Origin of the sequence: Micromonospora thermarum (assembly GCF_012034245.1) — a bacterium.
GTDB classification, from domain to species: Bacteria; Actinomycetota; Actinomycetes; order Mycobacteriales; family Micromonosporaceae; genus Micromonospora; species Micromonospora thermarum.
Genome location: NZ_JAATEO010000025.1, coordinates 55,639 through 101,767, shown reverse-complemented (window position 1 = coordinate 101,767; position 46,129 = coordinate 55,639). Strand labels below are relative to the sequence as shown.

At 72.1% G+C, this 46,129-nt stretch carries 42 protein-coding genes and 2 pseudogenes (1 of these 44 cut by a window edge); 28 read left to right on the top strand and 16 right to left on the bottom strand.

The window, feature by feature from the left end; translation table 11 throughout:
* Positions 1 to 1,067, top strand: a pseudogene (locus tag HCJ94_RS21805) (L,D-transpeptidase); the annotation flags it as partial.
* 319 nt (positions 1,068 to 1,386) lie between these two features.
* On the opposite strand, the gene HCJ94_RS21800 reads toward HCJ94_RS21805, so the two are convergent.
* A complete protein-coding gene (locus HCJ94_RS21800) occupies positions 1,387 to 2,559 on the bottom strand; it encodes a glycoside hydrolase family 3 N-terminal domain-containing protein (protein ID WP_309227376.1) in 1,173 nt (390 codons plus the stop codon).
* Between the two features lie 92 nt (positions 2,560 to 2,651).
* On the opposite strand from HCJ94_RS21800, the pseudogene HCJ94_RS30430 reads away from it, so the two are divergent.
* Positions 2,652 to 3,097 (top strand): annotated as a pseudogene (locus tag HCJ94_RS30430) (proton-conducting transporter transmembrane domain-containing protein); the annotation flags it as partial.
* Positions 3,098 to 3,177: 80 nt separating this feature from the next.
* A complete protein-coding gene (locus HCJ94_RS21790; protein ID WP_205801674.1) occupies positions 3,178 to 3,441 on the top strand; it encodes a hypothetical protein in 264 nt (87 codons plus the stop codon).
* A 157-nt stretch (positions 3,442 to 3,598) separates the two neighbouring features.
* Here HCJ94_RS21790 and HCJ94_RS21785 read toward each other — a convergent pair whose 3' ends face one another.
* From HCJ94_RS21785 to HCJ94_RS21775, 3 genes are read right to left on the bottom strand one after another with little or no spacing between them, the layout of a single operon-like run.
* Positions 3,599 to 4,678, bottom strand: coding sequence for an FUSC family protein (locus HCJ94_RS21785; RefSeq protein WP_309227375.1), 1,080 nt, complete (start codon positions 4,676 to 4,678; stop codon positions 3,599 to 3,601).
* A gap of 39 nt (positions 4,679 to 4,717) precedes the next feature.
* On the bottom strand, positions 4,718 to 7,450 hold the full coding sequence (gene fdhF, locus HCJ94_RS21780) for a formate dehydrogenase subunit alpha (RefSeq protein WP_168002886.1): 2,733 nt from the start codon (positions 7,448 to 7,450) through the stop codon (positions 4,718 to 4,720).
* Positions 7,451 to 9,205, bottom strand: coding sequence for an NAD(P)H-dependent oxidoreductase subunit E (locus tag HCJ94_RS21775; RefSeq protein WP_168002885.1), 1,755 nt, complete (start codon positions 9,203 to 9,205; stop codon positions 7,451 to 7,453).
* 206 nt (positions 9,206 to 9,411) lie between these two features.
* On the opposite strand from HCJ94_RS21775, the gene HCJ94_RS21770 reads away from it, so the two are divergent.
* Positions 9,412 to 11,751, top strand: a complete 2,340-nt coding sequence (locus HCJ94_RS21770) for a heavy metal translocating P-type ATPase (RefSeq protein WP_168002884.1) — start codon at positions 9,412 to 9,414, stop codon at positions 11,749 to 11,751.
* Between the two features lie 22 nt (positions 11,752 to 11,773).
* Here HCJ94_RS21770 and mhpA read toward each other — a convergent pair whose 3' ends face one another.
* The 5 genes from mhpA to HCJ94_RS31255 form a co-directional block, all read right to left on the bottom strand.
* Positions 11,774 to 13,285 carry a bifunctional 3-(3-hydroxy-phenyl)propionate/3-hydroxycinnamic acid hydroxylase MhpA gene (mhpA, locus tag HCJ94_RS21765; RefSeq protein WP_168002883.1) on the bottom strand — a complete coding sequence of 504 codons (1,512 nt, stop codon included), beginning with the start codon at positions 13,283 to 13,285 and terminating at the stop codon, positions 11,774 to 11,776.
* On the bottom strand, positions 13,282 to 13,638 hold the full coding sequence (locus HCJ94_RS21760) for a DoxX family protein (RefSeq protein ID WP_168002882.1): 357 nt from the start codon (positions 13,636 to 13,638) through the stop codon (positions 13,282 to 13,284). The genes mhpA and HCJ94_RS21760 overlap by 4 nt, the downstream gene beginning before the upstream one ends.
* On the bottom strand, positions 13,635 to 14,060 hold the full coding sequence (locus tag HCJ94_RS21755; RefSeq protein ID WP_205801693.1) for an AMP-binding enzyme: 426 nt from the start codon (positions 14,058 to 14,060) through the stop codon (positions 13,635 to 13,637). The genes HCJ94_RS21760 and HCJ94_RS21755 overlap by 4 nt, the downstream gene beginning before the upstream one ends.
* A gap of 177 nt (positions 14,061 to 14,237) precedes the next feature.
* A complete protein-coding gene (locus tag HCJ94_RS21750; RefSeq protein WP_168002880.1) occupies positions 14,238 to 15,176 on the bottom strand; it encodes a fumarylacetoacetate hydrolase family protein in 939 nt (312 codons plus the stop codon).
* On the bottom strand, positions 15,173 to 16,255 hold the full coding sequence (locus tag HCJ94_RS31255; protein ID WP_309227374.1) for a VOC family protein: 1,083 nt from the start codon (positions 16,253 to 16,255) through the stop codon (positions 15,173 to 15,175). Before HCJ94_RS31255 ends, HCJ94_RS21750 begins: the two co-directional genes overlap by 4 nt.
* Here HCJ94_RS31255 and HCJ94_RS31250 point away from each other — a divergent pair.
* Together HCJ94_RS31250 and HCJ94_RS21735 are read left to right on the top strand one after the other, a co-directional pair.
* Positions 16,241 to 16,645 (top strand): cytochrome P450, encoded by a 405-nt coding sequence (locus tag HCJ94_RS31250; RefSeq protein WP_205801697.1) that lies wholly within the window; start codon positions 16,241 to 16,243, stop codon positions 16,643 to 16,645. The genes HCJ94_RS31255 and HCJ94_RS31250 overlap by 15 nt on opposite strands.
* A 179-nt stretch (positions 16,646 to 16,824) precedes the next feature.
* On the top strand, positions 16,825 to 17,145 hold the full coding sequence (locus HCJ94_RS21735) for a hypothetical protein (protein ID WP_168002879.1): 321 nt from the start codon (positions 16,825 to 16,827) through the stop codon (positions 17,143 to 17,145).
* A 168-nt stretch (positions 17,146 to 17,313) separates the two neighbouring features.
* Here the strand turns inward: HCJ94_RS21735 and HCJ94_RS21730 are convergent, their stop codons facing one another.
* Entirely contained in the window at positions 17,314 to 17,865 is a 552-nt protein-coding gene (locus HCJ94_RS21730) for a hypothetical protein (protein WP_168002878.1), read from the bottom strand.
* A gap of 38 nt (positions 17,866 to 17,903) precedes the next feature.
* Here HCJ94_RS21730 and HCJ94_RS21725 point away from each other — a divergent pair, with 38 nt between their 5' ends.
* The 4 genes from HCJ94_RS21725 to HCJ94_RS21710 all read left to right on the top strand — a co-directional run bounded on the left by HCJ94_RS21725 (position 17,904) and on the right by HCJ94_RS21710 (position 21,511).
* A complete protein-coding gene (locus HCJ94_RS21725) occupies positions 17,904 to 18,593 on the top strand; it encodes a response regulator transcription factor (RefSeq protein WP_168002877.1) in 690 nt (229 codons plus the stop codon).
* A 31-nt stretch (positions 18,594 to 18,624) separates the two neighbouring features.
* A complete protein-coding gene (locus tag HCJ94_RS21720; protein WP_168002876.1) occupies positions 18,625 to 19,950 on the top strand; it encodes a sensor histidine kinase in 1,326 nt (441 codons plus the stop codon).
* Positions 19,951 to 20,114: 164 nt separating this feature from the next.
* The gene (locus HCJ94_RS21715) at positions 20,115 to 20,915 is read left to right on the top strand and encodes a lytic polysaccharide monooxygenase (protein ID WP_168002875.1); all 801 of its coding nucleotides are present in this window, start codon (positions 20,115 to 20,117) and stop codon (positions 20,913 to 20,915) included.
* A complete protein-coding gene (locus HCJ94_RS21710; protein WP_168002874.1) occupies positions 20,912 to 21,511 on the top strand; it encodes a DUF305 domain-containing protein in 600 nt (199 codons plus the stop codon). Before HCJ94_RS21715 ends, HCJ94_RS21710 begins: the two co-directional genes overlap by 4 nt.
* Here HCJ94_RS21710 and HCJ94_RS30410 read toward each other — a convergent pair.
* Complete coding sequence (locus HCJ94_RS30410; protein ID WP_240944407.1) at positions 21,501 to 21,662, bottom strand: hypothetical protein; 162 nt, start codon at positions 21,660 to 21,662, stop codon at positions 21,501 to 21,503. The genes HCJ94_RS21710 and HCJ94_RS30410 overlap by 11 nt on opposite strands.
* Positions 21,663 to 21,915: 253 nt before the next feature.
* Here HCJ94_RS30410 and HCJ94_RS21700 point away from each other — a divergent pair, with 253 nt between their 5' ends.
* The 3 genes from HCJ94_RS21700 to HCJ94_RS29690 all read left to right on the top strand — a co-directional run bounded on the left by HCJ94_RS21700 (position 21,916) and on the right by HCJ94_RS29690 (position 23,676).
* Entirely contained in the window at positions 21,916 to 22,938 is a 1,023-nt protein-coding gene (locus HCJ94_RS21700) for a zinc-dependent alcohol dehydrogenase family protein (RefSeq protein WP_168002873.1), read from the top strand.
* Between the two features lie 160 nt (positions 22,939 to 23,098).
* Positions 23,099 to 23,287 carry a ribonuclease gene (locus HCJ94_RS21695; protein WP_168002872.1) on the top strand — a complete coding sequence of 63 codons (189 nt, stop codon included), beginning with the start codon at positions 23,099 to 23,101 and terminating at the stop codon, positions 23,285 to 23,287.
* A gap of 242 nt (positions 23,288 to 23,529) precedes the next feature.
* Positions 23,530 to 23,676: a pyridoxamine 5'-phosphate oxidase family protein gene (locus HCJ94_RS29690; RefSeq protein ID WP_205801673.1), complete on the top strand. Its 147-nt coding sequence runs from the start codon at positions 23,530 to 23,532 to the stop codon at positions 23,674 to 23,676.
* A gap of 12 nt (positions 23,677 to 23,688) precedes the next feature.
* Here HCJ94_RS29690 and HCJ94_RS21685 read toward each other — a convergent pair whose 3' ends face one another.
* On the bottom strand, positions 23,689 to 24,384 hold the full coding sequence (locus HCJ94_RS21685) for a hypothetical protein (protein WP_168002871.1): 696 nt from the start codon (positions 24,382 to 24,384) through the stop codon (positions 23,689 to 23,691).
* 166 nt (positions 24,385 to 24,550) lie between these two features.
* Between HCJ94_RS21685 and HCJ94_RS21680 the strand changes: the two genes are divergently transcribed.
* The gene (locus HCJ94_RS21680; RefSeq protein WP_309227373.1) at positions 24,551 to 25,615 is read left to right on the top strand and encodes an FAD-dependent oxidoreductase; all 1,065 of its coding nucleotides are present in this window, start codon (positions 24,551 to 24,553) and stop codon (positions 25,613 to 25,615) included.
* 4 nt (positions 25,616 to 25,619) lie between these two features.
* On the opposite strand, the gene HCJ94_RS21675 is transcribed toward HCJ94_RS21680, so the two are convergent.
* Positions 25,620 to 26,075: a hypothetical protein gene (locus HCJ94_RS21675; RefSeq protein ID WP_168002869.1), complete on the bottom strand. Its 456-nt coding sequence runs from the start codon at positions 26,073 to 26,075 to the stop codon at positions 25,620 to 25,622.
* Between the two features lie 159 nt (positions 26,076 to 26,234).
* Between HCJ94_RS21675 and HCJ94_RS21670 the strand changes: the two genes are divergently transcribed.
* A complete protein-coding gene (locus tag HCJ94_RS21670) occupies positions 26,235 to 26,954 on the top strand; it encodes an alpha/beta fold hydrolase (protein WP_168002868.1) in 720 nt (239 codons plus the stop codon).
* A gap of 153 nt (positions 26,955 to 27,107) precedes the next feature.
* Positions 27,108 to 28,178: a MerR family transcriptional regulator gene (locus tag HCJ94_RS21665; protein WP_168002867.1), complete on the top strand. Its 1,071-nt coding sequence runs from the start codon at positions 27,108 to 27,110 to the stop codon at positions 28,176 to 28,178.
* Between the two features lie 60 nt (positions 28,179 to 28,238).
* Here HCJ94_RS21665 and HCJ94_RS21660 read toward each other — a convergent pair whose 3' ends face one another.
* Complete coding sequence (locus HCJ94_RS21660; protein ID WP_168002866.1) at positions 28,239 to 29,339, bottom strand: LacI family DNA-binding transcriptional regulator; 1,101 nt, start codon at positions 29,337 to 29,339, stop codon at positions 28,239 to 28,241.
* A gap of 116 nt (positions 29,340 to 29,455) precedes the next feature.
* Between HCJ94_RS21660 and HCJ94_RS21655 the strand changes: the two genes are divergently transcribed.
* The 10 genes from HCJ94_RS21655 to HCJ94_RS21610 all read left to right on the top strand — a co-directional run bounded on the left by HCJ94_RS21655 (position 29,456) and on the right by HCJ94_RS21610 (position 40,636).
* Complete coding sequence (locus HCJ94_RS21655) at positions 29,456 to 30,679, top strand: amino acid ABC transporter substrate-binding protein (protein ID WP_240944406.1); 1,224 nt, start codon at positions 29,456 to 29,458, stop codon at positions 30,677 to 30,679.
* 6 nt (positions 30,680 to 30,685) lie between these two features.
* Positions 30,686 to 31,573, top strand: coding sequence for a branched-chain amino acid ABC transporter permease (locus HCJ94_RS21650; protein ID WP_168002865.1), 888 nt, complete (start codon positions 30,686 to 30,688; stop codon positions 31,571 to 31,573).
* Positions 31,557 to 32,744 carry a branched-chain amino acid ABC transporter permease gene (locus tag HCJ94_RS21645; RefSeq protein ID WP_240944405.1) on the top strand — a complete coding sequence of 396 codons (1,188 nt, stop codon included), beginning with the start codon at positions 31,557 to 31,559 and terminating at the stop codon, positions 32,742 to 32,744. The genes HCJ94_RS21650 and HCJ94_RS21645 overlap by 17 nt, the downstream gene beginning before the upstream one ends.
* Positions 32,741 to 33,490: an ABC transporter ATP-binding protein gene (locus HCJ94_RS21640; RefSeq protein WP_168002864.1), complete on the top strand. Its 750-nt coding sequence runs from the start codon at positions 32,741 to 32,743 to the stop codon at positions 33,488 to 33,490. The genes HCJ94_RS21645 and HCJ94_RS21640 overlap by 4 nt, the downstream gene beginning before the upstream one ends.
* Positions 33,480 to 34,229, top strand: a complete 750-nt coding sequence (locus tag HCJ94_RS21635) for an ABC transporter ATP-binding protein (RefSeq protein WP_168002863.1) — start codon at positions 33,480 to 33,482, stop codon at positions 34,227 to 34,229. The genes HCJ94_RS21640 and HCJ94_RS21635 overlap by 11 nt, the downstream gene beginning before the upstream one ends.
* A 107-nt stretch (positions 34,230 to 34,336) precedes the next feature.
* Positions 34,337 to 35,293 (top strand): LamG-like jellyroll fold domain-containing protein, encoded by a 957-nt coding sequence (locus HCJ94_RS21630; RefSeq protein ID WP_168002862.1) that lies wholly within the window; start codon positions 34,337 to 34,339, stop codon positions 35,291 to 35,293.
* Between the two features lie 36 nt (positions 35,294 to 35,329).
* Positions 35,330 to 37,417: a PQQ-dependent sugar dehydrogenase gene (locus HCJ94_RS21625; protein WP_309227372.1), complete on the top strand. Its 2,088-nt coding sequence runs from the start codon at positions 35,330 to 35,332 to the stop codon at positions 37,415 to 37,417.
* A gap of 116 nt (positions 37,418 to 37,533) precedes the next feature.
* Positions 37,534 to 38,688, top strand: coding sequence for a Gfo/Idh/MocA family protein (locus tag HCJ94_RS21620; RefSeq protein WP_168002861.1), 1,155 nt, complete (start codon positions 37,534 to 37,536; stop codon positions 38,686 to 38,688).
* On the top strand, positions 38,685 to 39,836 hold the full coding sequence (locus HCJ94_RS21615) for a DUF993 family protein (protein ID WP_168002860.1): 1,152 nt from the start codon (positions 38,685 to 38,687) through the stop codon (positions 39,834 to 39,836). The genes HCJ94_RS21620 and HCJ94_RS21615 overlap by 4 nt, the downstream gene beginning before the upstream one ends.
* Complete coding sequence (locus HCJ94_RS21610) at positions 39,833 to 40,636, top strand: sugar phosphate isomerase/epimerase family protein (RefSeq protein ID WP_168002859.1); 804 nt, start codon at positions 39,833 to 39,835, stop codon at positions 40,634 to 40,636. Before HCJ94_RS21615 ends, HCJ94_RS21610 begins: the two co-directional genes overlap by 4 nt.
* A gap of 673 nt (positions 40,637 to 41,309) precedes the next feature.
* Here HCJ94_RS21610 and HCJ94_RS21605 read toward each other — a convergent pair.
* Complete coding sequence (locus HCJ94_RS21605) at positions 41,310 to 42,548, bottom strand: PucR family transcriptional regulator (RefSeq protein ID WP_168002858.1); 1,239 nt, start codon at positions 42,546 to 42,548, stop codon at positions 41,310 to 41,312.
* An 84-nt stretch (positions 42,549 to 42,632) separates the two neighbouring features.
* Here HCJ94_RS21605 and HCJ94_RS21600 point away from each other — a divergent pair, with 84 nt between their 5' ends.
* Positions 42,633 to 43,724, top strand: coding sequence for a ferredoxin reductase (locus HCJ94_RS21600; RefSeq protein WP_168002857.1), 1,092 nt, complete (start codon positions 42,633 to 42,635; stop codon positions 43,722 to 43,724).
* Between the two features lie 13 nt (positions 43,725 to 43,737).
* Positions 43,738 to 44,880, top strand: coding sequence for a fatty acid desaturase family protein (locus HCJ94_RS21595; RefSeq protein WP_168002856.1), 1,143 nt, complete (start codon positions 43,738 to 43,740; stop codon positions 44,878 to 44,880).
* A 653-nt stretch (positions 44,881 to 45,533) separates the two neighbouring features.
* Here HCJ94_RS21595 and HCJ94_RS21590 read toward each other — a convergent pair.
* Positions 45,534 to 46,129 carry the 3' portion of an esterase/lipase family protein gene (locus tag HCJ94_RS21590; protein ID WP_309227370.1) on the bottom strand. The gene runs 88 nt beyond the window's last position, so the window shows 596 of its 684 coding nt (coding positions 89–684); its start codon lies off the right edge, out of view — the gene reads right to left on this strand; the stop codon is at positions 45,534 to 45,536.

Below are 46,129 nucleotides of genomic sequence, written 5' to 3'. Positions count from 1 at the left end.
GGCGGCCGGATCACCGGCGTTCGGATCACTGATGATAAGGGGGCTGAGGTCAAGGCGGAGCCGCGGGAGGACGGATCGGCGTGGGTGCCGAGCGCGCCGCTGAAGCCGAAGCGGACCTACACCGCCGAGGTGACCGCGACCGGCGACAAGGGGAGGACCACCACCCGCAAGACCACCTTCACGACCATGCAGAAGCCGACGAAGCCGGCGATCACCAGCACGTTGTATTTCAGGGGCAACCAGACGTACGGCACGGCGATGCCCGTAACGGTCGCCTTCGACCCGCCCATTCCTAAAGAGGCCAGAGCAGATGTGCAGCGCCGTTTGTTCGTGAAGACGAATCCGCCGCAGCCGGGTACCTGGTCCTGGGTGTCCGACGGTTCCCAGGTGTATTACCGCGCCCCCGATTTCTGGCGCCCCGGCACCACCATCAGCGTCCGGTCGGCATTGGAGGGGCTGCCGATCGGCAAGGAGCACGTGGGCGACGCCGACCGGACGGCCACCTCCAAGATCGGCCGCCAGGTGGCGCTGGAGGTCGACAACGCCACCAAACAGATGTCGGTCCTGCGGGACGGCAAGCTGATCCGGAAGATCCCGGTCAGCCTCGGCAAGCCGAGCACTCCGACCTCCAGCGGCAGGATGGCATGGAGAAGTATCAGTACACGACGTTCGACACCCGGGGCGAGCCGAACGGCGGCTACGTGGTGGACGTCGAGGACGCTCAGCGCCTCACCTGGGGCGGGGAGTTCATCCACGGGGCGCCGTGGTCGGAGGGCGATCAAGGTAAGATCAACGTCTCGCACGGCTGCACCAACATCTCCGCGGCCGCCGCGGACTGGCTGATGGGCATCACCCGGGTCGGCGACCTGGTCACCTTCAAGGGCACCGAGGTCCAGTTGACCGAAGGTAGCGGCTGGACGGCCTGGAACGTCAGCTGGGACGAGTTCGTCAAGGGCAGCGCGTTGCCGGTGCCGGCCGGCCTCCGGCCCGCCCCGACCCAGGTGCCACATCCGGGCGCGGTGGCCGGTGGGTCGCCGGCGCCCGCCCCGTCCGTCCGCGTCGGCTGACCCGGCGTCCGCGCGACCGGCCCGCCACTTGGTGGGGCCGGTCGTGTCGTGTCGCCGTACCGAGACGGGCCGCGGGGTAGGCGAGGTCCCAGATTCGGGTAGCGCGTTGGCGGGCACCGACAGCAGCGGGGCGAGGACCCCGCCCCACCACGCGTCGATTCTGACAACCGAGGCGTCCTCGTCGGCGGCCCTATGCACTCTGATCGCCATCCCGGCCGGTCCCTCTGAGGGGGAAGCAGTCCGGAGCGCGACGTGCGGCCGGCAGGTCACCCCTACTGACGCTGTCGATGTTCGCTGAGTCGCAGTCCTCCGCTGATCGTCAGCGTTTCGGGCGGAGGGTGTCGACTCGGGCGACGGACTGGTCGATGCGCGCCTCGGTCAGCCGTCCGGAACGGACCAGCCCGACCACGGTGTCCAGCGTCTTGTCGACGACGTCCGGGTCGTACACCTGCTGATTGGCGAAGACGAGAAGGTCGAGGCCGGCCCGCAACGCCAGCCCGACTGCCTCTTCCGAGCCGTAGCGGCGGGTGATCGCGACCGCCTGCATGTCGTCGCTGACGACCGGCCCCTGCCATCCGAGCCTGCCCCGGAGCAGATCCGTCACGACCGCGGGAGACAGTGACGCCGGATAAGTGGCGTCGAGCTGCCTGTTGAGCACGTGGGCGGCCATGACCGAGTCCGCGAGCCCGGCCCGGATCAGTCGTTGGAACGGTTCCAGTTCCCGTCGCTGCCAGGTGGAGCCGACATCGACGACCTCGAAGTCGGTGTTCCCGGCGGCACTGCCCGAGCCGGGGAAATGCTTGAGTGAGGTCTTGACGCCCGCGGCTCGGTGAACGCGGATCTCCTCGCTTGCGTTGCTGACCACCACGTCGGGGTTGGCGGAGAAGCTGCGGTCGAGTTTGCCGATGGCCCGGCTCTCAGGGTTGACGTTCAGGTCGACGACCGGCGCGTAGTTGAGGTTGACGCCGATGCTGGTGAGGCCGTCCACCAACCCTCGGGCCCAGTCCCGCGTCGCGGCTGTGGAGTTCTGGGCGCCGATCTCGGCCTGCGACTTGGTCGCCGGGAAGCCGTTGCTGGGGTTGAGTCGGGAGGTGCGGCCGCCTTCCTGGTCGATCGAGACGATGAGCCGACCCGGAGAGGCCGCTTTCAGGGCCTTCACCAGGGCGGTGACCTGGCCGGGTGAGCGGATGTTGCGCACCGACTCCGTCTCCAGGTCCCGATCGAACAGGATTACCCCGCCAAGACCGTCCCTGACCGCCTTGATGATCCAATCCTGGTCGGTCACCCGCTCACCGCGGAAGCCGACGACGAGCAGGCTTGCCACCTTGCGCCGCAGCGCGGTCTCATCTCCCGCAGGCTGTCCGGGTGACGGCGTCGTCGGGCGGGACGTCGGCGAGGTGGCCGCCCTGGACTGGCAACCGGTCAGTGCGGCGACTGCGGCCGAGCCCGTTCCGGCGAGCAGCAGCCGGCGGGGCAGACGCAGGCTCTTCACCTCCGCACGTTAAGCCGCACCGGCGTCGGTGCGCCCCGACATGGGCTGACCTCATCCATTCGGTGGGCGGTGACGCGTGGAGGCGCAACCCGTCCGTCGCCGCCGCCGTCATCGCCGGGCTGTTGTTCAAAGGCCGGCGGGGTACCGGCGCACTTCTGGGTGCCGGACACGACCCCAAGGCTCGACCGCTCTCGCGGCGACGTTCTTGACGACCGTGCCGAAGATCGGCGCGCTCGTGGCGCTCTACCGGTTCGTCGGCGTGCTGCCGGCGACCACACCGTGGCCGGTCGTGGTGGCGGCGGCGGCCGTGGCAAGCGTCCATCGTCAGCCAGGTCGGCTTCCTGCTCGTACGTCGCGGCCGGCCGCAGTACCTCGCCCTGCCCTCGTTGCTCGTGTACCTCACCGGTTACACGGTGACCAACATCGCCGCGTACGCAGTCACTGCTGCACTGCTCGGGCGGCGGGACCGCCGACTGGCAGGGCGTGGCCGCCGGTGGCGCCGTGGCTCGCTGCGGCTCTGCTGGTGGCCCGGCCAGGCCGGCCGGCCTCGGCCCAGGCGCCGTACTCGACTACCGCGACCCGCAGAACTGGAGAGACAAAGCCTGGGGCGGGGCGAAGGTGCTCTGGGCGGTCGACCCGACCGTGACGGGCTTGGTGCTGATCCACGGCAAGCGGATCGACGGCCCCGACGCACTCGCCTTTGAGGATCCCGCCATACCGGAGCTGCGTATCGATGTTGACACGTACCAGGGGCTGTCCGGCGGGTGGAAGGATTACCCGAGCTACACCCGGCTGCGGGCGCCGGGCTGCTACCTCTACCAGATTGACACCGCGCGGGGCACGTCAAGCATCGTCTTCGTCGCCCGCGGCCCACGCCTGTGATCGGCCACTGCGGCGCCGGCCGGCCGGACGTGTCGGACTGGCTCACCCACCGCCTCGTGCTGTTCGGCAACGACTGGCCCGACGCGCCGGAACACTGGCCTCCAGGCGCCCGATTCCCGGGCCTCGCCGAACCCCATGCTCGGCATGGATGGCTGGTCTAGCCCGCGTCGGCTGCCAATCCCGACTGCTGATTCGCCTCTGCCTTCGGCGCTCCGGATGCTTGAAGCATCTCGCTGATGGCAAGTCGCAGCCGCGAAACGAGGACCATCCCGCGGAAGCCGACGTGTTCGGCGCAGGCACGGTTGACTTCCTCGATGGCCTGTTGCGCCCGCGCACGCGCGAGGTGGGGCTCTCGACGGGCGACGAAGTCGCGATGTAGCAGCCTCACCGCTTGGCCGAGGTGCTCGATCGACGCTGGAAGGCTGGCCGGTACCGGTTCACGGTGCCGTACCGCCGACACGGCCCAGTGCGCCAGTTCGCGGCTGTGGGAGTAGGCGAATTGCAGGTGTTGGGAGGCCTGCTGGTACTGGCGCAGGGTCTTCAGTCGTCGCCACCGCCAGGGTGACAGAACCGCGATCTCCGCCGCCGCGGCCACCATCTCGATCGACTTGTTTCTTTCCTCCTCTCCCGCAACCAGGCGCTGCAAGGCCTCCTCGGCCTGTTGAACGTCGCGCTGCGCCAGCGCCTGAGCGATGGCCGTGAGATCACGGGCGAAGATGTCCAGCGTCGGACCGGCGGAGCGGTGTACGACGCGTACGGGGTTGGCCGGCAGGATCAGCAGCGCCACGACGATGGCCGTCAACCCTCCGATCAACCCGTTGACCGTCCGCGCCAGAGCCAGACCCGATTGTTCCGCATACAACGTTCCCAGCAATACGGCGGTGCTTCCGGCGTGCACCATGACGGCGCCGCTCCCGCGGATCACCGCTGCCGACGAGATCGCGAATGCCACGATCAGGGCGGTTTGGATCGGTCCTGAACCGATGACCTCGATGATCAACTGACCGGTCAGCACTCCCACGATCACCCCGGCGACAAGTTCCGCCGCGCGCCTGATCCGATTGCCGAGGGCTGCCGCGATCGTGCCGATCGAGGCGGCGGGCGCGAACAACGCCTGCGAGTTGTGCAGCACGTCGTCCGCGATGAACCAGGACAGACCGGCTGCCGCGCCTGCTTGAACCGCGAGGATGGAATAGGTGCGCAGCCGCTCGTAAGCCTCGCGGGTTTCCCGCAGCACCGTCTCTGACCGCACATCCCGATCTCGGCCCCGCACGTCTCACCTCCAAAGGCGGTCGGCTGTCCGACGACGACTCTCGACTCGGCGTCCGGCTCTGACCGGGCTCAGGGAGACCGCGGTGATCTTGTATTCGGGGCAGCCGGTGTCGGTGTCGGTGGCGTCGGAGGTGAGGGCGTTGGTGGGGGTGTCGGGGAAGCTGAAGGTGGTGAACAGCTGGCCCGGGGTCACTGTGTCGGTCAGGTGGACCGGGTAGGTGACGGTTGCCCGGCGGCTGGTCACCTCGACGAGGTCGCCGTCGGCCAGTCCGAGCCGCGCGGCGTCGTCCGGGTGCAGGTCGAGCACTTCGTGCGGGCGGAGCTGGTGGTTGGGGGTGCGGCGGCTCATCGATCCGCTGTTGTAGTGCACCAGCCGGCGCCCGGTGATCAGGACGTACGGGAAGGTGGTGTCGGCTTGCTCGCCGGGCGGCAGGTACGGCCGGGCGGCGAGTGCGGCCCGGCCATCGGGCGTGGCGAACGAGTCGAGGTAGAGCCGCCCTTCGCCGGGTTGGTCGGGGCTGCGACAGGGCCAGTGCAGTGGTCCGTCCCGGTCGAGTCGGGCGTGTGAGATGCCGGCGAACGTGGGGGTCAGCGTGGCGCATTCGGCCATCGCGTCGGCGGGGGTGGGGCAGCCGAGGTCGGCGCCCATCGCGCGGGCGAGCAGGTGCAGGATGTCGAAGTCGCTGCGGGCCTGTCCGGGTGGGTCCAGCGCCGGGCGGACCCGTTGGACTCGGCGGTCGAAGTTGACGAAGGTGCCGTCCTTCTCGAGGAAGGGCACCGCGGGGAAGACCACGTCGGCGTGTTCAGCGGTGGTGGAGAGGAACACGTCGTGGTTGACGACGAGGTCGCAGGCGGCCAGTGCCCGGCGTACGTTGCCGCTGTCCGGATCGGTCTGCGCGATGTCCTCGCCGATGACGTACATCGCACGCACTCGGCCGGCGATGGCTGAGGCGAACATGTCCAGGATGCGGAGCCCGGGCCGGGCCGGCACCTCCGCCCGCCAGGCTCGGTTGAATCGGGCGCGCACGCCCGCGTCGGTGACGCGCTGGTAGCCGGGCAGCATGTCCGGCAGCGCGCCCATGTCGGAGGCTCCCTGAACGTTGTTCTGCCCACGCATGGAGAGCACGCCGCAACAGTCGGGGGTGCCGACCGCGCCCTTGAGGATGGCCAGGTTTGCCAGGGTGCGTACGCCGTCGGTGCCGTGGGCGTGTTCGGTGATGCCGAGGCCGTAGACGATCGCCGGGCGGCGTGCCGCCCCGTAGAGGCGGGCCGCCGCGACCAGTGTCTCCGGCGCGACGCCGGCGAGCCGTGCCGCGCGGTCGGGCGGATGGTCGGCCAGTAGCGCGGTGAGTTCGGCGAGCCCGCTGGCCCGGGAGCGGAGGAAGTCCTGATCGGCGTATCCCTCGTCGAGTAGCACCCGGGCGATGCCGTTGAAGACGGCGACGTTGGATCCCGGTCTGGCCTGGACGTGCACGTCGGCCATCTCGGCGAGGTCGATGCGGCGGGGGTCGATGACGATGAGCCGTGCGCCGCGTAGCACCAGTTGTTTGATCCGGGCGCCGATGACCGGGTGGGCCTCGGTGGGGTTCGCGCCGGCGATGAGGATGCAGTCGGTGTGGTCGAGGTCGTCGACGGAGTTGGTGCCGCCGGCGTGGCCGAACGAGGCGGCCAGCCCGACCGCGGACGGGGCGTGGCACAGCCGGGAGCAGTTGTCGATGTTGTTGGTGCCGAGCACGGCGCGGGCGAATTTCTGGGCGAGGTAGTTCTCCTCGTTGGTCGCGCGCGCGGAGGAGATCATGCCGATGGCGTCGGGCCCGTGGCGGTCGCGGATGGCTGCCAGCCGGGTCGCCGCGAAGGTGAGAGCCTCCTGCCAGGACGCGGGCCGCAGTGGCGAGTCCCGGCCGCCGTCGCGGACCAGTGGGGTGGTCAGCCGGTCTCGGGACCGCGTGAAGGCGTGTGCGAAGCGGCCCTTGACGCAGGCGTGGCCGCGGTTGACCGGTCCGTCGTGCGCCGGGGTGATCGCGGCGACGGACCCGTCGCGTTCGTGCACCCGCAGGCTGCAGCCCACCCCGCAGTAGCCGCAGGTGGTGGTGGTCGTCCTGCCGATGGGGCGCGGGTCGGCCAGGCCCGGCTCGGACAGCGCCCCGCTCGGGCAGGTGTCGACGCAGCCGCCGCAGGCAACGCACGGGGACGTCACCCACGGGCCGCCGGTGCCGGCCACGACGACGGTTTCGAACCCGCGCCCGGCCAGGGAGAGCGCGAATGTGCCCTGCACCTCGGCGCACATGCCTACGCACCGGCTGCAGGCGATGCACAGGTCCCGGTCGAGTTTCACGTACGGGTGGGAGTGGTCGGCGCCCGCATCCCGGGTCGCACCGTCGAACCGGGATCTGGTCAGGCCGAAGTGCTGGCAGGCGCGGACCAGCTCGCTGCGCTCGGCGGGGATGTCGAGCGCTCGCGCGGGCAGCTGGGACACGAGGAGTTCCAGGGCGAGCTGTGCCGACCTGCGGGCGGTTTCGTCGCCGGTCCGTATCTCCATCCCGTCGGCGGCGGGTGTGGTGCAGGCCGGCATGGCCCGCCCCCGGATTCCGACCAGGCAGACCCGGCACGATCCCTGCGGGGTGAGCCGCTCGTCGTAGCAGAGGGTCGGCACCACGGCCCCGGCCGCCCGCACGGCGTCCAGCACGGTGGCTCCCGAGGCCACCTCGACGCGGATGGTGTCGACGGACAACCGCATCTACTCGCCCCCCTTGCTGGTGGGGGCCGTGTGGTGCAGTTCGTCGGAGTACACCCGCAGCAGGCTGCGCACCGCGCAGGACACCCCACGCCCGAACGCGCACAGGCTCGCCACATCCAAAACCTCGAGCAGGGGATGGTGGTCGGCGAGCGCCGCCGCGGCCTGCGCGGGTTCCCGGATCCGCTCGACCAGCTCGAGGCCGCGGCGGGTACCGACCCGGCAGGGTGTGCAGGCTCCGCAACTTTCCGCCGCCCCGAACGCCCACGCGTGTCGCAGGATCGCCACGCCGGGCACGGTCGAGTCGACCGCGACGAGGCTTGCGTGTCCCAACGCGGCCCCGGCCTCCGCGAGCGGTTCGGACAGCAGCGGCAGGTCGAGCTGGTTGGGGGTGAGGAAGCCGCCGAGCGGTCCGCCGACCTGCACCGCGCGTAGCCGGTACGGCTCGCGCAGCCCGCCACCGAGTTCCTCCACCAGGTGGCGCAGCGGCACGCCGAACTCCACCTCGTACACGCCGGGTCGGCGGAAGCGTTGGCTCAGGCAGACCAGCTTGGTGCCGGGCTCGTCCGGGTGGCCCAGCCGTGCGTAGGCGGCTCCGCCGTGCCGGACGATCCACGGTACGGCCGCCAGCGTCTCCACGTTGTTGACCGCGGTCGGATGTCCCAGGAAGCCGTGGCTGGTCGGGTACGGGGGGCGTGCCCGCACCGCCGCCCGCAGCCCGGCCAGGGCGTGCAGCAACGCCGTCTCCTCCCCGGCCACGTACGAGCCGGCGCCCACCACGATCTCCACGTCGAAGTCGACCGGCGAGCCGTGCACCCGCTCGCCCAGGTGACCGGCCTCCCGCGCCTCGACCACCGCGGCACGCAGCCGCTCGGCGGCCGTCGGGTACTCCGAGCGCACGAGGATCAACCCGTGCCGCGCGCCCACCGCGAACCCGGCCAGCGCCAGGCCCTCCAGGATCCGATGCGGATCCCGTTCCATCAGCAGCCGATCCCCGTACGAGCCGGGATCACCCTCGTCGCCGTTGCCCACCACGTACCGGGGGGCGGGTTCGCCGGCGGTCATCGACCACTTCTTCGCCACCGGGAAACCGGCCCCGCCCCGCCCCCGCAAGCCCGAGGCGGCGACCTCGGATATCACCTTCTCCGGTGAACCGGTCGCCACCACGCTGGGCCACACCGCCCACGGTTCCTCGCCGCCGACCAGCCCGGCTAGCACCACTGGCCGATCGACCGCGCTCACGTACGGTATGTCGGCCGCCCGCATCTTCAACGGCTCGACCCAACCGGGCCTCGTCCGCCGCTGCGCGGCCAATGGGTCACCGAACAGCCCGCCCAGAGTCTCCCCACTGGCTGGTAGCTCCCCGTCGAGTACGGCGGGCGAGTCGTAGCAGTACCCGAGACAACGCACCCCTTGCAGCGACACCGACCCGTCCGCGGCACGTTCGCCCAGCCGCACGCCCAGCGCCCGCTCCAGCCGCGCGATGTGCTCGCCCCGGCTGCTCACGAAGCACGAGGTTCCCTCGCACACCCGCACGTGCCGCCGGCCCCGGCGACCCTCCGCGAAGTCCGCGTAGTACGTCGCCGAACCGGTCACGGCCGCCACCGGCCAGCCGAACTCGCCCGCCGCCCGCGCCAGATCCTCGGCATCGACTCGCCCGTCCGCGGCCTGCGCCCGCCGAAGCCGATCCAACATCCCCGTGCCCGGCCGGCGCAGACGGTCCTGCAACTCGACGAACGCCTCCCGCGGCTCGCCCATCGCACCATCCCTCGCGCACCGCCGATCCAAAGGCAAACGTACGTCTGCTTCAGGGCGGTTCACGGGCAAATAGGCAGCTTGCCGGCTCGGCGATGGAGATCCTCCCGACGGCAGCAGCACTCGCCCCTCGCGCCGGGCCCTTCGACCCGTTACCGATTGCCCTCGTTGCCCTGTCTGGCGACCCGGGTCGCTGAGACGATCCGCTGGTGGGAGCCGAACCGCGCGAGTGCGTGCCGGAGCGGTCGGTGCGGCGGCAGCCGGTGGACTGGCGGCAGTGGGCCCCGCTGACCCTGCTCACCCTGGCCGTGCTGGTCGGTGCCGGGTTGTGGCTCGCCGGGCTGCCGGGCGCGGCCCAGCTGGTCTGGGCGGCGGTGACCCTGGTCGCGCTGGTGCCGGCCGTCTGGTCGACGCTGCGGCAGCTTCGTCGCCGGCAGTTCGGGGTCGACGTGGTCGCCGTGCTGGCGCTGGTCGGCACGCTGCTGGTCCGCGAGTACCTGGCCGGCGCGGTGATCGCGGTGATGGTCGCCACCGGCCAGGCGTTGGAGCACTACGCCCAGCGCCGGGCCACCCGCGACCTGCGCGTGCTGCTGGAACGCGCGCCCCGGCAGGCGCGCCGGCGTAGCCCGGACGGCGGTATCGAGGTGGTGCCGCTGGACCGGGTGGCGGTGGGGGACCGGCTGGTGGTCGGCCCCGGCGACGTGGTGCCGGTGGACGGGACCGTGGAGGAGGCCGCGACGCTGGACGAGTCGGTGGTCACCGGCGAGTCGCAGCTGGTCACCCGCGCCGTCGGCGAGCAGGTGGCCAGCGGCGTGGTCAACGCCGGAGCCGGGTTCGGGCTGCGGGCAACCAAGAACGCGGCGGAGAGCACGTACGCCGGGATCGTCCGGCTGGCCGAGGAGGCCACCGCACGCAAGGCCCCGATGGTCCGGCTCGCCGACCGGTACGCCGCCGCGTTCGTGCCGTTCACCCTGGTGCTGGCCGGGCTGGCGTGGCTGCTCACCGGCCAGTTCCTCCGGGCGGTGGCGGTCCTGGTGGTGGCCACCCCCTGCCCGCTGCTGCTGGCCACCCCGATCGCGATCGTCTCCGGGCTGTCCCGGGTCGCCCGGCGTGGGGTGCTGGTCCGCGACGGCGGGTCGCTGGAGCTGCTGGGCCGCGCCCGGACCCTGCTGCTGGACAAGACCGGCACGCTCACCGCCGGCCGTCCCCGTGCCGCCGAGACGGTCGTCGCGCCCGGCGGCGACCGGGACGAGGTGCTGCGGCTGGCCGCCTCCGTCGAGCAGCTCTCCCCGCACGTGCTGGCCACCGCCCTGGTCCGACAGGCCCGCGAGCGGGGGCTGCCGCTCGCCGAGCCGGTCGACGTCACCGAGGAGCCGGGGCGCGGGGTGACCGGCCGGGTGGACGGGCGGCTGGTCCGGGTCGGCCAGCTCGCCGGCGAGCCGCCCGAGTGGGCGCACCGCGTACGCGAGCGCGCCGAACTGGCCGGCCGCTCCACCGTCTGGGTCAGCGACGACCGGCGACCCCTCGGGGCGATCCTGCTGGAGGACCCGGTCCGCCCCGACGCCCGGCGGACGGTGCGGCGGCTACGGGAGGCGGGGCTGACCCGGCTGGTAATGGTCACCGGCGATCGGCCGCGGACCGCCCGGCAGGTGGCGCAGACCGTCGGCGTGGACGACGTGATCGCCCAGTGCTCGCCCGAGGAGAAGGTGGCCCGGGTCCGGGCGGAGTCCCGGCAGGCGGTCACCGTGATGGTCGGCGACGGCGTCAACGACGCGCCGGCCCTGGCCGAGGCGCACGTCGGCGTGGCGATGGGCGCCACCGGGGCGACCGCCTCCGCCGACGTGGCGGACGCGGTGCTCACCGTGGACCGGCTGGACCGGCTCGCCGACGCCGTCGAGATCGCCCGGTACGCGCGCCGCATCGCGGTGCAGAGCGCGACCGTCGGGATGGCCCTGGCCGTCCTCGCCATGCTGGTCGCGGCCCTCGGTGGGCTGCCTCCGGTCGCCGGCGCGTTCCTCCAGGAGGGCATCGACGTGCTGGTCATCCTCAACGCGCTGCGCGCCCTCGGGGGCGGCCTGCGCCGCCGGGACGTCCCGCCGCGGACCCGGGAACTGCTCGACCGGTACGCCGGCGAGCACACCGGCGTCCGCGACGTGCTGGACCGGCTGCGCGACACCGCCGACCTGGTGGCGACCCGCCCGGACGCACCGGAGTGCGTACCGGCGCTGCGCGAGGTGCACCGCCGGCTCGTCGACGAGGTGCTACCGCACGAGGCGGCCGAGGAGCGGCAGCTCTACCCATCGCTCGCCGGCCCGCTCGGCAGCGAGGAGGCGACGTCGACGATGAGCCGGGCCCATGTGGAGATCAGCCGGTTGGTGGACCGGATCGGCGGCCACCTGGCGCAGCACCCGGACGGCCGGCTGCGCCGCGACGAGGTGACCGACCTGCTGGCCGCCCTGTACGGGTTGGACGCCGTGCTCCGCCTGCACCTGACGCAGGAAGAGGAGGACTTCTTCTCCCTCAACCCCGCCGACACCCCACCACGGTGACGCGGATCCGCGTACGCGACGTTCAGGACATCCTGGTGACGACAGGCAGGTGGGTGCAGAGCATCGAAAGCCGGGGGCCAGCGTCGAGGACGGTGCCATCGGGCCGGACGAGCGCCACGTTCACGCGGCCTCTGGTCAGCCACCGGTGTAGTTCGTCTCCCGGGCGGACGGTAATGAGCACCGCTCCCTGCCCTTCCACCTCGGCCCGTTGGCGGGCGGGCGGCGTGGTGGACGTGACGATCGCGAACCGGCCAGCGGCCACGTCGTCGAACCGGCGCTCGTCGTCGAGGATGGCGTTCGGGCAGAGGCGGCCCGCGAGGCCGCGGCGAAGGCGCGGCCGCACCACCAGGGCCGACCGGTGCAGCGCGGGTGTCTCGCTGTCCGCGGCCAGGTCCCTGAGACGGGGTACGAGGTGCAGCCGTGGTGCCACCGCGCGGCGGACGAGGTCGCCGACGCGGCCGCCGGCTGTCATCGCGGTGCCGATCACCTTCGCCAGCCTGATCATGGAGCGGGCGTGGTGCCGGCGTTCGATCTGGTAGGTGTCCAGGACGTTTTCGGGCAGGGCCCCGTGCAGCACTCCGGCGAGTTTCCACGCGATGTTCATCGCGTCGCGCAGCCCGGCGCCCATGCCCTGGCCGATGAACGGTGGGGTGAGGTGGGCGGCGTCGCCGAGCAGGAACACGCGCCGGTCGCGCCACCGGTCGGCGACCTGGGCGCGGAAGGTGTACTCGGCGGCGCGGACGATCTCCAGTTCCGTGGCGGGGATCGTCCCGGTCCACGGCGAGATCACCGGATGCAGCCGGGTGATGTCGCGGTAGTCGTCGGCGCTCTCGTCGGGCGCCAGCCGGAATTCCCAGCGGTAGCGGGTCGCCCCGACGCGCATGTAGGTGCCGGCGCGGACCGGGTCGCAGAGCTGGTGCACCCCTTCCCACTGGTCGAGGTCGGTTTCGGTGACCACGTCGACGACGAGCCAACGTTGGGCGAACCCCAGGTCCTGCATGCGGGCGCCGATCGAGGTCCGGGTCAGGCTGTTGGCGCCGTCACAGCCCAGCACGTACGCCGCGCGGATGACGTCGTGCGCGCCGGTGGCCGTGTCGGTGACGTCGAGCCGTACGCCGTCGGCGTCCTGGGCCAGCGCCGTGACCTCGGTGCCGCCGCGCAGGGTGACGCTGCCGTGCTTCGTGAGATTCCGGCGGAGGATCGCCTCCAGCTCCGGCTGGTCGAACATGCTCCCCTGGGGGTAGCCGTGCCGGCCCGGCCCGACGTCACGCGAGAACTCGGCCAGCACCCGCATCGTCCGGTCGACGAGCCGTAGACCCCGGTGCGGCCGGGAGATGGCGGCGAACTCGTCCCGGAGCCCGAGGCGGGCCAGAATGCGGTGGACCTCGTCGTCGAGGGCGACGGCCCGGGGCAGGGGATAGACGGACTCCCACCGCTCGAGGATCAGGCACTCGACGCCGTACTGGGCGAGCAGCGTCGCGGCGGTCAGCCCGGTGGGGCCGGCGCCGATGATCACGACCGGAACCGCTGTCATCGCGTCGCCAGCACCTGAAGAACGAGGTAGGTCGCGACCAGGATTCCGCAGACGACGGCCGGGGCGTACTTCTGCGGGCCGTCGCCCTTGCGCAGGTGTACGACGAGGGCTCCGCCGAGCAGGAGGAGCAGCCCGGCACCGGCGAGGACGCCGATCAACGGCTGGAGCAGGCCGATGAGCAGCCCGATCACGGCGGCGACCTCGAGCAGGCCGATGCGGCGGTAGGCGGCGACGGAGAAACCGGCCTCCGCGGCGAGCGCCCGCATGGGTTGCAGGGCCAGGATCTTGGCCGTGCCCAGGGCGGAGAAGATCAGCGCGAGCAGCACCGCGAGGATGGCCGCAGCGAGCGTCATGACACAACCACCAATCGCCATTCAATGGCATATCGGCCCAGGATCTCCTTGACGGCCTCCTCCTGGGCAGAGGGATGAACTTTCACAGTGGCCACGATGGAGCTACCCTCGATCGCGGCCTCGATGTCCTGCACTCCGGCGATCCGGTCGAGCGCGGCACGGAGTTCCGCGCGGGCGGCGTCCCGGCGCAGGGCGAGCTTGTAGAGCTTGCCGACGGCGGTGACCGGCAGTTCGTCGAGGACCGTCACGGTCTTGGGCGCGGCGGTGCGGTCGGGCACCCGTTCGCTTGCCCAGTCCCGCAGGTCGTCCCCCGTGGCGGTGGCGCCGGGCGCGAGGGTGACGTAGGCGACCGGCACCTCGCCGGCGTGCACGTCCGGGCGCCCGACCGCGCTGGCCGCCGCGACCTGCGGGTGGGCAAGCAGGGTGTCCTCGATGATCGCGGGGCAGGACGCTGATGGCCGTATGGTCCGGCCAGCTCGTCGCCGCCCGTGACAGCAGCGCGTACGTCGATTCGGGCAGGCCCCGCGCCTCGAGCGGCACGGCCTCGATCGCGGCCAGGTCTTCCGGCGTGGCGTAGTCCGGCCACAGCAGCGGTCCGGTCATTGGGCGTACCTCACGACGGTGCGCTGCCGTCCCAGATCGATCGCGCCGTCGTCGGTGGCGATCGCGGCCTCGACGACGTCGCCGTCCTTGAGGTACTTCGGGTTGCGAGCCTGGCCCTTGAAGAACATCTTCCACTTCACTGCGGGCGGCAGCAGCGAGGCGATGATCTCGACCGGCTTCGGCGGTGCGCTCAGGGCCGTCCCGACGGGCGTCCCGGTCAGCAGCAGGTCACCGGCGTCGACCCGCTGGAAGCGGGTCAGCGCCTGCAGCGCCTGGACCGGGTGATAGATCATGTCGGCGGCCGTCATGTTCTGCCGGAGCTCGCCGTTGACCCACAGCTTCAGCCGCAGGTCGGTGAACCGCCTGAGCTCATCGGCGTCGAGCAGCACCAGCACCGGGCCGACCGGGGTGAACGTCGGGTAGGACTTGGCCTCGTAGAACTGGGTCTTGGGTAGCTGGACGTCACGTGCCGAGATGTCGTTGGTGACCACCAGGCCCGCGACGTAGTCGACGAGGTTGTCCGCGGTGACGGTGGTGCCGACGGGCATCTCGCGGCCGAAGACGAGCCCGATCTCCACTTCGTAGTCCAGCAACGTCACATGGCCGGGACGGACCACGTCGGCGAACGGACCGCTGATGGAGCCCGAGGCCTTGCGGAAGAACGTCAGGGGGACGGTGGCCGGGTTGCCGTTGGTGTCCCTGACGTGCGAGACGAAGTTCGTCATCTGCGCGACGACGCGGCAAGGCGCCGTCACCGGAGAGACCAGCGCAAGGTCGCCGACCGGGACCGTGTCGCTGCTCGTCGCAGCCGCGACGATCGCCGGCCGGTCGGCCAGCAGTTCGGCGGTGGTGGTGGCGCTGGTGGGCACTCGGGCCGCGCCGGTGGGGGTGAGCACCCACCAGGCGTCAGAGGAACGGAGGACGGAGGTGCTCATGAGGCAAACGCTTTCATCAGGCCGCGCAGGCGGTGGAGGTCGAATTCGTTGTCCTCGCGCAGCGCGCCGACGACCGCGCGCAGCTCGCGAAGTGCTTCCCGGCCGGATCCCATGCCGAGGAAGTCCTTGGTAGCGGGCGGACCCCACTGGGCCAGCCCGGAGGCGCTCATCGGCGCCCAGGCCGGCTCGAGCGTGCAGTCGAACAGGTCGCCGTCGCTGAAGTGCTCGACCAGGAAGCCGTCCGGGTCGCGCCAGTAGTCGAAGATCTGGCTGCCCTGAATGTGCCGGCCGATCCCCCAGGATCGCTGGTAGCCCCGGTCGAGCAGGTACTCGCCGCCGGCGGCCAGCGAGTCGAGGTCGGAGACCTGGTAGGCCGAGTGCACGTACCGGTTGGCCGGGCCGACGGCCATCGCGAGCGTGTGATGGTCGGTGGGCGTGCTGCCGCGGTCGCAGCGGATGAAGCTCATGGCGGGGCCGCGCTCGCGCTGCCCTTGGAAGTAGAGGAAGTCGCTGACGATCAGGCCCAGGTGCTCCAGGTACCAGTTGAGCGTCTCCAGGTAGTGGGTGGTCTGCAGCACGACGTGACCGAGCCGCTGCACCCTGGCCGGCTCCCGTGGCGGCCGCTGGGTGGCGTTCACCCGCATCACGTCGTGCCCGACGTTGAACGCCAGCGGCTGCTGCGTGGGCAGTGCCGTGAGCTCGTGCGTGTCCGCGACCACGCGTACCCGCGCCCCGCTCGGGTCGACGAGATCCACCGTCACCCCGCCCAGGCTCTCCGACAGCGGGGTGACGGTCCGTCCGGTTGCATCCGCAAGTCGCAGCACGTCCTCCGCTTCGGCGGCCCGGAAGGCGGGGCCGATGAACCGCGACCGGGGGCCCCGGTGGACGAGTACGCAGGGCGAACCGGGGCCGGTGCCCCGCAGGTGCAGTTCGTCGGCGGTACGCATCGATGTCGTGAAGCCGAAGGCCTGGGCGAACAACTCGGCCCGCTCAAGGTCGGGCTTCTGGAACTCCAGCCAGGCCAGGTCGTGCACCTTGATGAGCGGGTTACGCGCTCGCCCGGGGTGCTCACCCGGCACCACCCGCACGCCTACAAGCCGTTCGGCAACGGCGAGCGGGCCTGCATCGGCCGCCAGTTCGCCCTCACCGAGGCCCGGCTCGCCCTCGCCCTGGTCCTGCGGAACTTCGCGATCACCGATCCGAACGACTACCAGATCAAGGTCAAGGAGACGCTCACCCGCAAGCCGGACGACTTCATGGTGCGGGTGCGCCCCCGCCAGCCGTACGAGCGATTCGACACCAAGGCGAATGCGGTGCGGGAGCCACAGTCGGCGGCGGTGGCGGGCCACCACCGCCTCGATCTCTCCGGATCGATCAGCGATGTGCTCCCGTTGTCCGAGGCGCCCCAGGGTGTAGAACGACTGGTGAGGAAGGAAGGCAGCCCGATCCGGCTGGTCCTCAAGCCCTGATCACTACCGCGGGTCGGGAGGTTCCGGCTCCGGCCCGGCGTTAGATGCTCGCTGTGCCGGCAGGGAGACCCGGCGCAGCGAGGAGGCCGGCTGTGGTGTGACCGGATGGCCGCTCCATTCCGGATCGGGACCATACCCAGGTCTTTCTACCCGGGCGCCTCTGCTGTGCCGGACCTACCGTGAACTGGACGGTCGAGCGATCGGAGGATGTCATGAGTGATCACCGAGGCAATTGGGCAGAGCTCGCAAACCGGCTCAACGCATTGGGCTTGAAGCTCAAGCTGCATGCGGAACAGGCGAAGGACGACGAGTTGTCCGACGCGCTGTCGACCCTGCGGCATCAGCTCGAGGAGGCGTTCGCCGCGACCGGCCGCGCGGTCGAGGACGAGGCGGTCCGCGCCGACGTGCGTGAGGTCGCGCGGTTGCTCGGCGAGGCGGTGTCCCATGCGCTCACCCGCCTCGGTGACGACGTGCTGGAGACCGTGCGGCGCCGAGGGTAGCCAGCAGTCATGGCTCTCGGCGTCCACGGTGGTACGCAGAGTCGAAGGTCCCCTCGGTACGCGGCCGAGTGAAGGCCCGCCGGCGTCGCCCGCCGGCGCAGCACGCTCCGGCCCGGCGGGGATTCCGCCGCGCCGGAGCCGTTGCTGATCCGGTCGATCGAGGCGGTGTCAGCCGCCGATCTCGCTGACCTGGGCGAACGGCGCGTCGTCGCGCCACACCACGTGGATGACGAAGTGGTGGTTCGTCTCCAGGAAGAAGACCGCGAGGTTGTCCGGGGTGTTCTGCACGGTCTTCGCCGAGTATCCGGGGCCGGGGGTGGCGGTGACGAGTTGCACCCGCCCGCCGCTGGCGCGGACCACGGTCTGGCCGCCCTCCACCCGGAACGAGCGCAGGTATGTCGCGTCGCCCGCGGCGTCCGTGGTGACCGTCCAACCGTCCCGGGTGGTCGTCGTCCGCGGCGCGCCGGCGCTGGGGCTCGACGTCGCGGCGGCGGACGGAGCGGCCGACGACGGCGACGGGGTCGGCCGCGCCGGGGGCGTGACGGTCAGTGCCCGGTCGTCGCCCGCACCGCGTCGCAGATCGTGGACCGAGGCGAGCGTCTCCTCGCCGGCCGGGGCGGTGCGCAGCACGGGGAGCAGGGCGACCGAGGCCAACCCGATGCTGGTGGCGGTGGCCACCAACCACCCCAGCGTAGGCATCCAGTTGCGGAGCGTTCGCATGATCATCCTCCCTTCGACCTGCGCCTATGGTTGATCCTATGGCGCTGATCCTGCTGGTCGAGGACGACCGCATCATCACCGCGGCCCTGTCCCGCGCGCTGACCGACGCGGGGCATGTCGTACGGGCCGTCGGCCAGGCCGCCGAGGCGTTGCGCATCCTGACCGAGGAACAGCCCGACCTGATCCTCCTCGACCTCGGCCTGCCCGACATCGACGGTACCGATGCCCTCCGCATGATCCGGTCCGTCTCCGACGTGCCGGTCGTCGTCGCCACCGCCCGCAGGTCGGAGACCGACATCGTCCACCTGCTCAACTCGGGCGCCGACGACTACGTCACCAAGCCCTTCTCCGGCGAGCACATCCTGGCCCGCATCGCCGCGGTGCTGCGGCGGTACCGCCGCGGCGTCGACGAGGAGGGGCCCGGAACCATCACCGTCGGGCCGCTGGTGATCAGCCGGAAGGAGCGGCGGGTCGCCATGAACGGCGAGTCGCTCAAGCTGACCCGGCGCGAGTACGACGTGCTCACGTACCTGGCCGAGCGGGTCGGGCAGGTGGTGAGCCGGCGGGAGCTGATGACCGAGGTCTGGCGGCAGGCCCGGATCGGCGAGGAGCAGACGATCGACGTCCACATCTCCTGGCTGCGGCGCAAGCTCGGCGAGACGGCCGCGAAGCCGCGGTTGCTGCACACCGTCCGCGGGGTCGGCGTCATGATGGTCGATCCGGGATGACGGTCGGCTCCGGGACGAGGCGGAGGTCGCGATGAGGTGGGCGCTCAACCGGTTGGCGCTGGCCATCACGTCGATGGTGGCACTGGCCTTCCTCGTGCCGCTCGCGGTGGTGACCCGCCAGCTCGCGCACGACCGGGCCATCGGCGACGCCCGCCAGCAGGCGGCGGCGATGGTGGCGGCGCTCGCCGTCGACGCGGACCCGCAGCTGCTGACGCGTGCGGTGGTGAGCACCGCCGCCGGCAGCGAGGGGCGGCTCGCCGTGCACCTGCCCGACGTGGCCCCGGTCGGGGTGGTGCACGCCACCGCCGCCGACGTGACGCTCGCCGCCGGGTACCGGCGCCCGGTCACCGCGGACGCCGGCGGCGGGCTGGCGTACCTGCTGCCCACGGTGATCGGAGACGGCCGGACCGCGGTTATCGAGGTGTACGTGCCCCGCGAGGACATGGAGCGCGGGGTGTGGCGCTCCTGGCTGGCCCTCGCGGTCCTCGCCGTCGTCCTGGTCGGCGGCTCCACGGTCGTCGCCGATCGGCTGGGCAGCCGGATCGTGCGGGCCACCCGCCGGCTCGCCGGCGCCGCGCGGCAGCTCGGCACCGGCGACCTGACCGCCCGGGTCACCCCGGACGGCCCGGCGGAGCTGCGCGACGCCGCGCAGGCGTTCAACGGACTCGCCCAGGACATGCGGCGGCTGATCGACGCCGAGCGGGAACTCGCCGCCGACCTGTCGCACCGACTGCGTACGCCGCTGACGGCGCTGCGCCTCGACGCCGAGGCGATGCCGCCCGGGCCGATCGGGGAGCGGATGCGGCAGGCCTGCGACCTGCTCGACGAGGAGCTGGAGGCCATCATCACGGGGGCCCGGCGCAGCGTGGGCGAGCGCGGCGCCGAGAGCGCCGACCTGGTCGAGGTGCTGGCCGACCGGCTGGCGTTCTGGTCGGTGCTCGCCGAGGACCAACAGCGCCCCTGGACGGTGGTCGGCGGCGACCGGCCGGTGCCGCTGCCGCTGCCGCGCGGCGACCTGATCCTGGCGGTGGACGCCCTGCTCGGCAACGTGTTCGCGCATACGCCGGAGGGGTCCGCGTTCCGGGTCACCGTCTCGCCGGACGGGCTCGTCGTCGACGACGCCGGCGCGGGCATCGCCGACCCCGCCGCGGCCGTCCGGCGCGGCGCGAGCGGAGCCGGCTCGACGGGGCTCGGCCTGGACATCGTGCAGCGGGTGGCCACCGCCGCTGGTGGCCGGCTCGACATCGGACGCGGGCCGCTGGGCGGCGCCCGGGTGGCGCTGATCCTGGCGGCGGACGCCGCGCCGGACTCACCGTCCGGGCCGGGCGAGCGCCGCCGACGCGCCGGTCGCGCCTGAGCCGGCGCCGCCCGTACCGTGCCCGGGCGATCACGTACCGCGCTCTAAAGATCCTTTCTGGAGTCTTTAAGGCTTCGTTATGGCGTCCGTGCCTAGCGTCCTCAGTCGTAACTCGAGGTGTGCCGGACGGTCCGGCAACCCACCGACAGGACGGTTGACGAACGATGGCCAATCGCAAGATCATCGCCTACCCCCTCGCGGCGGTCGCGGCCGCCGCCGGCTCGACGCTGGCGTTCCAGTCGCCCGCCTCGGCGCACGGGTACGTCTCCTCGCCGCCGAGCCGGCAGGCGCTGTGCGCCCAGCGCGCCGTGCCGGACTGCGGCCCGATCCAGTTCGAACCGCAGAGTGTGGAGGGACCGAAGGGGCTCAAACGCTGCGACGGCGGCCTCTCCCAGTTCGCCGTGCTGAACGACAACAGCCGCAACTGGCCGGCCCGCGCGGTGGGCAACACCGTCAGCTTCAGCTGGACGCTGACGGCCCGGCACCGCACCAGCACCTGGGAGTACTTCATCGGCAACACCCGGGTCGCCGTGTTCGACGACGGCAACCGGCAGCCCGAGGCGGTCGTCACCCACCAGGTCGACCTGAGCAGGTTCCCGGGCCGGCAGACGGTGCTGGCGGTCTGGAACATCGGCGACACCCCGATGGCCTTCTACAACTGCATTGACCTCAACATCGGCGGCGGAGGCGGCACCCCGCCGGCCCAGACGCCGGCCCCCGCCCCGACCGGCACCCCGACTCAGACCCCGACCGTCCGGCCCACGCCGACGGCGACGGCGACCGCGCCGGCGAACCCGGGCCAGACCGGTGCGCCGACCGGCGCCGCCTGGGCGGCGGGTACCGCGTACCGGATCGGCGACGAGGTCACGTTCGACGGAAAGCGCTACCGCTGCCGGCAGGCCCACACCGCGATCCGCAGCTGGGAGCCGTCGCCGTTCACCCTCGCCCTCTGGCAGCCGGCATGAGGCGCGGCACCAGGATCGGCGCGGCCCTGCTGATGGCCGTCGTCGTGCCGCTGTTGACGGCCGCCTGCGGCGCCGCACCCGACAAGCCGGCGCCGCCGGCGCCGGCTCCCACGGCCGTGCAGGTCGGCAACACCCACAACGACGCCGACGTCATGTACCTGCAGATGATGGTCGCCCACCACGGGCAGGGCCTGCAGCTCGTCCGGCTGGCCAAGACGCGGGCGCAGCGGGAGGAGATCAAGACTCTCGCCGCGGCGGTCGAGGCCACCCAGGGCGACGAGGTGACGATGATGAAGTCGTGGCTGGGCACCTGGTCCAAGCCGACGACGGTCGACCGCGACCCGGGCTCGCACGCCGCGCACGGCGGGTTGCCGGCAACGGGGGCCGAGCAGGTCGCCGCGCTGGAGAAGGCGTCCGGGGCCGACTTCGACCGGCAGTTCCTCAACCTCTTCGTCGGCCACCAGCACAACGCGGTGGAGATGTCCCAGCGGGAGGCGAAGGAGGGGGCGAACCCCGAGACCAAGGAGTTCGCCCGCCGGGTCCAGGAGTCCCGCGCCGACCAGATCGCACAGATGCTGGCGTTCCTCAACGGCTGACGGAACCGCCCGAGGGTTCCGGGTCGTCGTACTCCGCTGTGGGGGGTGCGGCGGCCCGGCGGTTGGTGCCGGCGGGCACGCCCGCCTGCTCCGGGCTGACCTTCGCGCGTCGCGAGACGAGGAACTCGCGGACCTCATTGCGGTTGTCCACGCCTCGACCGTACGTGTCACGGCGCGCCGGAGGGGTGCTCCACCAGTACACCTTTCAGCAGGAACTCCCTGCGTAAGCCCTGCTGGGGTTTGCTGGACGACGTTGGACGCGACGGCTGCCGGCGCTCCCGGTGAGGCGATTCATCCTCGTCGGGGTTGCCCGCCGGAGGGTGCAATCCCACGCCCTGCCTGGGTAAGCCGGCAGGGTGACGCTCGCGTCGCGGCCGGACCTCGGAATCGAAAGGAAGAACCTCATGCGTGGTGCTGTCCTGCACGCCCCCGGCGACGTCCGGGTGGAGGACCGCGAGGATCCCCGGATCCTCCTGCCGACCGACGCGGTCATCCGCCTGTCCGCCACCTGCGTCTGCGGTTCGGACCTGTGGCCGTATCGCGGCGTCGAAGCGGTCACCGGGCCGTCACCGATGGGCCACGAGTACGTCGGTGTCGTCCAGGAGGTCGGCAGCGAGGTCAGGAACGTCAAGCCCGGCCAGTTCGTCGTCGGCTCGTTCTTCGCCTCCGACAACACCTGCCCCATCTGCCGCGCCGGTTACCAGTCCTCGTGCGTTCACCGGGAGCCGGTCGGTGGACTCGGTGCCCAGGCCGAGTACCTACGTGTCCCGCTCGCCGACGGCACCTTGGTCGCCACGCCCGAGACCCCCTCGGACGACCTGCTCCCGGACCTGCTCGCGGCCTCCGACGTGCTCGGCACGGGCTGGTTCGGCGCGGTGGCCGCCCAGGTCGGCCCGGGCCGGACCGTCGCGGTCGTCGGCGACGGCGCGGTGGGTCTGCTCGCCGTGCTGGCGGCCAAGCGGTTCGGCGCGGAACGCATCATCGCCGTCAGCCGGCACGAGTCCCGCCAGAAACTGGCGATCCACTACGGCGCCACCGACATCGTCACCGAGCGCGGCGACGAGGGCGTGGCCCGGATCAGGGATCTCACCGGCGGCCTCGGGGCGCACTCGGTCATCGAGGCGGTCGGCACCCAGGAGTCGATGATGCAGGCCATCCGCTCCACGCGTCCGGGCGGTCACGTCGGCTACGTCGGCGTGGCTCACGGCGTCGAACTGCCCGGTGAGGAGCTGTTCTTCTCCCACGTGCACCTGCACGGCGGCCCCGCACCGGTGCGGCGGTTCCTGCCTGAGCTGATCGACCTGATCTACAAGCGTGAGATCGACCCGGGCAAGGTCTTCGACCTCACCCTCCCGCTCGAGCAGGCCGCCGAGGCCTACCGGGCCATGGACGAGCGTCGGGCCGTCAAGGTCCTCCTCACTCCGTGAGGCACTGCGCCGCTCGGGAGTGTTCACCGACGATGCCGCGGGGGTGGCAAGCGTCCCGTGCGTCACTCGGGGCGCGCCGGCCTCAATAGGACGGAAGCCACGCATCCGGCCCTTCGGCATCAGCCGTTTGCTGGCGTACGTGCCGGGTAGGTAGGTGGTCGTGACAACACCCGAGCAGCGTCACTCGCAGCAGGAACAGGCTCTCGAGCGCGGCGAGGTGTACGAGGACGCCGAGGGGCGCCGCACCACCGACCCGGGCGCCGGGGCCGCGCACGCCGACAGCGAAGCCGACCGCAACGCCGAGCACCTTCAGCGTGGCGAGGTCGGCCCGGGCGTACCCGAGGAGTAGCCGCCGGGCGGGGAGACGCTTCCTCCCGCCAACGGCGCTTCGTTCATGCCGCCTGCGCCCACGGACCACTAGTGTCGTCCAACGGGCGCGGCGGCGCGGCGCGTCGGGGCCAGGACGAGAAGCGGAGTACGGCATGGCGAAGCCGATGGGCGACGGGGAGTGGCAGCGGTTCGTCTCGGACGGCACCCGCACCGGCAAGCTGGCGACGACACGGGCCGACGATCACCGAGGACCTGGCCGAGATGCGGCGCTGGGCGACCCGGATCGCCGAGCCCTACATGGGGCCGGAGCTGGCCGAGACGTACGGGGCGCGCAACGCCGTGCCGGGCGAGCTGCTGGTGCGTCTGACCGTGGAGAAGGTCGTCGGGTACACCGGCATCTCCGACTGAGCGCGGTGGCGGCTACGGCGAGATCCGCACCTCCACCGAGCTGATGAACCACCGGAAGTCGGACTCGCTGTGGATCGCCACGTCGTTGGTGCCGCTCTTGTCGAACGACCGGGTCCCCGCGTACACGATCACGGGTTCACCGGCGGGCACCGGTCCCGCGCTGAACAGGTGGGCGAAGTAGTGGGCGCCACGGGTCAGGTACTCCCGGTCGTGGGTCGCGTCCTCGTCCTCCTCCTCCACGAAGACCGACATCTCGGCGTACGACGGCTCCGCGACGTCGGGGTGCAGGACGTCGAGCATCAGTGAGTTCTGCTGGCTCGTCTTGGAGTCCGACCACCCCCACTCGTCCTCCGTCTCCAGGTGGTGCGTCGCCAGGACGGACTGGGCGTCGATGAGGACCTCCACCAGGCCCGACGTCGGCGGTGTGAAGGAGAACGCGACCGAGCTGAAGCCGTCACCCGAGGCATAGTCGAAGTCGCCGGCGTCGCTGTCGTCCATGGTGATGGAGATGCCGACGTCGCCGAGCGACGGGTTCAGGGTGTTCACCCGGTCGACGACGAAGTTGTCGTTGCGGACGGGGACGAAGCCGAAGTTGAACCCGAAGAACGGCGGGCGGTGAACTTCCCAGCGGTGCGGCCCGGGTCGTCGTCCGGCTTGATGTCTCCCCAGGGGAGCGCGTGATCGTGGAGGGGGGACAGCCGCAGCCACGTGTCGAGGTTGTTCGCGAGGTGGAAGCCCGGGCTGACGTGCGCGTCGCAGGGGGCGAGGACAATTGGCCGCGCCTCAGCCGGACCGGGGTGTTCCACCTTCGTCGGGGCATGTGAGATCCGTCGCCGGGGGGATGGCGGGTGACGCCGGCGCTGTTCTCGGAAATGTGGCAGAGACGGATGTCGTGGTCATCGGGGCGGGGCAGGCGGGGCTGTCGAGCGCGTACCACCTGCGCGCCTCCGGCCTCGACTTCGCGGTCCTGGACGCCAACCCCGCCCCCGGCGGCGCCTGGCAGCACCGGTGGCCGACGCTCCGGATGGAGACGGTGCACGGGATCTTCGACCTGCCCGGTATGCACTTCACGCCCCCGGCACCCGACGAGCAGGCCGCCGACGCGGTGCCCGCGTACTTCGCCTCCTTCGAGAGGGAGTTCGGCATCGACGTACGGCGGCCGGTCGCGGTCACGGCGGTCCGGAACGGCGACGACGGACGGCTGCTGGTCGAGTCCGACCACGGTACCTGGACCACGCGAGCTCTGATCAACGCCACCGGCACCTGGACGAGGCCGTTCGTACCGCGCTATCCCGGCCAGGAGACGTTCCGCGGGCGGCAGCTGCACACCGCCGACTACCGCGCGCCGGAGGAGTTCGCCGGGAAGCGCGTGGTGGTGGTCGGCGGCGGAGCCTCCGCCGTGCAGCTCCTGGCCGAGATCGCCGACGTCGCGGCGGCGACGACCTGGGTCACCCGCCGGCCGCCGGTGTTCCGGGACTCCTCCGGGTACACCGAGGAGTACCGACGCGACGTGGTCGCCAAGGTGGAGGCGCGGGTGCGTGCCGGCCTGCCGCCGGGGAGCGTGGCCAGCGTCATCGACCTGCCGTGGACGCCGCAGATGGCGCGGGCCCGCGAGCGCGGTGTCCTCGTACGCCGGCCGATGTTCGACCGGATCACCCCCGACGGCGTGGAGTGGCGCGACGGCGCGCGACTGGAGGCCGACGTGATCCTGTGGTGCACCGGCTGGCGGCCGGCGCTGGACCACCTGGCTCCGCTGCGGCTGCGCGGGCCCGGCGGCGGCATCGTCGTGGACGGCACCCGGGTGGTCGCCGACCCGCGGATCCACCTGGTCGGTTACGGACCGTCGGCGAGCACGGTCGGCGCGAACCGTGCCGGCCGGGCAGCCGTACGCGAGCTGCGCACGCTGCTGACAGCGGCACCCGCCGGGTCGGCACGCTGACTCGTCACCGGGGGCGCAGCCGCCACGCCGCGACCGCCGCGACGACCAGCAGCACCGCCAGCACCGGGCCGCCCACCAGGACGATCAGGCCCGCGCCGATGTTGGCGCCGATCACGCCGGCGGTCAGCACCCGCGCCGCGTAGCCGACCAGCGCGCCGGCCACGACGAGCGGCGCCAGCACCGCCCACCAGCGGGCATCCAGACGGCGTACGACGGTGCCGCGGACCAGCACGCCGAGCGCTACCGCGGCGGCGACGCAGGCGAGGACGCCGACGATCCGGTCCCCGGTCGCGCCGAGACTCACCGGGCGGACCGTGTGGTCGAGAGCGACGCCCTCGGCGGCGAGCCGGCGGGCGTCGCCACTGGTCACGTCGCCCACCAGCCACCAGACCGCGACGGGTGTGGCCAGGACCAGCAGGAGTGACGGGAGCAGGACCGCGGGGCGGTACGGGTTCGGCATGCGCTGCCCCTTCTCTGGCGGGACCGGTGGACCGTTTCCCGCAGTATGCGGGCACGACGCCCGGACGTTTCACCCGCGACCGTTGGGTAATCAGCCGCGCCGGTGCAGGCCGGGCGGGTGCGCGTGCGCCACCGCCCCGACGCAAGGGAGCGGACCGTCGTGTCAGATCAGCAGCCCACGGTCGTCCTCGTCCACGGCGCGTTCGCCGACTCGGCGAGCTGGAACGGGGTCATCGAGCGGCTCGGCGCCGCGTACTCCGTGGTGGCCGCCGCCAATCCGCTGCGCGGCGTGGCCGGAGACGCCGCGTACGTGCGGGACGTGATGCGGGGGATCGGCGGGCCGGTCGTGCTCGTCGGCCACTCGTACGGCGGCATGGTGATCACGGCGGCCGCCACGGAGGACTCGTCGGTGCGTGCCCTGGTCTACGTCAACGCGTTCTGCCCGGACGCCGGCGAGTCGGCACTGACGCTGTCCCAGAAGTTCCCCGGCAGCACGCTCCCCGACACCCTGGTCTCCTACCCGGTGTCCACCGGCGGCAACGAGGTGGCGATCGGGCAGGACGCCTACCACCAGCAGTTCGCCGCCGACGTGCCCGGCAACCTGGCGGCGCTGATGGCCCGGACCCAACGGCCGGTGGCGGAGCGGGCGCTCGGCGAGGACCTGTCCGCGCCCAGCCCGGCCTGGCGCTCCCTGCCCTCGTGGTTCATCTTCGGCGACGCCGACCGGAACATCCCCGTCGCCGCACACCGGTTCATGGCGGAACGGGCCGGCCCCCGGGGCTCCCGGGAGATCTCCGGCGCGTCGCACGCGATCGCGGTGTCCCAACCCGCCGAGGTCGCCGAGACGATCATCGAGGCGGTGCGCGGGACCGGCGGCTGACGCTAGCAGTCACGGGTAGCGCCTGCCGACTGCGCCGGCCGGGGAGCTGGCTTCGACACGAGTGGTTCCGAGATCCTTCTTGACCTTGACCTTCGGGGAAGGCCCAGCCTGGGGCGTGCCGGCCGCGGTGGCCGGTACGAGGAGGATGGCGACGTGGAGCTGCTGACCATCGGATCGTTCGCCCGGGCGGCGGGTCTGACGCCGAAGGCGTTGCGCCTGTACGACGAGACGGGACTGCTGCCGCCCGCCGCGGTCGACCCCGAGTCCGGTTACCGGCTCTACACCCCGGATCAACTGGACCGGGCCCGGCTGATCGCCGCGCTGCGCCGCATCGGCATGCCGCTGGCGGAGATCCGCCGGGTGTGCGACCTGCCGGCCGCCGGGGTGGCCGACGCGGTCCGCACCTGGTGGCAGCACGTCACGGCGGACACCGCGGCCCGCAGCCGCGTGGCCACCCACCTCGTGGACCTCCTCTCCGGAAGGGACACGACCATGTCCGATGCGAATCAGGCCCTCGGCCTCCGCTTCGCCGTCCGCTGTGAGACCGGCACGGCACGGGACAGCAACGAGGACGCCGCGTACGCCAGCGAGCGGCTGCTCGCCGTCGCCGACGGCATGCGGGGACCGGGCGGTGCCGCCGCCAGCGCCGCCGCCATCGCCGCCCTCACCTCGCTGGAGTCGGCCGACGTTCCCGCCGCCGAGCTGCTCACCCTGCTGGCCGACGCGGTCGCCGACGCCGACCGCACCGTCCGCCGGGCGGCCACCGGCGACCACCAGCCGGTCACGACCCTGACGGCGCTGCTGCGGTCCGGCGGACAGCTCGCGCTGGTGCACGTCGGTGACACCCGGGCGTACGTGCTGCGGAACGGAGAGCTGTCCCAGCTCACCCGGGACCACACGTACGTGCAGTCGCTCGTCGACCAGGGCACGCTCGGGGCCGACGAGGCCGCCACCCACCCGCAGCGTGCCCTGTTGGTCCGGGCGCTCGGCGCCGGCGGCACCGCGGTGGAGGCCGACCTGGCGCTGCGTACGGCGGTCGTCGGCGACCGCTACCTGCTCTGCTCGGACGGCCTCTCCGCCGTCGTCGACCGCGCCGAGCTGGCCGCCACCCTCGGCGCGGCCGGCGACCCGGGCGACGCCATGGACCGGCTGACCGAGCTGGCGTACGAGCACGGCGCGCCCGACAACATCGCCTGCGTCGTCGCCGACGTCGTCGCGGCCTGACGCCCACCGGGCGTGCACGACGCAGGCCGGGCGCGAGCTGATGACGACCGGTCGGTCCTCCTAGGCGGTGGGCTGGGCCAGGGTGCCGGACTCCGGGCGGTGGCTGTCGGCGCGGGGTGCCGCCGGCGCCGCCGTCGGGGCGGGCCCGGTCGAGTCGCGGACCACGAGGAGGTGCCCGGTCGGACGGCGGCGGGGACGGGTCGACCGGGGTTTCAGCGCGAGTGAGAGCGCCATCCGGCCCATGTCGGTCATCGGCAGCCGGATGGTGGTGAGGCTGGGGGCGAGGTCGGCGGCGACGGAGACGTCGTCGAACCCGACGACCGACATCCGCTCGGGCACCGGGATGCGGTGCGCGCGCAACGTCGACAGCACGCCGATGGCCATCGCGTCGTTGAGCGCGACGATCGCGGTCGTCTCCGGGTGGTCGCGGAGGATCTGCTCGGCGGCCACCCGGCCGCCGTCGCGGGTGAAGTCCGAGTGCACCACGGGAAGGTCGTCGAGGGAGAGCCCGTGCTGCCGCAACGCCGAGGCGACACCGGCGAGCCGGTCGGCGACGGTGGTGAGGCCCGCCGTGCCGGCGGCGACCGCGATGCGGCGGTGCCCCAGGTCCAGCAGGTGCCGGGCGAGCGCGCGGCCGCCGGCCTCGTTGTCGGGCAGGACCGCGTCGACGCCGAGGGCGTGCCGGCCGATGACGGCGACCCGGCCGCCCTGGCTCTGGAACTCCGCGAGCTCGGCCCGGGCCTCCGCCTCCACCCGGGCGTCGTCGTAGCCGGAACCGGCGATGAGGATGATCCCCACCCGTTGCGCGATGAGGTGGCGCAGCTGCCGCAGCTCCGCGTCCGGATCCCGGCCGGAGTGGCAGATCTGCACCAGCAGTCCCTCGTCGGCGGCGACCTGGATGACCCCGCCGGCGATCTCGGAGAAGTACGGGTCGTCCACCTGGTGGACCACCAGCCCGACGGTGGAACTGGCGCCGCCGGCGAGCGTGCGGGCGTACGGGTTGGCGACGTACCCCAGCTCCTGGGAGACCTGCCGGACCCGCTGGGCCACCTCCTCGCTGACCCCGTCTCGCCCGGCGAGGGCGCGGGACGCGGTCGCCAGCGACACACCGGCGCGCTCCGCCACGTCGATGAGGCGCAGCCTCGGGCCAGGCTTGGGCATCGGCAACTCCCCGGAAACTTCCATGTCATCTGACTATTGCCAGTGACGCCGACCACAGCCTAGTCTACGAAAGCGCTTTCGTAAGCGCTTCCGTCCCGGCAAAGGAGCGTCTCGGGATGACAACCCGTATGAAGCGAATCCAGTGGATGACAGCACTCGGCGCGAGCCTCACCCTCGCGCTGACGGCCTGCGGTGGTGATGACGGCGGATCGGCCGGCGCCGACGACCCGATCGTGGTGGGGGTCTCCCTACCGCTGACCGGCGACTTCTCCGAGCCGGGCAAGGGCGTCCAGCGCGGCTACGAGGCCTGGGCCAAAATCACCAACGACAAGGGCGGCCTGCTCGGCCGCAAGGTCGAGCTGAAGATCCTCGACGACCAGTCCAACGCTGACCGGGTGGTCGCCGACTACGAGCAGTTGATCGGCAAGGACAACGTGGACCTCGTGGTGGGTCCTTTCTCGACCCGCCTCGTGGTGCCCGCGGCCCGCGTCGCGGAGGAGTACGGCATGCTCTTCGTCGAGCCCGCGGGCGCGGCGAAGGAGGTCTTCGAGCAGGGCTTCAAGAACCTGTTCTACGCCGCCCCGGCGGTGGCCAACGACCACTACAACCACCTCGCCGAGTACGTCCTCGCCCTGCCATCGGACCAGCGGCCGAAGACCGCGGCGTACGCGGCCATGGACGACCCGTTCGCGCAGGGCACGGCGTACGGTCTCAAGGAGAAGCTCGAGGCGGGCGGTGTCCGCACCGTCGTCGACGAGGTCTACCCGCCGAACACCACCGACTTCGGCAGCATCGCCGCGAAGATCGCGGCGTCGAAGGCCGACATGGTGGTGGGCGGCTCCCAGTACCAGGACGGCGTGAACCTCATCGTCGCCCTCCAGCAGCTCAAGTACCAGCCGAAGCTGGCCGCCTTCTCCACCGCCCCGACGAACCCCGAGTTCGCCGCGGCGATCGGCAACAAGACCGAGGGGATCCTCTCGCCGACCGGGTACACGCAGGACGCGAAGTACCCGAGCAACACGGAGTTCGTCGAGAAGTACGCCGCGCAGTTCGGCTCGCCGCCCGAGGAGGACGAGGCCAACGCGTACACGACCGGCCAGGTCGTCGCGGCGGCGGTCACCGCGGTCGGGTGCGCCGAGCAGGGCGAGTGCCAGAAGAAGCTGGTCGAGTGGGTCCGCACCAACACCGTGGAGACGGTCGTCGGTCCGCTCTCCTGGGACGAGACGGGCAAGCCCAAGGGCGCCCACATGATCCAGCAGTGGGTGGGTGGCAAGATCCAGATCGTGCTCCCGGCCGCCGCCAAGGAGACCGACCTCGTCTACCCGAAGCCGGCCTGGTAGGACGTCATGCCCTCCGGTGCCCTGCTCCTCCAGAGCATCATCCTGGGTCTGCTGCTGGGAGGGCTCTACGCCCTCCTGGCAGCGGGCCTGACCCTCTACTTCGGAATCATGCGGGTCGTGATGATCGCCCACTCGGCGTTCCTCATCCTCGCCGCGTACCTCGCCTGGTGGTCCCACAGCCGGCTCGGCGTCGACCCCTTGCTGTCGATGATCGTCACCGTGCCGCTCTTCTTCGCCTGCGGCGTGCTGTTGCAGCGGGTGCTCCTGGCCCGGCTGCGCGCGGTCACCCTGACGATGATGTCGGTCCTGCTGACCTTCGCGATCGCGGTGCTCATCGAGGGCCTGCTGGGCTACGTCTTCACCGGCACCCAGCGGCGCATCCAGCTGGGCTACGGGTCGGCGAGCTTCGGGATCTTCGGCGCCCGCGTCGCGGTCGTGAAGCTGATCGCGTTCGGGCTCGCCGCCGTCGCCCTGCTCACCCTCTACCTGCTGATGAAGAAGACGACGTTCGGCTGGGCGCTCCGCGCGACCATCCAGCACCGTGACGCGGCGCGGCTCGTCGGCATCGAGACCGAGCGGGTTGCCGGGTACGGCTTCGGCCTCGGCCTCGCCACCGCGGCCGTCGGTGGTACGGCCCTGGCCCTCGACACCACCATCTACCCGTCGCTGCACTGGCACTGGATCGGCCCGCTGATGGCGATCATCGTGGTGGGCGGGCTGGGCAGCGTACCCGGCTCCGCGATGGCCGCCATGGTGCTCGGCATGCTGCAGAGCCTGCTGCAGATCCCGCTGGGTACGACCTGGGCGCAGACGATCTTCTACCTCGCCCTGTTCGCGACCCTGGCGTTCCGGCCACAAGGTTTCTTCGGAGGTCGCCTTGCCCAGCGCTTCTGAGCCGACCACGGCACCGGCGACCACCTCGCCGGCGACCGCCCCGCCCACCGGCGCGGGGACGACCCGGCGCCGTACCGCCGACCGCGTCGTCCAGGTGGTCGCCGTCGTGCTGCTCGCCGCCGCGGTGCTCGCCTTCCCGTCCCTGGCGCCCAACCCGTACATCCTCTCGGCGGGTGTGGTCGTGCTGAACTACGCGGTGCTCTCGACGTCGTGGAGCTTCGTCGGTGGGTTCACCGGCTACATCTCCCTCGGTCACGGGGCGCTCGCCGGCCTCGGCGGCTACGGCACCGCCCTGCTGGTCACCAAGGCCGGGCTGCCGAGCTTCGTGGCCCTGGCGGTGGCGGCGCTGCTGGTGGCCGCCCTCGCCGTACCGATCGGGTTCGCCGCGCTGCGGGTCCGCGGAGCGTCGTTCGTCATCGTCTCGATCGCGCTGGTGCTGATCCTGCTGCTGGTCTTCCAGAGCTGGGCGTCGCTCACCGGCGGATCGCGGGGACTGGTCGTGCCGCGACCGTTCCCGGACCTGCTCCGTCCCGAGCACCACCGCGTCTTCTACTACCTCTTCGCCGGCCTGCTCGCGCTCGCGCTGCTGGCGTGGTGGATGATCGACCGCTCGCGGTTCGGTCTGGGGCTCAAGGCGATCCGCGAGGACGAGGACAAGGCGGAGGCCCTCGGCACGCCGACGTTCGCGTACAAACTGGTGGTCTTCGTGGTCTCGGCGGCCTTCACCGCCCTGGGCGGCGGGCTGTACGCGCTGTGGTTCGGCGACCTCGACCCGGTCTTCCAGTTCTCCATCCTCACCGGCTCCTACCTGGTGCTGATGGCCCTGCTCGGCGGGGTCCGGAACCTGTTCGGCCCGCTGGTCGGCGCGCTCGTCGTCGGTATCGGGCTGGAGTACTTCAAGGTGGAGTTCGGCGACACGCAGCTGCACCTGGTCGCGACCGGCCTGCTGCTCGCCCTGGTCGTGCTCTTCATGCCCGACGGCGTGCTGCCGGCGATCGGCTCGCTGCTGGGCCGGATGCGGCCGGCGCAGAACTCCATCCGCGAGGTCACGGCGGCGGAGCTGCGCGACCAGCGGGTCGCGGCCGCCGGCGCGCCGGCAGCCCGGGAACCGGTGGACGCCGTCGCCAGCACCGCCGGTGAGCGGGCCCAGTCGACGGAGGAGCGGGCATGAGCGAGCGGAGCGAGGTACCGAGTCTGGCGACCGACGGCCTGACCAAGGCGTTCGGCGGCGTGGTCGCGCTCGACGGTGCCACCGTCGAGTTCCGCCACGGCCAGGTCAACGCCCTGATCGGCCCTAACGGGTCGGGCAAGACGACCTTCTTCAACTGCGTCACCGGGATGATCCGGCCGGACGGCGGGCAGGTCACCTACCAGGGGCGGGACATCACCGGGGCGGCCCCGCACCGCATCGTCCGCGCCGGCCTGGGGCGTACGTTCCAGCTGTGCCGGGTCTTCCCCCGGATGACGGCGCTGGACAACGTCCTCGCGGCCGTCCGGCCGGTCGGCCTGACCGGGCTGCTGCGGGGCGCCCACGTCCGTGCGGACCTCGACCGGGCGCGCGGCTGGCTCACCCGCCTCGGCATCGAGCACCTCGCCGACGTGGAGGCCCGCAACATGTCCTGGGGTCAGCAGAAGCTGCTGGAACTCGCCGGCGTGCTGATGAGCGACCCGGAGACCGTACTGCTCGACGAGCCGGCCGGCGGCGTCAACCCGGCGCTGCTGGACCGGATCGGCACGCTGGTCCGCGAGCTCAACGCCGAGGGTCGGACCTTCGTGATCGTCGAGCACAACATGGACCTCGTGATGAGTGTCAGTGACCACATCGTGGTGTTCGACCGCGGTCGCCCGATCGCCGAGGGGCCGCCGTCGCTCATCCGCTCCGACGAACGCGTGCTGGGGGCCTACCTTGGCGTCTGAGATTGAACTCGTCGACATCCAGGCCGGCTACGGGCGCGCCGCGCCGGTGCTGCGGGGCCTGACCGTCTCGGTGCCCGCCGGGCAGATCGTCTGCCTCGTCGGCCCCAACGGCGCCGGCAAGTCCACCGTCCTGAAGGTCGCCAGCGGGCTGCTCAAGCCTCGCTCCGGCAAGATCCTCGTCGGCGGCGTGGACGTCACCGGCCAGGGCCCGCAGCGGATGCTCGCCTCCGGCGTCGCGCACGTCCTCCAGGGCCACAGCGTGTTCCGCGAGATGACCGTGGCGGAGAACGTGCTGCTGGGCGGCTACACGTTGAAGGACAAGGCGCTCATCGCCGAGCGGACGGCCTTCGTCAAGGAGGTCTTCCCGGTCGTCGCGCAGCGGTGGAACTCCCTCGCCGGGCTGCTCTCCGGCGGCCAGCAGAAGCAGGTGGAGTTCGCCCGGTCCCTCATGGTCAACCCCAAGGTCGTGCTCCTGGACGAGCCGTCCATGGGGCTCGACCCGAAGGCCACCACCACCGTCTTCGAGCAGGTCGTGCGGATGCGCGACGCCGGTACGGCGGTGCTGCTGGTGGAGCAGAACGCCCGGCGGGCGCTCGAGACCGCCGACCTCGGCTGCGTACTCGACCTCGGTCGGGTGCACATCTCCGGGCCGGCACCGCAACTCCTCGCCGACCCGCAGCTCGGCGAGCTGTACCTCGGCGGACGGCCCGCCGAGCCCACGGCGATCCCGAAGCGGTAACACACCCCGACGTACCAGCGGCACACACGAGAGTCGGAGCGTGAGCACGTAAGCGCTTCCGAAAGCGGTTGCGGAGTCCACGCAGGAGCTGAAACGAGGTGTACGCGATGACCAGAACGAGACGTCTCGCCGCCGCCACCGCCGCCGTGCTGGCGGCCGGTGCGCTGGCCGGCGTCGGGGCGGCCCCGGCGCAGGCGGACCGGACCAACCCGCGCGACGTCCACCCGCACCTGCGATCGAACCTGGTCGCCTTCTACGACTTCGACCATCCGGTGGAGGGCGACGTCGCCCTCGAGCGGGACCAGGGCCGCTCCGGCACCGAGATCGAGTTCGTCAACGGCGGCGCCGACATGCGCGTGGCCGACCACGCCTACCCGGGCAGCGGCGACGCGTTGCAGACCCGCCAGGTGAACCCCGCCCAGGCCGGCAACGACGACTGGAAGGCCGGCATCTGGTCGTCCAGCGGCGTCCGCACCCTGCGGCCCTTCGCCGGCACCCAGGGCACCACGGTCATGGGCTGGTTCAAGATGGAGATGGACGCGCCCGCGCTCAACTCCACCACCGCCAACCCGACCGACCGCTTCAACGCGATCGGCCTGGCCGGGGTGCTGACCGGCGACTCGGACGGCCACGGCGTCCGGGCGCTGCTGGAACTGATCGACGTCAACGGCGAGCTGCGCCTGGTCGCGCTCGGCCGGCGCCTCGACGGCGGCAACTCGCAGACCTTCGCGGCGAGCGAGGACTGGCGGACGCTGCTGCCGAAGGGGGAGTGGGTCCACCTCGCCGCCACCTTCGACTTCAACACCGGCGCTCTGGCGCTCTACCGCAACGGGCAGCCGCTGGACGGCTTCTACACGCGTAACGACGACCCGTGGCTCGTGTCCGGCCCCGGCCCGCACGTGACCACCGCCTCCGACCCGCGAGGCATCAAGATCGGCGGGAGCTTCCCGCAGGACACGCTGGAGCGGAACCCGTGCGACTGCCGCATGGACGCCCTGATGTTCCTCGACAGCGTGGTCTCGGCGAGCGACGTCGAGAAGCAGTACCGCTACATGGCCCGCTGACCGACCTCGGCCGCCTCACCCGAGAAGGAGACCCGCGTGCGCAGTATCGGCAAGATCCGCAGATCCGCGCTGACGGCTGGGCTCACCGCCGCCACGCTCGTCCTGTCCACCCTGGTCGCCGGCCCCGCCCGGGCCGCCGAGTCGATCGACGACCCGGTCGTCGAGATGCCCACCCAGTCCCGCCTGGGGCTGGTCCTCTCCGAGTACGCCAGCTTCCCCCAGACCTTCCCCACCCCGGCCCCCACCGACCAGCGGTTGATGCGGACCGCCCGGATCAACACCCTCATGGAGCTGCCGGACGGCTCCGGCCGCCGTGCCGTGCCGGACCTCAACGGCAAGCTCTACCTGGTGCAGGACGGCGTACCGCACGTCTACCTCGACGTGGCCGCCACCTTCGCGCCCCAGTTCTTCTCCGGCCGTGGCCTCGGCCAGGGCTTCGGCTACGTCACGTTCCACCCGGAGTTCGGCAGCAACGGCCGCTTCTACACCATCCACACCGAGCAGGCGTCGCTGGCGACCAGGACGCCGGACTACGCGCAGGCCAACGCCATCTTCCACGGCGTGATCAACGAGTGGACGGCGACCGACCCGGCCGCCGACACGTTCACCGGCAGCCGGCGTGAGGTGCTGCGGATCGGCTTCGCCGGCCAGGTCCACGGCGTTCAGGAAATCAACTTCAACCCCACGGCGAAGCCCGGCCAGAGCGACTACGGGCTGCTGTACCTGGCCGTCGGCGACGGCGGCACCGGTGTGCGGAACACCGAGCCGCAGAACCTGGGCATGGTGCACGGCAAGCTGCTGCGGATCGACCCGAGCGGCACGAACTCGGCCAACGGCCGGTACGGCATCCCGGCGGACAACCCGTTCGTCGACCGGGCCGGCGCCCTGGGAGAGATTTACGCGGTCGGCTTCCGCGACCCGCACCGGTTCAGCTGGGACCAGGCCACCGGCCGGATGTTCCTCGGCCATATCGGCGAGCACGCCATCGAGGCGATCTACGAGGTGCGTGCCGGCGACAACTTCGGCTGGAGCGAGCGGGAGGGAGCGTTCGTCTTCGACCGGACGGGCAGCGCCTGCGACAAGCTGCTCCCGCTGCCGGCGAACGACGCCGAGTACGGCTACACGTACCCGGTGGCGGCGTACGACCACAACCCGGCACCCAACTGGAACTGCACCTCGGACGTCGGGGTCGCGGTGGCCGGCGGGTTCGTCTACCGCGGCAACGAGCTGCCCGCGCTGAAGGGCAAGTACGTCTTCGGTGACCTGGTCGACGGTCAGGTGCTCTACACCGAGGCGCACGAGATGCGGCGCGGCCACGGGCTGGCCACGATCCACCGGCTCGCCCTCTTCAACGCCGCCGGCAACCCGGTCCGGATGCAGGACCTCTCCGCGCTGGGCGCGCCCGGCAACCCGGAGCGGGTCGACCTGCGCTTCGGCACCGACGCCGAGGGTGAGCTCTACATCCTCGCCAAGGCCAACGGCAAGATCTGGAAGGTCACCGGCACCAGGGAGTTCGCCAGCGGCGACGTCGGCGGCACCAAGCTGCACAAGCCCTCGGGCCCGGACAGCTGGGCGCCGGTCACCCCGTCGAAGTGGCAGTTCGACGGCGACGAGGTCATCCTCGCCGAGGCGGGCGTGAGCCGGCCGGGGCCGCGCCGCCCGTTCGAGTACGCGGTCGTGACCGAGGGGCCGGAGTGGTCCTCGGTGGAGATCGAGGCGGACGTGCGGCTGGACACGCCGGTCGAGGTCAGCAACCGGGACGTGATCATCGTCTTCGGCTGGCGCTCGGACACCGAGTTCTACTACGCCCACCTCTCGACCGACAACACGATCCTGCCGCACAACGGCATCTTCAAGGTCAACAACGCTGACCGGCAGCGCATCGACCACCAGTGGAACGGCCGGTCCCGCGGCGCCAACCCGGCGATCGTGGACGCCGACTGGCACAAGGTGCGCGTCGTCCACCTGCCGGCGACCGGCGAGATCGCGGTCTACGTGGACGGTCGTAAGGACCCGCTGATGACCGCGAAGGACACCACGTTCGGCTCCGGGCGGGTCGGCTTCGGCTCGTTCGACAACATCGGCCGGCTGCGTCACCTGACGGTGACCGGAACGCCGGCCTGAGACCGGTCCGGCGGGGACGGCGGCGGAGCCGCCGCCGTCCCCGCCGGCCAGCGGCAGTGTGCGGCACCCGGCGGACCGGGTGCCGGGGAATGACGCCTTACCTGGAGGGTGGGACGATGACGGCACGTGTCCCGATCGGAATCGTCATGAACGGCGTGACCGGGCGGATGGGCTACCGGCAGCACCTGGTGCGGTCGCTGCTGGCGATCCGCGAGCAGGGCGGCGTACCGCTGCGCGGCGGGGGCCGGCTCTGGCCGGAACTCGTCCTGGTCGGGCGCAACGAGGCCAAGCTGAGGGACGTCGCGGCCCAGCACGGGCTGACGGACTGGACGACGGACCTGGGCGCCGCGCTGGCCCGACCGGACGTCTCGATCTACTTCGACGCCCAGGTCACCAGCGAACGGGAGAAGGCGATCGGCCTCGCCATCGAGGCGGGCAAGCACATCTACACCGAGAAGCCGACCGCCACCACCCTCTCCGGCGCGGTCGACCTGGCCCGTGCCGCCGACGCGGCCGGCGTACGGCACGGGGTCGTACAGGACAAGCTCTTCCTGCCGGGCCTGCGCAAGCTCGACCGACTCGTGCGGGGCGGCTTCTTCGGCCGGATCCTGTCGGTGCGCGGCGAGTTCGGCTACTGGGTCTTCGAGGGGGACTGGCAGGAGGCCCAGCGTCCCAGCTGGAACTACCGGGCGGCCGACGGCGGCGGCATCGTGGTCGACATGTTCCCGCACTGGCACTACGTGCTGGAGCAGATCTTCGCCCCGGTGCGGGCGGTCACCGCGCACATCGCGACGCACATCCCGCGGCGGTGGGACGAGGACGGCCAGCCCTACGACGCGACCGCCGACGACGCCGCGTACGGCATCTTCGAACTCGACGGAGGCATCGTCGCGCAGATCAACTCGTCCTGGGCCGTCCGGGTCAACCGGGACGAGCTGGTCGAGTTCCAGGTCGACGGCACCGAGGGCAGCGCCGTCGCCGGCCTGCGCCGCTGCCGCGTCCAGCACCGGTCCACCACCCCGAAGCCGGTCTGGAATCCGGACCTGCCGTCCACCGACGACTTCCGCTCCCAGTGGCAGGAGGTGCCGGACAACGACGTGTACGACAACGGCTTCAAGGCGCAGTGGGAGATGTTCCTGCGGCACGTCGCCGAGGACGCCCCGTACACCTGGGACCTGTGGGCCGGCGCGCGGGGCGTGCAGCTGGCCGAGCTGGGCCTGCAGTCGGCGCGCGAGGGCCGGCGCGTCGAGGTGACGGAGCTGGGGTCGTGAGCGCGTCGGTCACCCTGCCCGACGGGCCGCTCACCCTGTCCGGCGCCGGCCGCGAGCACGGCACGCCCGGCGCCCGCTTCACCAGCCGCGTCGCGTACGCCGCCGCGCACGTCGTCGCCGACCCACGTGCGGAGAACGTCCCGGGCACGCCGGCGGTGGTGGACTGGGACGCGACGCTGGCCTTCCGGCGGCACCTGTGGTCATACGGGTTCGGCGTCGCCGAGGCCATGGACACCGCGCAGCGGGGCATGGGCCTGGACTACCCGACGGCACGCGAGCTCGTCCGCCGGTCGGCGGAGGCGGCCCGCGCCGAGGGCGGCGCGATCTGCGCCGGTGTCGCCACCGACCAGCTGCCGCCCGGCCCGGCCACCCTCGACGAGATCCGCAAGGCGTACGCCGAGCAGCTCGCCGACGTGCAGGACGCCGGCGCCCGGCCGGTGCTGATGTGCAGCCGGCACCTGGCCGCGGCCGCCCCGTCCGCCGAGGACTACCTCGACATCTACGGCCGACTGCTGGCCGAGGCGGACGGCCCGGTGGTGCTGCACTGGCTCGGCCCGGCCTTCGACCCGGCCCTGGCCGGCTACTGGGGTGCCGCCGACCCGGCGCGCGCCGCCGACACCGTGGTGGCGCTGATCAGCGCGCACCACACCAAGGTGGACGGCATCAAGCTGTCGCTGCTCGACGAGGACTTCGAGGTCGCCCTGCGCCGGCGCCTGCCACCGGGGGTACGCCTCTACACCGGCGACGACTTCAACTACCCGGCCCTGATCCGGGGCGACGGCGAGAGCCACTCCGACGCGCTGCTCGGCGTCCTGGCCGCCATCGCACCGCCGGCCGCGGCGGCGTTCCGGGCGCTCGACGCGGGCGACCCGACCACGTACGACGAGCTGCTCGCACCGACGTTGCCGCTGGCCCGGCACCTGTTCGGCGCGCCGACCTTCTACTACAAGACCGGGATCGTCTTCCTCGCCTGGCTCGCCGGCCACCAGGACCACTTCACCATGGTCGGCGGCCTCCAGTCCGGACGGTCACCGGCGCACCTGGGCCGGCTGCTCCGGCTCGCCGACGCCGCCGGTCTGCTGCCCGACGCCGAGCTGGCGGCCCACCGGGCCCGGGCGTTCATGACCACGGTGGGGGTGGCGCAGTGAAGCGGTTCGCGCTCAACTCGGCCACCACCAAGCGGTGGCCGCTGCCGGAGCTCGTGGCCGGCTGCGCCGACGCCGGGGTCACCGGGGTGGGGCTGTGGCGCGAGGACCTGGCGGCGTACGGGGTCGAGGAGGCGGGCGCGCTGGTACGGGACGCCGGCCTGACCGTCACCTCGCTGTGCCGCGGCGGCTTCTTCGAGGCCCCCGGCTGGCTGGACGAGAACCGGCGGGCGATCGACGAGGCGGCGGCGGTGGGGGCACCCGTGCTGGTCCTGGTCTCCGGCGGCCTGCCCGCCGGCAGCCGCGACATCGACGGCGCGCGGGCGCACGTACGGGACGCGATCGGCGAGCTGGTGCCGCACTCCGTCGCCGCCGGGGTCCGGCTCGCCGTGGAGCCGCTGCATCCGATGTTCTGTTCCGACCGGTGCGTGGTGGCCAGTCTCGGTCAGGCACTCGACCTGGCCGCGCCGTACCCCGCGGAGGCGGTGGGCGTCGTGGTCGACACGTACCACCTGTGGTGGGACGACCAGGTGTGGGCGCAGATCGACCGGGCCGGGCGGGAGGGACGGATCGCCTGCTTCCAGGTCGCCGACTGGGTGACGCCGCTGCCGGCGGGCGTGCTGCTCGGCCGGGGGTTGCCCGGCACCGGCTGCGTCGAGCTGCGCCGCTTCCGGGAGGCCGTGGACGCCGCCGGCTACACCGGCCCGGTGGAGGTGGAGGTCTTCGCCGAGGCGGTGTGGGCGCGGCCGGGCCGCGAGGTGCTCGACGAGGCGATCGCCGGCTACCTCACCCACGTGGCCTGACCGGGGTCGGTGCGGTCAGGCCACGCCCACCACGGAGGTCGCCGTCCCGGCCTCCGGGGCCCGGGGCCCGGGGAGTACGTGCGGTCGGGATCGGGTGCCGGCCCGGTCGGGCGGGCCGACTCGTCCCAGACCCGCTCGTCGCTGCGGCGCACGCCGTCGTCCGGCGTCGGTACGACGGAGAAGGCGCTCCGGCCGACGGACGCGGGCCGGCTGGCCGCGAGCCGCGGTCCGGTCGCCGGCGCGGCCTCCGCCGGGCGTGGCCCGGCCGTGGTTCCCGGGTCGGCCGGTCCCGCACCGGAGGCGGTCGGCCCGGCGGCGGAGTCGGCGCGCTCGGCGGCAGCGGAGGAGGCGCGCTCGGTGGCGACCAATTCGCGGACGGCGGGCGCCACCTCGGCGGCGAACCGGCGCAGGTCGTCGGGGTCGTCGCTGCCGAGGATGAACGTGCTGATCCCGTCGGTCAGGGCGAGGTCGGCCAGTTCCTCGGCCCACTGCTCGGCGGGGCCGTGCAGGGGCCCGCGGCCGACGGTGGCGAACCGCCCGTTGACGTTGAGCAGCCGTCGGACGTCGGCCGGCGACCGACCGGCCTCCCGGGCGGCGTCGTCGATGATGGGCCGGCGGAAGCCGTGACGCCGACCCGGTGCGCCGGCGGGTCGCCGTCCCGTTCCCGGACCCGTCAGGAGGCCTGCTCGTCGGCCCGGTCCCGGGCCGGGAACGCCAGGGCGAGCGTGAGGTCGAGCACCGTGGCGGGGTCGTGCAGGCGGTCCCCGTACAGCTCGCGGAGCTTGCCCATCCGGTAGCGCACGGTCTGCGGGTGCACGAACAGGTCGGCGGCGACGTCGTCGCGGCGGCCGTGGTGCAGCAGCCAGGAGCGCAGCGTCTCGGCGAGCCGCTCGGCCGTGGTCGGCGGCAGCGCCGCCAGCGGGGCCAGCACCCGGGCGCGCAGGTCCGCGAGGCCCTCCGGGTCCATGCCGAGAAGCAGTTCGGCGAGGTGCGCCTCGGTGTCCAGCGGCGGCCCGTCGTCGGCCGGGAGCAGCCCGAGCGCCAGGGCGCGGGTGGCCCGCTGCCAGGAGTACGTCACCCGCATCCACGGCCGCGCCGGGCCGAGCACGGCGCGGCGGCCGTGCAGCGTCCGGGCGACCTGCCGTCGCCGGTCGCCGTGCGCGTCGGGGACGAGCAGCACGGCCAGCTCCTCGCCGGCCGCGGCGCCGGGCAGGTCGTCGCCGCTCTCCAGGGTGTGCGCCGGCAGGAGCGCGAGCGCCGCGCGCAGGTTGGCCCGGGGGAGGAGTACGACGGTGAGCGTCTGGGGCGGCGGCCAGTCGGCCCGTTCGGCGCTGCGTAGCAGCACGTCCTCGGCCGCGCCGGTGACCAGTTGCTGGGCGAGACGTTCCAGGTTGCGCCGGCGGGCCCGGCCGGCGCTGGCCAGCTCGTCGGCGTGCCCGGCGACGCTGGCGGCGGACAGCTCGTCGATGTAGGCGAACATCAGCTCGGCGAACTCGGCGACGGTCCCCGCCGGCAGCCCGCCGCGCACCGCGATGGTGGACATCTCCCGCCAGGAGACCCGCGCTCCCACCCGGTACGCGGCCAGCAGCGCGTCCATGCTCCGCCCCGAGCCGGCCTCACCGCTGCCCAGGGCGTACGCGGCCTCCAGCGCGGGGACCAGGGGCGTGCTCGGGTCCGCGGCGTGGGAGCGTTCGAGCAGTTGCAGGAAATTGCCGAGCGCGATCTGCACCGCGGCTTCGATCTTGTCCCGCATCTGGCCGGTCAGGGTGCCGGAGTAGCTGGGCACCTCGGCGGTGATCGCGGTGACGGTCCGCTCGGCGAGCAGGGGCAACCGGTCGCGCAGGGCGCCGGCCACCCGCTCGTCGAGATCGAGACCGGCTGCGCGTCGGGTCGCCTCGGACCGGTCCGCCACGATTGTTCCTCCCGCACAAATCGACGGGCCCGGTTCACCTTCGCGGGCCAAGAGTTTATGCCATTGTGCCGCGACCATCGGGATATGACCACCACCGTTCCGCGCCCACCCGCGACGGCGTCCCTGCGGCGCCGGTTCCTGCGGCTCGCCGCGGCGGTCACCACCCCGCTGCTGCCCGACGACTACCTCGACCTGGTCGCCCCGCTACGCTCCGGTGCCGACCTGCGGGGCCGGATCCTCGCGGTACGACCGGAGACCCGGGACGCGGCGACGGTGGTCGTGCAGCCGGGGCGCGACTGGCGGGGGCACGTCCCCGGGCAGTACGTCCGCCTCGGCGTGGACGTCGACGGCGTACGGCAGTGGCGGGCGTACTCGGTGACCTCGGCCCTCGGCGGCCGCCGCGACCCGTTCGCGATCACCGTGAAGGCGATCCCGGACGGGGTGGTCAGCAACCACCTCGTCCGGCGGGTCCGGCCCGGCACGATCGTGCAGCTCGACCAGGCGACGGGCGACTTCGTCCTGCCCACGCCGGTGCCGACGCGCGTGCTGTTCGTGACCGCGGGCAGCGGGATCACGCCGGTCATGGGGATGCTGCGCAGCGGCGCCCTCGCTGGAGCCGACGTCACGCTCGTGCACTCCGCGCCGACACCGGCGGACGTGATCTTCGGCGCGGAGCTGCGGGACCGCGCCGCGGCCGGGGCGCTGCGGCTGGTGGAGCGGCACACCGACCACGACGGCGTACTCACCACCGCCGACCTGGCCGACCTGGTGCCGGACCACCTCGATCGGCAGACCTGGGCGTGCGGGCCGGTCGGGCTGCTCGACGCCCTGGAGGCCCACTGGGCCGCCACCGGCCACGCGGAGCGCCTGCACACCGAGCGGTTCCGGCCGACCGTCATCTCGCCCGGCGAGGGCGGCACCGTCACCTTCGGCCGGGCCGGCGTGACCGTGACCGCCGACGGCGCCACGCCGCTGCTCGACGCCGGTGAGACGGCCGGTGTGCTCATGCCCTCGGGCTGCCGGATGGGCATCTGCTTCGGCTGCGTCCTTCCGCTGCGGCAGGGCGCGGTTCGCGACCTGCGCAACGGGGCACTCACCACCGCGGTCCCCGGCGACGGCGTCCTCATCCAGACCTGCGTGTCGGCGGCGGCCGGCCCCTGCGACATCGACCACTGACCGGAGTGCCCACGTGACCGTCATCCAGCGCAAGCCCGTCAACCCGATCGCCCACCTCACCGCCGAGGACATCGAGGTCATCGGGAAGGAACTCGACGCGATCCGGGACCGGGTCCTCGCCGACCGGGGCGAGCGGGACGCCCGGTACATCCGGCGGGTCATCAAGACCCAGCGGAGCCTGGAACTGTCCAGCCGGGCGGTGCTCCTGTTCTCGCTCTTCCCGCCGGCCTGGGTCGTCGGCACCGTCGGTCTGTCGATCGCCAAGATCCTGGAGAACATGGAGATCGGGCACAACGTCCTGCACGGCCAGTGGGACTGGATGCGCGACCCGAAGATCCACTCGACCACCTGGGAGTGGGACCACGTCTCACCGGCCGACCAGTGGAAGCACTCGCACAACGAACTGCACCACCGCTACACCAACGTGATCGGCAAGGACAACGACCTCGGGTACGGCATCATGCGTGTCGACGAGGACCAGCCCTGGCGCCCGGCCCACCTGGGCCAGCCGCTGTGGAACCTCATCAACGCCTGCTTCTTCGAGTACGGCATCGCCGCGTACGACCTGGAGCTGCGGGGGAACCTCAAGAACGGCCGGCACAAGAGCCCCGAGTTCCGGGCCCGGGCCCGCGCGGTCGGTCGCAAGATCCGCCGTCAGGTGCTCAAGGACTACGTTCTGCACCCGCTGCTGTCCGGCCCGTCCTTCCTCACCACGCTCGCCGCGACGTTCACCGCCAACCTGATCCGCAATCTGTGGAGCCACTCGGTGATCATGTGCGGGCACTTCCCGGAGGGCGTGGAGACCTTCGAGAAGACCTCGATCGAGGGCGAGACGCGCGGCGAGTGGTACCTGCGGCAGATGCTCGGGTCGGCCAACATCAGCGGCAGCCGGCTGATGCACATCATGACCGGCAACCTGTCCCACCAGATCGAGCACCACCTCTTCCCGGACCTGCCGAGCAACCGCTACGGCGAGATCGCCCCGGAGGTGCGGGCGCTCTTCGACCGGTACGGCCTGAAGTACACCACCGGCTCCCTGCCGAAGCAGGTCGCCTCCGCCTGGTGGAAGGTCATCCGGCTGTCCCTGCCCAACCGCAAGCCGCGTGGCCGGGCCGACGACCGTCCGACCCCGGCCCTCGCGGCGACGGGCGCCTGACCGCGTCAGTCCGTGATCGTGACCAGACCTGCCGCCGCTTCGCGTAGACGAACCGGACCAGCATGACCTCCAGCAGCCCGTAGTCGACCTTCGTCAACTCGGGAAAGCCGCGCTTGATTAGTGCGTCCCGCACCTCTCGGAGCAGATCGTCGTTCAGACGCTGGTCGTCGTCACGGTAGGGAACGGGGTAGTTCGGCATCACTCACCTGCCGCCTTACCAGTTTCGATCACCTGCATCTCGCCGTGCCTCCGTTCTGTGGTGACCACATGAGCCCCACTTGTCACTTCGACACTGCAAATAAGGCAAGTGTCGTACTGGCATCGACGGCCATGATCAAAGCCAGGTCTGAGGCAGTCATGACCGCCGACACAACGCATCGCTTCGATCTGGCTCAACAGACGTTGACGTATCGATCCGGCCTCGTGGTTTCGGGGTCGAACGCGGCGGTGACGGCGGAGCCGCCGGTGCCGACCAGGCGGACCGACCGGCTGCCCACGAAGTCCACCCGAAGTCGGCCTTCACGGCCGGATCGCCGACGCAGAACGCCAAGGCCCAGTCCGACTACCGGCTGAGCGGGCCGGCGCGCGGGCGTCGTCGCGGGCGGTCACCGGGCGGCTTCCCGGTGACCGCCGTCGACGGTCCCTGTGGGACGTCACGGGTTGACGAAGTCGCGTACCTGGCCGTAGATGGTGGCGTCGTTTTGCAGGTTCGTGTGCGTCACGCAGGCGGTCCTCGTGTTGGCGGCGCCCGACAGGACCGTGCTGTCCACCGGGTTGATGACGCCGTCGCACGGGGATCGCCAGGTGCCGTACGTGAACGCGCCGGGCGTCTCGTCGCCGGAGTTGAGGCTGGTGAGGAAGGTCGAGCCGATCCGCATCTCGACGCAGGCGGTGCTGAAGCAGGTGTTCGCCGAGCTGGTGCCGTGGTTCGGGCCGCCCAGGGAGACCCAGCGGTCGACCTTGCCGCTGCTGGCGAGGTTCTTCAGGTAGTAGCGGGAGGAGAGCCCGCCCATCGAGTGGGTGATGATGTCCACCTTGCTGGCGCCGGTGGCGCCGAGCAGCTTGTCGACCTCCTGGCTGACCGTCTGCGCCGTGGTGGCGTTGGACTGGCTGGTGTCGTAGGAGAACGCCCGCAGGTGGCTCGACGGCCACCCGTCGGCCTGGAAGCGGCTGATCATCGTGTTCCAGGTGGAGGCGCTGCTGCTCCAGCCGTGTACGAAGAGGATCGGGTTGCTCGACGCCGTGTACG

Excerpts from the sequence above, each read along its gene's own strand:
- fdhF (WP_168002886.1), bottom strand. The coding sequence starts at position 7,450 with ATGCGGTTGTCCGTCGACACCATCCGCGTCGAGGTGGCCTCGGGAGCC.
- HCJ94_RS21775 (WP_168002885.1), bottom strand. The coding sequence starts at position 9,205 with ATGGGCGAGCCGCGGGAGGCGTTCGTCGAGTTGCAGGACCGTCTGCGC.
- mhpA (WP_168002883.1), bottom strand. The coding sequence starts at position 13,285 with ATGACAGCGGTTCCGGTCGTGATCATCGGCGCCGGCCCCACCGGGCTG.
- HCJ94_RS21760 (WP_168002882.1), bottom strand. The coding sequence starts at position 13,638 with ATGACGCTCGCTGCGGCCATCCTCGCGGTGCTGCTCGCGCTGATCTTC.
- HCJ94_RS21750 (WP_168002880.1), bottom strand. The coding sequence starts at position 15,176 with ATGAGCACCTCCGTCCTCCGTTCCTCTGACGCCTGGTGGGTGCTCACC.
- HCJ94_RS21730 (WP_168002878.1), bottom strand. The coding sequence starts at position 17,865 with ATGCGAACGCTCCGCAACTGGATGCCTACGCTGGGGTGGTTGGTGGCC.
- HCJ94_RS21725 (WP_168002877.1), top strand. The coding sequence starts at position 17,904 with ATGGCGCTGATCCTGCTGGTCGAGGACGACCGCATCATCACCGCGGCC.
- HCJ94_RS21720 (WP_168002876.1), top strand. The coding sequence starts at position 18,625 with ATGAGGTGGGCGCTCAACCGGTTGGCGCTGGCCATCACGTCGATGGTG.
- HCJ94_RS21715 (WP_168002875.1), top strand. The coding sequence starts at position 20,115 with ATGGCCAATCGCAAGATCATCGCCTACCCCCTCGCGGCGGTCGCGGCC.
- HCJ94_RS21710 (WP_168002874.1), top strand. The coding sequence starts at position 20,912 with ATGAGGCGCGGCACCAGGATCGGCGCGGCCCTGCTGATGGCCGTCGTC.
- HCJ94_RS21700 (WP_168002873.1), top strand. The coding sequence starts at position 21,916 with ATGCGTGGTGCTGTCCTGCACGCCCCCGGCGACGTCCGGGTGGAGGAC.
- HCJ94_RS29690 (WP_205801673.1), top strand. The coding sequence starts at position 23,530 with ATGCGGCGCTGGGCGACCCGGATCGCCGAGCCCTACATGGGGCCGGAG.
- HCJ94_RS21675 (WP_168002869.1), bottom strand. The coding sequence starts at position 26,075 with ATGCCGAACCCGTACCGCCCCGCGGTCCTGCTCCCGTCACTCCTGCTG.
- HCJ94_RS21660 (WP_168002866.1), bottom strand. The coding sequence starts at position 29,339 with ATGCCCAAGCCTGGCCCGAGGCTGCGCCTCATCGACGTGGCGGAGCGC.
- HCJ94_RS21655 (WP_240944406.1), top strand. The coding sequence starts at position 29,456 with ATGACAACCCGTATGAAGCGAATCCAGTGGATGACAGCACTCGGCGCG.
- HCJ94_RS21650 (WP_168002865.1), top strand. The coding sequence starts at position 30,686 with ATGCCCTCCGGTGCCCTGCTCCTCCAGAGCATCATCCTGGGTCTGCTG.
- HCJ94_RS21640 (WP_168002864.1), top strand. The coding sequence starts at position 32,741 with ATGAGCGAGCGGAGCGAGGTACCGAGTCTGGCGACCGACGGCCTGACC.
- HCJ94_RS21630 (WP_168002862.1), top strand. The coding sequence starts at position 34,337 with ATGACCAGAACGAGACGTCTCGCCGCCGCCACCGCCGCCGTGCTGGCG.
- HCJ94_RS21620 (WP_168002861.1), top strand. The coding sequence starts at position 37,534 with ATGACGGCACGTGTCCCGATCGGAATCGTCATGAACGGCGTGACCGGG.
- HCJ94_RS21600 (WP_168002857.1), top strand. The coding sequence starts at position 42,633 with ATGACCACCACCGTTCCGCGCCCACCCGCGACGGCGTCCCTGCGGCGC.